46 protein-coding genes (1 of these 46 running past the window's edge) are annotated in these 57,671 nt (G+C 72.0%); 27 read left to right on the top strand and 19 right to left on the bottom strand.

Annotated elements, in window-relative coordinates; genetic code table 11:
* Window positions 1–131: 131 nt before the first annotated feature.
* Window positions 132–1,253 carry a GTP-binding protein gene (locus AB0C28_RS50235; protein ID WP_358083681.1) on the bottom strand — a complete coding sequence of 374 codons (1,122 nt, stop codon included), beginning with the start codon at window positions 1,251–1,253 and terminating at the stop codon, window positions 132–134.
* 73 nt (window positions 1,254–1,326) lie between these two features.
* Between AB0C28_RS50235 and rpmG the strand changes: the two genes are divergently transcribed.
* Genes rpmG through rpsN form a run of 3 tightly spaced genes read left to right on the top strand, consistent with a single transcriptional unit; the run spans window position 1,327 to window position 2,020 of the window.
* Window positions 1,327–1,491, top strand: coding sequence for a 50S ribosomal protein L33 (gene rpmG, locus AB0C28_RS50240; RefSeq protein WP_357857160.1), 165 nt, complete (start codon window positions 1,327–1,329; stop codon window positions 1,489–1,491).
* Window positions 1,488–1,721, top strand: coding sequence for a 50S ribosomal protein L28 (gene rpmB / locus AB0C28_RS50245; protein ID WP_357857163.1), 234 nt, complete (start codon window positions 1,488–1,490; stop codon window positions 1,719–1,721). Before rpmG ends, rpmB begins: the two co-directional genes overlap by 4 nt.
* Window positions 1,721–2,020 carry a 30S ribosomal protein S14 gene (rpsN, locus tag AB0C28_RS50250; protein ID WP_358083684.1) on the top strand — a complete coding sequence of 100 codons (300 nt, stop codon included), beginning with the start codon at window positions 1,721–1,723 and terminating at the stop codon, window positions 2,018–2,020. The genes rpmB and rpsN overlap by 1 nt, the downstream gene beginning before the upstream one ends.
* A 55-nt stretch (window positions 2,021–2,075) precedes the next feature.
* Here the strand turns inward: rpsN and AB0C28_RS50255 are convergent, their stop codons facing one another.
* The gene (locus tag AB0C28_RS50255; protein WP_358083687.1) at window positions 2,076–2,891 is read right to left on the bottom strand and encodes a TIGR03943 family protein; all 816 of its coding nucleotides are present in this window, start codon (window positions 2,889–2,891) and stop codon (window positions 2,076–2,078) included.
* A gap of 98 nt (window positions 2,892–2,989) precedes the next feature.
* Between AB0C28_RS50255 and AB0C28_RS50260 the strand changes: the two genes are divergently transcribed.
* From AB0C28_RS50260 to AB0C28_RS50285, 6 genes are all read left to right on the top strand, one after another.
* Window positions 2,990–3,133, top strand: coding sequence for a hypothetical protein (locus tag AB0C28_RS50260; protein ID WP_357857171.1), 144 nt, complete (start codon window positions 2,990–2,992; stop codon window positions 3,131–3,133).
* Window positions 3,130–4,272: an MFS transporter gene (locus AB0C28_RS50265; protein ID WP_358083691.1), complete on the top strand. Its 1,143-nt coding sequence runs from the start codon at window positions 3,130–3,132 to the stop codon at window positions 4,270–4,272. The genes AB0C28_RS50260 and AB0C28_RS50265 overlap by 4 nt, the downstream gene beginning before the upstream one ends.
* A gap of 104 nt (window positions 4,273–4,376) precedes the next feature.
* On the top strand, window positions 4,377–5,891 hold the full coding sequence (locus tag AB0C28_RS50270; protein ID WP_358083694.1) for an ABC transporter substrate-binding protein: 1,515 nt from the start codon (window positions 4,377–4,379) through the stop codon (window positions 5,889–5,891).
* A complete protein-coding gene (locus tag AB0C28_RS50275; RefSeq protein ID WP_358083697.1) occupies window positions 5,888–6,799 on the top strand; it encodes an ABC transporter permease in 912 nt (303 codons plus the stop codon). Before AB0C28_RS50270 ends, AB0C28_RS50275 begins: the two co-directional genes overlap by 4 nt.
* Window positions 6,796–7,554, top strand: a complete 759-nt coding sequence (locus tag AB0C28_RS50280; RefSeq protein ID WP_358083700.1) for an ABC transporter permease subunit — start codon at window positions 6,796–6,798, stop codon at window positions 7,552–7,554. The genes AB0C28_RS50275 and AB0C28_RS50280 overlap by 4 nt, the downstream gene beginning before the upstream one ends.
* The gene (locus AB0C28_RS50285) at window positions 7,541–8,998 is read left to right on the top strand and encodes an ATP-binding cassette domain-containing protein (protein ID WP_358083703.1); all 1,458 of its coding nucleotides are present in this window, start codon (window positions 7,541–7,543) and stop codon (window positions 8,996–8,998) included. The genes AB0C28_RS50280 and AB0C28_RS50285 overlap by 14 nt, the downstream gene beginning before the upstream one ends.
* Window positions 8,999–9,027: 29 nt before the next feature.
* Here AB0C28_RS50285 and AB0C28_RS50290 read toward each other — a convergent pair whose 3' ends face one another.
* The 7 genes from AB0C28_RS50290 to AB0C28_RS50320 form a co-directional block, all read right to left on the bottom strand.
* On the bottom strand, window positions 9,028–9,714 hold the full coding sequence (locus AB0C28_RS50290; protein ID WP_357857189.1) for a TIGR03943 family protein: 687 nt from the start codon (window positions 9,712–9,714) through the stop codon (window positions 9,028–9,030).
* Window positions 9,711–10,733, bottom strand: a complete 1,023-nt coding sequence (locus AB0C28_RS50295; protein ID WP_358083706.1) for a permease — start codon at window positions 10,731–10,733, stop codon at window positions 9,711–9,713. Before AB0C28_RS50295 ends, AB0C28_RS50290 begins: the two co-directional genes overlap by 4 nt.
* A gap of 69 nt (window positions 10,734–10,802) precedes the next feature.
* The gene (locus AB0C28_RS50300) at window positions 10,803–11,513 is read right to left on the bottom strand and encodes a methyltransferase domain-containing protein (RefSeq protein ID WP_357857198.1); all 711 of its coding nucleotides are present in this window, start codon (window positions 11,511–11,513) and stop codon (window positions 10,803–10,805) included.
* A gap of 6 nt (window positions 11,514–11,519) precedes the next feature.
* Entirely contained in the window at window positions 11,520–12,263 is a 744-nt protein-coding gene (locus AB0C28_RS50305) for a class I SAM-dependent methyltransferase (RefSeq protein WP_358083708.1), read from the bottom strand.
* A gap of 13 nt (window positions 12,264–12,276) precedes the next feature.
* The gene (locus tag AB0C28_RS50310) at window positions 12,277–14,523 is read right to left on the bottom strand and encodes a YcaO-like family protein (protein ID WP_358083711.1); all 2,247 of its coding nucleotides are present in this window, start codon (window positions 14,521–14,523) and stop codon (window positions 12,277–12,279) included.
* A gap of 149 nt (window positions 14,524–14,672) precedes the next feature.
* Window positions 14,673–16,442: a thiol reductant ABC exporter subunit CydC gene (gene cydC, locus AB0C28_RS50315; RefSeq protein ID WP_358083714.1), complete on the bottom strand. Its 1,770-nt coding sequence runs from the start codon at window positions 16,440–16,442 to the stop codon at window positions 14,673–14,675.
* Window positions 16,439–18,154, bottom strand: a complete 1,716-nt coding sequence (locus tag AB0C28_RS50320) for an ABC transporter ATP-binding protein (RefSeq protein ID WP_358083716.1) — start codon at window positions 18,152–18,154, stop codon at window positions 16,439–16,441. The genes cydC and AB0C28_RS50320 overlap by 4 nt, the downstream gene beginning before the upstream one ends.
* A 115-nt stretch (window positions 18,155–18,269) precedes the next feature.
* On the opposite strand from AB0C28_RS50320, the gene AB0C28_RS50325 reads away from it, so the two are divergent.
* Genes AB0C28_RS50325 through AB0C28_RS50335 form a run of 3 tightly spaced genes read left to right on the top strand, consistent with a single transcriptional unit; the run spans window position 18,270 to window position 21,544 of the window.
* Window positions 18,270–19,472, top strand: coding sequence for an ABC transporter substrate-binding protein (locus AB0C28_RS50325; RefSeq protein WP_358083719.1), 1,203 nt, complete (start codon window positions 18,270–18,272; stop codon window positions 19,470–19,472).
* On the top strand, window positions 19,456–20,520 hold the full coding sequence (locus AB0C28_RS50330) for an iron ABC transporter permease (RefSeq protein WP_357857216.1): 1,065 nt from the start codon (window positions 19,456–19,458) through the stop codon (window positions 20,518–20,520). Before AB0C28_RS50325 ends, AB0C28_RS50330 begins: the two co-directional genes overlap by 17 nt.
* Window positions 20,513–21,544 (top strand): ABC transporter ATP-binding protein, encoded by a 1,032-nt coding sequence (locus AB0C28_RS50335; protein ID WP_358083722.1) that lies wholly within the window; start codon window positions 20,513–20,515, stop codon window positions 21,542–21,544. The genes AB0C28_RS50330 and AB0C28_RS50335 overlap by 8 nt, the downstream gene beginning before the upstream one ends.
* 19 nt (window positions 21,545–21,563) lie before the next feature.
* On the opposite strand, the gene AB0C28_RS50340 is transcribed toward AB0C28_RS50335, so the two are convergent.
* Together AB0C28_RS50340 and AB0C28_RS50345 are read right to left on the bottom strand one after the other, a co-directional pair.
* Window positions 21,564–22,583: a hypothetical protein gene (locus tag AB0C28_RS50340; RefSeq protein ID WP_358083725.1), complete on the bottom strand. Its 1,020-nt coding sequence runs from the start codon at window positions 22,581–22,583 to the stop codon at window positions 21,564–21,566.
* Window positions 22,580–23,098, bottom strand: a complete 519-nt coding sequence (locus AB0C28_RS50345; RefSeq protein WP_358083728.1) for a SigE family RNA polymerase sigma factor — start codon at window positions 23,096–23,098, stop codon at window positions 22,580–22,582. The genes AB0C28_RS50340 and AB0C28_RS50345 overlap by 4 nt, the downstream gene beginning before the upstream one ends.
* A gap of 681 nt (window positions 23,099–23,779) precedes the next feature.
* Here AB0C28_RS50345 and AB0C28_RS50350 point away from each other — a divergent pair.
* Window positions 23,780–24,769, top strand: coding sequence for an AraC family transcriptional regulator (locus tag AB0C28_RS50350; RefSeq protein WP_358083731.1), 990 nt, complete (start codon window positions 23,780–23,782; stop codon window positions 24,767–24,769).
* 33 nt (window positions 24,770–24,802) lie between these two features.
* On the opposite strand, the gene AB0C28_RS50355 is transcribed toward AB0C28_RS50350, so the two are convergent.
* The 7 genes from AB0C28_RS50355 to AB0C28_RS50385 all read right to left on the bottom strand — a co-directional run bounded on the left by AB0C28_RS50355 (window position 24,803) and on the right by AB0C28_RS50385 (window position 38,062).
* Window positions 24,803–26,959 (bottom strand): AfsR/SARP family transcriptional regulator, encoded by a 2,157-nt coding sequence (locus AB0C28_RS50355; RefSeq protein WP_358083734.1) that lies wholly within the window; start codon window positions 26,957–26,959, stop codon window positions 24,803–24,805.
* Window positions 26,960–27,124: 165 nt separating this feature from the next.
* A complete protein-coding gene (locus AB0C28_RS50360; protein WP_358083737.1) occupies window positions 27,125–28,279 on the bottom strand; it encodes an acyl-CoA dehydrogenase family protein in 1,155 nt (384 codons plus the stop codon).
* Between the two features lie 51 nt (window positions 28,280–28,330).
* Window positions 28,331–29,431 carry a lantibiotic dehydratase C-terminal domain-containing protein gene (locus tag AB0C28_RS50365; RefSeq protein WP_358083740.1) on the bottom strand — a complete coding sequence of 367 codons (1,101 nt, stop codon included), beginning with the start codon at window positions 29,429–29,431 and terminating at the stop codon, window positions 28,331–28,333.
* A 20-nt stretch (window positions 29,432–29,451) separates the two neighbouring features.
* A complete protein-coding gene (locus AB0C28_RS50370; protein WP_358083743.1) occupies window positions 29,452–32,208 on the bottom strand; it encodes a lantibiotic dehydratase in 2,757 nt (918 codons plus the stop codon).
* A 27-nt stretch (window positions 32,209–32,235) separates the two neighbouring features.
* Complete coding sequence (locus AB0C28_RS50375; protein WP_357857241.1) at window positions 32,236–33,855, bottom strand: SagB family peptide dehydrogenase; 1,620 nt, start codon at window positions 33,853–33,855, stop codon at window positions 32,236–32,238.
* A gap of 38 nt (window positions 33,856–33,893) precedes the next feature.
* Window positions 33,894–35,858 (bottom strand): TOMM precursor leader peptide-binding protein, encoded by a 1,965-nt coding sequence (locus AB0C28_RS50380; RefSeq protein WP_358083746.1) that lies wholly within the window; start codon window positions 35,856–35,858, stop codon window positions 33,894–33,896.
* Window positions 35,849–38,062 carry a TOMM precursor leader peptide-binding protein gene (locus AB0C28_RS50385; RefSeq protein ID WP_358083749.1) on the bottom strand — a complete coding sequence of 738 codons (2,214 nt, stop codon included), beginning with the start codon at window positions 38,060–38,062 and terminating at the stop codon, window positions 35,849–35,851. Before AB0C28_RS50385 ends, AB0C28_RS50380 begins: the two co-directional genes overlap by 10 nt.
* Window positions 38,063–38,406: 344 nt before the next feature.
* Between AB0C28_RS50385 and AB0C28_RS50390 the strand changes: the two genes are divergently transcribed.
* From AB0C28_RS50390 to AB0C28_RS50415, 6 genes are all read left to right on the top strand, one after another.
* Window positions 38,407–38,604: a thiazolylpeptide-type bacteriocin gene (locus AB0C28_RS50390; protein WP_245956185.1), complete on the top strand. Its 198-nt coding sequence runs from the start codon at window positions 38,407–38,409 to the stop codon at window positions 38,602–38,604.
* Between the two features lie 188 nt (window positions 38,605–38,792).
* On the top strand, window positions 38,793–40,709 hold the full coding sequence (locus AB0C28_RS50395; RefSeq protein ID WP_358083752.1) for a TOMM precursor leader peptide-binding protein: 1,917 nt from the start codon (window positions 38,793–38,795) through the stop codon (window positions 40,707–40,709).
* Window positions 40,710–40,881: 172 nt separating this feature from the next.
* Entirely contained in the window at window positions 40,882–41,217 is a 336-nt protein-coding gene (locus AB0C28_RS50400; protein WP_358083754.1) for a YciI family protein, read from the top strand.
* A complete protein-coding gene (locus AB0C28_RS50405; protein ID WP_358083757.1) occupies window positions 41,214–42,647 on the top strand; it encodes a sigma-70 family RNA polymerase sigma factor in 1,434 nt (477 codons plus the stop codon). Before AB0C28_RS50400 ends, AB0C28_RS50405 begins: the two co-directional genes overlap by 4 nt.
* Window positions 42,644–43,138 (top strand): DinB family protein, encoded by a 495-nt coding sequence (locus AB0C28_RS50410; RefSeq protein ID WP_358083760.1) that lies wholly within the window; start codon window positions 42,644–42,646, stop codon window positions 43,136–43,138. Before AB0C28_RS50405 ends, AB0C28_RS50410 begins: the two co-directional genes overlap by 4 nt.
* A gap of 193 nt (window positions 43,139–43,331) precedes the next feature.
* Window positions 43,332–44,213 carry an alpha/beta fold hydrolase gene (locus AB0C28_RS50415; protein WP_357857262.1) on the top strand — a complete coding sequence of 294 codons (882 nt, stop codon included), beginning with the start codon at window positions 43,332–43,334 and terminating at the stop codon, window positions 44,211–44,213.
* Between the two features lie 153 nt (window positions 44,214–44,366).
* On the opposite strand, the gene AB0C28_RS50420 is transcribed toward AB0C28_RS50415, so the two are convergent.
* The gene (locus AB0C28_RS50420) at window positions 44,367–45,107 is read right to left on the bottom strand and encodes an alpha/beta hydrolase (RefSeq protein ID WP_358083762.1); all 741 of its coding nucleotides are present in this window, start codon (window positions 45,105–45,107) and stop codon (window positions 44,367–44,369) included.
* Window positions 45,108–45,471: 364 nt separating this feature from the next.
* Between AB0C28_RS50420 and AB0C28_RS50425 the strand changes: the two genes are divergently transcribed.
* The 8 genes from AB0C28_RS50425 to AB0C28_RS50460 all read left to right on the top strand — a co-directional run.
* On the top strand, window positions 45,472–46,353 hold the full coding sequence (locus AB0C28_RS50425; RefSeq protein ID WP_358083765.1) for a lantibiotic dehydratase C-terminal domain-containing protein: 882 nt from the start codon (window positions 45,472–45,474) through the stop codon (window positions 46,351–46,353).
* Window positions 46,350–47,441 carry a thiopeptide maturation pyridine synthase gene (locus AB0C28_RS50430; protein ID WP_358083768.1) on the top strand — a complete coding sequence of 364 codons (1,092 nt, stop codon included), beginning with the start codon at window positions 46,350–46,352 and terminating at the stop codon, window positions 47,439–47,441. The genes AB0C28_RS50425 and AB0C28_RS50430 overlap by 4 nt, the downstream gene beginning before the upstream one ends.
* Complete coding sequence (locus AB0C28_RS50435; RefSeq protein ID WP_358083771.1) at window positions 47,438–49,009, top strand: SagB family peptide dehydrogenase; 1,572 nt, start codon at window positions 47,438–47,440, stop codon at window positions 49,007–49,009. Before AB0C28_RS50430 ends, AB0C28_RS50435 begins: the two co-directional genes overlap by 4 nt.
* Window positions 49,006–51,234 (top strand): hypothetical protein, encoded by a 2,229-nt coding sequence (locus AB0C28_RS50440; RefSeq protein ID WP_358083773.1) that lies wholly within the window; start codon window positions 49,006–49,008, stop codon window positions 51,232–51,234. The genes AB0C28_RS50435 and AB0C28_RS50440 overlap by 4 nt, the downstream gene beginning before the upstream one ends.
* Window positions 51,235–51,295: 61 nt before the next feature.
* On the top strand, window positions 51,296–53,233 hold the full coding sequence (locus tag AB0C28_RS50445; protein ID WP_358083776.1) for a TOMM precursor leader peptide-binding protein: 1,938 nt from the start codon (window positions 51,296–51,298) through the stop codon (window positions 53,231–53,233).
* Between the two features lie 67 nt (window positions 53,234–53,300).
* A complete protein-coding gene (locus AB0C28_RS50450; RefSeq protein WP_357857283.1) occupies window positions 53,301–55,076 on the top strand; it encodes an ABC transporter ATP-binding protein in 1,776 nt (591 codons plus the stop codon).
* A 77-nt stretch (window positions 55,077–55,153) separates the two neighbouring features.
* Window positions 55,154–55,351: a thiomuracin/GE37468 family thiazolyl RiPP peptide gene (locus tag AB0C28_RS50455; protein ID WP_326641297.1), complete on the top strand. Its 198-nt coding sequence runs from the start codon at window positions 55,154–55,156 to the stop codon at window positions 55,349–55,351.
* Between the two features lie 123 nt (window positions 55,352–55,474).
* Window positions 55,475–57,671, top strand: partial view of a lantibiotic dehydratase gene (locus AB0C28_RS50460; RefSeq protein ID WP_358083779.1) — the 5' portion only. It continues 521 nt past the right edge of the window; the window shows 2,197 of its 2,718 coding nt (coding positions 1–2,197); its start codon is at window positions 55,475–55,477; the stop codon falls past the right edge of the window.

The following is a 57,671-nucleotide window of genomic DNA, read 5'->3' on the forward strand; positions in this document are numbered from 1 at the left end:
CGCCGGCACCACCCTCGGCCTCGGCAACCTCCCCATCGTCCAGCGCACCCCCTGGCTCAAGTAGTACGAACGCCCCCACGCCCACCCCCGGCAGAAGACCGGAGGTGGGCGCTCGGTCATGCGCCGGGGCTTCACGCGATCTGCTTGAGGTCAAGGATGGGAGCGAACGGGTCGTCGTGGCCAGGGCTTTCGCCGTCGGCCAGCAGGCAGGAGTCGAGCAGGTCGTGCAGACGCTCGACGTCGAGGTCGGGGCCGGTGAAGACCAGGTGCTGGACCCGGTCACCGTGCTCGGGATCCCAGTCGAGGGCGGCCGCCGCGCGGCGGGCGGGGGAGACGAGGTCCCAGGCGGCCTCGGGCAGGGCGGCCAGCCAGGGGCCGGCGTCCTCGACCGAGACGATGCCGGCGACGGCGTCCCACGCGAGGAGCTGCCCGGGGCGGGTGGCCAGCCAGAACCGGCCACGGGAGCGTACGGACGCGGTGACCAGCTCGTCCACGGCCTCGAAGAGGCGGCCGGGATGCAGCGGGCGGCGGCTGCGCCAGACCGTCGTGACGATCTCCTCGGTCGTGGCGTCGGCGGGCAGGCGGGCCGTGGCGGGGTCCACGCGTTCGGCCAGCTCGGCAGGGCGCAGGGCCGGGCCGGTGACCGTCGGCAGGCCGGCCACGCCGTGCACCGGGGTGAGCGGGGCGAGGTGGGTGAGCACCCGCAGCGACAGCTCGTGGTCGTCCTCGTCCCCGCCGTGCAGGACCAGGCCGGTGGCGTACTCGACTTGCCTGGAAAGCACCTCGGCCAGGTAGCGCCGGTCACTAGCGGCCGCGGGCCGGCCGAGCTCGCGCAGGCGTTCACCGCGGGTGAGGTCGCCGGGCAGGTCGCCGGCGTCCAGCGCGGTGAGCACGGCGGTGAGCCGCAGGACCTCCCGCACTTCGGCGCCGCCGATCGCCTCGGCGACCGAGCGCGGCTCGACCGCGTCCCACAGGTCCACGATCAGCAGGGACGCGCCGGGCGCCAGCAGAACGAGCCGGGGGAGCAGGTCCTCGCGGACGGTGCAGCTCACGCAGCCGTGGGCGAGACGTACGTCGGCCGTCTCCAGCACGCGCCCGCCGTCGCGGACGATGCGCCGTACGCGGCCACGGGTGACCTCGGCGAGATCGTGGTGGACGGCGACGGAGCCGGGACGGCGGGCGAGCAATGCGTCGACGGCGGCGGTGCGGGCCGCGCGATGCAGACCGGCGACGAGGACGACAGGGGTGGACATCTAGCCTCCCAGTGGTGGAATGAAAATCATTGTCGTTATGCTGGCACAGTATCGCACGCCGAAAGGAACCGCTTTGGCAAGGAATGAGGTGCGACCCGTGATCAAACTCAAGTCCACGGCCGGCACCGGCTACACGTACGTGACGACCAAGAACCGGCGCAACGACCCCGACCGGCTCACCCTCCGCAAGTACGACCCGACCCTCCGCCGGCACGTCCTGTTCAGGGAGGAGCGATGAAGGTCTGTCAGCTCACCGGCGTCAAGCCGGTGTTCGGCAACAACGTCTCCCACTCTCACCGCCGCACCCGCCGCCGCTGGAACCCCAACATCCAGCAGCGCCGCTACTGGCTGCCCAGTGAGGATCGCTTCGTCCGGCTCACGCTCAGCGCCCGCGCGATCAGAACGGTCGACAAGATCGGCGTCGAGGCGGCCGTCGCGCGGATCCGCGCCAGGGGAGAGCGGATCTGATGGCGAAGAAGAGCAAGATCGCCGCCAACGAGCGGCGCAAGGCCGTCGTCGCCCGTCACGCCGGACGGCGCGCCGAGCTTAAGGAGATCATCCGCACCGGCGCACCCCAGGAGCGTGCGGACGCCGTGCGCGAGCTGGCCCGCCAGCCGCGTGACGCCAGCGCCACCCGCGTGCGCAACCGCGACTCCGTCGACGGCCGTCCCCGCGGGCATCTGACCAAGTTCGGGCTGTCGCGGGTGCGCTTCAGGGAGATGGCGCATCGCGGTGAGCTGCCCGGCATCACGAAGGCGAGCTGGTAGCCGTGGCCGTGCCCAAGCGCAAAACCTCCCGCGGCACCTGATCGCTCAGCCAGGCTCATTCGTACGGTTCGTCCGGTACGTCCGTTCGCTCCACCCGGGAAGCGGTCATCTCGGGTGGGGCGTAGACGTCCGTGTCCCGGGATCTCCGTGGGATCCAGGTGCCGGTGACCCGTACCCACGCGTCAGTCGCGGGCGCGGGGACGCCTTTCACCAGGATCTGCATCGTGAGGGCGTCGGCGGCGCAGCAGCCGATCCGCATGCGCGTCAAATACCACCCGTGGTCCCGCTCGGACGGCACGACGAAACCGGTCAGCCGGACGGTCCTGCCGCGCAGGGATCCGCTGGAGTCCAGGGCCAGGTTGGCGAACTCGATCATGCTCAGCGTGTTCACCCGGCCGTCCTTCAGCACGATGGAGCGGGCCTCGACGAGCGTGGGCGGAGGCGGATGGGGAGCCGGCTCGGCCCGCCGGACGGCGTACGAGCCGAGGGCGGGGGGAGCGACCAGGAAGATCACCGCGAGCGGCGCCGCCAGCAGCCACGCCACCCGGTGCCCCGCCACGTGCTCATGCTCATGCTCGTACACGGGCACGGGCATGGGTACGACCGGGTCGCGGCCGACCAGCGCCGCCAGATGAGCCTCCTCCGCCGCGCGAACGCGATGAGCCTCCCTCTCGCGCGCCGCACTCCTGCTCCGCCGGCGGTCCAGAGCCAGGCCGGCCGCGGCCAGGACGACCAGCACCACGCCCGCAGCCACCACGAGCGGCCGGAATCCCGGCTTGACGTAGTTGGCGAAGTCCGCGGAGAAGGCGGAGATCCGCAACAGTGCCCCGCCGAGCAGGAGGAGCAGCAGGTTCTGCGCGACCCGATTCACCGGCACAACCCTATTCGCCTGGCCTCTCCAAGGAAGTCGCGTTTGCATGGCTTATGTGGCAAATGATAACCATTGTCATCACCGATGAAGGAAGTGACATGTCATCCGTTGGTGATCAGAAGGCACGGGTGGTGAGCACGCTGCCGCCGTGCCCCGGCCGCGACCCGGAGCGCCACGTCTCGGAGCGCCGCGACGGCGCGTTCCGGATCAGTGGGCCCGCGTTCAGGGCGGGGACGGCGTGAGGGAGCTCTCCTGGGCCGTGCGGCTGCTGCTGGTCAACCAGTTCGGCGTCAACACCGGCTTCTACCTGCTGGTTCCTTACCTCGCCGGCCACCTCACCCAAGACCTGGGCTTGTCCGTCGCGGCGACGGGTGTCGTCCTGGGGGTGCGTAACCTCAGCCAGCAAGGGCTGTTCCTCGTCGGAGGTTCGGCCGCCGACCGCCTCGGGGCCCGCCGGGTGATCATCGCCGGATGCGCGCTGCGCGCCGTCGGATTCGCTCTGTTCGCGTTCGGGGTCACGGTGCCGCTGCTGCTGGCGGCCGCCGTACTCAGCGGGCTGGCCGGCGCCCTGTTCAACCCGGCCGTTCGCGCGTACATCGCGGCCGATGCTCCCGGCGGGGCCAAGACCTTCGCGCTGTTCAACGTGTTCGCCCAGGCGGGCGCGTTGTGCGGGCCGCTGCTGGGCGGCGTGCTGCTGCTGGTGGACTTCCGGGCCGCAGCCCTCACCGCCGCGGCGATATTCGCGGTGCTGACCCTCGCGCAGACACTCGTCCTGCCCGCGCGCGAAGTGCCTCCCAGCGGCGCCTCGGTGCTGGGCGACTGGCGGCGCTGCCTGACCGACCGGCGTTTCCTCGCCTTCACCTTGGCCCTCAGCGGCATGTTCGCGCTGCAGAACCAGCTCTACCTGGTGCTGCCACTGGCCGCCGAGCAGGCGACCGGCATGCCGAGCTCGGTGGCCCTGCTGTTCCTGGTGTCCACCGTGGCGACCCTCCTCTTCCAAGTCCGGATCACCAAGCGCCTTGAGGCGGCGACGAGCCCCGGCCGCGCGATGGCGCTGGGACTGGCCGTGATGGGCGCCGGGTTTCTCGCGCCCGCCGCGCTGCCGGGACTCCTCCCGGTGCTGGTGGCGGTCCTGGCCCTGGCCTTCGGCGTGATGATGGCGCAGCCGTTCGTGTACGAGCGGATCAGCCGGTTCGGCGGCGAGTCGCTGACCGGCACCTACTTCGGCATGTTCTACCTGGTCTCCGGGGTGGTGGCCGCCGCGAGCACCGCGCTGATCGGCTGGGTGGGCACGGCCGGGGCCGCGGTGTGCGCCGTCATCGGGCTGGCCTGCGCGACGCTCGTGCTGGTCCAGGAGCGGCGTACGGCGGCACCGGCGTGAACACCCGCACCCACGACCCGCCACGACCCCGAACGAAACCGCGCGACGGCTCGCCCTGCCCGCCGGCCGACCCCTGTCACCCGTGCTCGCAAAGGACTCTCACCATGCATGACCACCCCACCCGCCGCGGCTTTCTCGGCCTGACCGCCGGTGCCGCCCTGCTCGCCGGATGCGGCACCGCCACCACCTCCTCCGGCGGCTCCGGGGGGAGGCTGCGCGCCGCGTTCGCCGGCGGTGGCGCCACGGAGGTGCTGGACCCGCACCTGGCCAATCTGTTCATCGAGGCCGCCCGCGCCAAGGCCCTCTACGACAAGCTCGCCGACCTCGGCCCGGACGTCTCGCCGCAGCCCCGCCTGGCCGAGAAGTGGGAGCCGAACGCCGACTTCACCGTCTGGCGCATCACCCTGCGGCAGGCGCTGTTTCACGACGGGCGGCCGGTGCGGGCCCAGGACGTCCTGGCCAGCTACGCCAGGATCGCGGATCCGGGCAGGACGTTCCGCGCCGAGTCCAGTCTCGCGCTCATCGACCTGCCCAACAGCCGGGCCGTCGACGACCTCACGGTCGAGTTCCGCCTCAGGCGGCCGTTCGCCGAGCTGCCCAACGTGCTGGCGGCGTTCGGCACCTCCATCGTCCCGGAGGGGGCCACGGACTTCAGCAAGCCGGTCGGCTCGGGCCCGTTCTCCTTCGTGTCCTGGCAACCGGGCCGTTCCGTGCTGCTCAAGCGCAACCCGGACTACTGGGAGGGCGCGCCGTACATCGAGGAACTGGAGTTCCTCATCGCCAACGAGGAGTCCGCCCGGGTCAACGCGCTCCTGGGCGGGCAGGTCGAGTACGCGCACGACCTCACCCCCGCCACCGCCCGGCAGCACGAGGGCCGCGTCACGATCGTCCGCGCCCCCAACAGCGCGATGCAGGCCTTCGCCATGAAGGTGGACCGCGCCCCGTTCGACGACAAGGATCTGCGCGAGGCCCTGTTCCTGCTCACCGACCGGCGGCAACTCGTCGACACCGTCATGCCCGGAGCCGGGCAGATCGGCAACGACCTGTTCGGCAAGGGCTACCTGCATTACGCCTCCGACATCCCGCAGCGCACGCTCGACCTCGACAAGGCCAAGGCGTTGATCAGGAAGGCGGGAGCCGAAGGACTCACCGTCGAGCTGACCACGTCGACAGCCGCGGCCGGCTTCGTCGAGGCCGCCACCGTCTTCGCCGAGCAGTTGCGCGCCGCCGGGCTGAAGGCCGAGATCCGCAACGGCAGCAAGGACACCTACTGGGCGGACATCCTCACCCAGGGATCCATCGCCAGCTTCCGCTCCGGTGCCATGCCGATCGAGACGCACATCGCGCAGAGGCTCCTGTCCACCTCGACGACCAACACCACGAAGTGGGCGCGGCCCGAGTTCGACGAACTCTACGAGACGGCCGTCTCGGCGCGCGACGCCGCGGACCGGGAGAGCGCCTACCTGAAGCTCCAGCAGATGCTGCACGCCGAGGGCGGGCTGCTGGTGTGGGGATTCGCCGACTGGATCGTCGCGACGTCGCCGAAGCTGAGCGGCGTGCGGGCGGCGCCCGCGAACACCCTGGACTGGGCCCGGTTCGACAAGGTGAAGCTGGCTTGAACCTGACCCGCTACGCCGCCCGCCGGCTCGCCGTGGGCGTCCCGCAGATCGCCGGCGTCGCCTGCCTGATGTTCGTGATGGCAGAGGCACTGCCGGGCGACGCCGCGGTGACGCTGGCCGGTGACCAGCCGGACCCGGCGCGGATCGAGCGGATCCGCGCCGAGCTCGGCCTGAACCGCCCCTTCGCCGAGCGCTTCGCCGCCTGGGCCGCCGGCCTGACGCGCGGCGACTTCGGCGCGTCACTCGTCTCCGGCCGCCCGGTCGCCGAGATCGTGCTGGACGCGCTGGCTCCCACCGCCGTGCTGGCCGGGCTCACCGTGCTCCTGCTGGTGCCGCTGTCGATCCTGCTCGGAGTGGCCGCCGCGCTGCGGGAAGGGAGCCGGCTCGACCGGGCGCTGACCGCGGCGAGCACCGCGCTCTACGCGGTTCCGGAGTTCGCGCTGGCCATCGTCCTGGTGACGATCTTCGGCGTGACGCTGGCGTGGCTGCCGCCGACCGGGCTCGGCGGCCTCACCGCCGCGGCTCTGGTGCTGCCCGTGACGGTGCTGCTGGTCCGTCCCGTCTGCTCCACCGGGCGGTTGGTCCGCTCCACGATGATCGACGTGCTGGCGTCCCCGTACGTGAGACACGCCCGGCGTCTGGACCTCAACTGGTTCGCGCACGCGCTGCCCAACGCGCTCGCGCCGGCCGTGCAGCACCTGACCAGGACCGTCGACTGGCTGCTCGGCGGCGTCATCGTGGTGGAGGCCGTTTTCGTCATCCCCGGGCTGGGCGGCACCCTGGCCGACGCGGTCGGCCATCGGGACCTCCCGGTCCTGCAAGGACTCGCGCTGCTGTTCGCCGCCACGACCGTCCTGGTCAACCTGCTCGCCGACGTCGCCGCCTTCCGATTGGCCCCACGCGCATGAGGTTTCTGCTGCTCGGCGTGCCCCTGTCCATCGCCCTCGTGGGGCCGTGGCTCGTTCCCGGCGACCTCGGCCGCGGTGCGCCGTTCGCCGATTCGGGCCCGCTCGGCACCGACTTCGTCGGCCGCGACGTGTGGCACCAGGTGCTCATGGGCGGACAGGGTCTGGTGCTGACGGCCGTGCTCGCCACTGGCGGCGCCTACCTGCTGGGCACCGCTTGGGGCCTGGCCGCGGCGACGACGCCCCGGATGGTCGACGAGGCCCTGATGCGCCCGCTCGACGTCCTCATGGCGGTGCCGTCGCTGTTGCTGCTCCTGGTGGTGGCGACGCTTGCTCCCGGCGGAGCGCTCGTCTGGATCGTCATGCTGATCCATCTGCCCGACATCGCCCGCCTGGTCCGCTCCTGCGCGCTGGAGATCGGCTCCCGGCCGGCCGTGGAGGCCATGCGGATGCAGGGCGAGAACCGGTGGCGGATCGCCACCGGGTTCGTCGCGCCCGCCATGGCCCGCGTGCTCGCCACCGACGCCGGTACCCGGCTGACCGGATCGTTGTACCTCATCGCCGCCGTGAGCTTCCTCGGTGTCGGGGTGCCGCCGGACGCCGCCGACTGGGCGGTCATGGTCGACCGCAACCGCGGCGGCCTCTTCCTCAACGCGTGGGCGGTCCTCGCCCCCGCACTGCTGATCGTCATGCTGGCGGTCGGGCTGAACCTCACCCTGGACCGCCTGTCGAAGAAGGCAGATCATGATCGAAGTTGACCGGCTGACGGTCTCCGTCCCCAGCCGGATCCTGGTGGACGAAGTCAGCTTCACCCTGCCCGCCGCCCGGACGCTGGCCTTGGTCGGCGCTTCGGGGAGCGGCAAGACGACCACCGCGCTCGCGCTGCTCGGCGAGCACCCGGCCGGTGCCCGGGTCACCGGCCGGATCGCCGTGGCCGGCCATCAGGTCACACCCGGGCGACCCCCGGCGCCCGGGACCGTCGGCTTCATCCCGCAGCACCCTTCCGCCGTGCTCAACCCGGTGCTGCGGATCGGCGCGGTGCTCCGCCAGATCGCGGCGCGGCACGGCACGAGCGTCCCCGACGCCCTGCGCAAGGCCCGCCTCCCCGAGGAGCGAAGCTTTCTGCGCCGCTTTCCGCACCAGCTGTCAGGCGGGCAGCAGCAGCGGCTCGTCCTGGCGCACACGCTGCTGGCCGGCCCGTCCGTCATCGTCGCCGACGAACCCACCACCGGTCAGGACGCCATCACCCGGGCCGAGGTGGCCGCCGAGCTCGTCTCACTCAATGTCGCCGTCGTCCTGCTCAGCCATGACCTCGACCTGGTGCGGGAGCTGGCCGACCAGGTCGTCGTGCTCAAGGACGGGCGGGTCGTGGAGTCCGGGCCCGCGGTGCTGGACACGCCACGCAGTGAGTACGCCAAGGCGCTGGTCAGCGCGCGACCCCACGTGGCCGGGACCCGCATGCAACCGCACCCGATCCTGACCATCGCCGATCTCGGAACGGAGGTCCTGCGTGGGGTGAACCTCGACGTCGCCCGCGGCGAACGGCTGGCCGTCGTCGGCCGCTCCGGCAGCGGGAAGACGACGCTCGCCCGCTGTGTCGCCGGGCTGCGTGCCTGGACCTCCGGGAGCGTACGTCTGGACGGCCGCCCGCTGCCGCCCTCCGGCCGCCGTAGCCGCGCCGACCTGGCGCGGCTGCAGTACGTCCCCCAAGACGCCCGCGCCTCGTTCGACCCTCGGCGGGCCGTGGTGGAACAGGTCGCCAGGACCGCGGTACGGCTGCGCGGATCGACCGCGCCCGCCGCGCGCGAGGACGCCTTCGCGACCATGGCCTCGCTCGGGCTGAGCCACGAGATCGCACGGCGCCTCCCGGAGCGGCTGTCAGGGGGCGAGTCGCAGCGCGCCGCCCTGGCCCGCGCCCTGCTCGCCCATCCGGACGTGCTGATCTGTGACGAGATCACCTCCGGGCTCGATCCCGTCACCGAGGCGGAGGTCCTCGGCCTGCTCACCGATCTCGACGTGACCCTGATCGTCATCAGCCACGACCTGCCCATGGCCGCGCGGCTCGCCGACCGGATCGCGGTCGTTCACGAGGGCCGCCTGATCGAGCACGGCCCAGCGGATCAAGTGCTCCGCACCCCGTCCCATCCCGTCACCCGCGAGCTCATCAACCCGACGGAGGAGTTCCTCCACTCCTCGACGTGAACGGACCGGACACGCGCAGTGGCACACCCCTACTCGTACGGCTCCGCCGGCCGTCCGACGGCGGTCACGGCGGTCGCGGCCAGGGCCGGAACCACGTAGTCGTCCGGCACCCCGTCCGGCCACGGAACCCACGTGCCCGTGACCGCCACCCACGCGTCCTCCGGCGGGGCGGCCGCCCTCTGGACGGCGACCTCCAGGGCGAGCGCGTCGGCGGCGCAGCAGCCGATCCGCATCCGGGTCAGATACCAGCCCCCGCCGTCCCCGGCCCGTACGGCGAAACCGACCAACCGGACCTTCCGGCCGGCGAGCGAGGGCCCCGGCCGGGCGTACGCGCGCCCGATGAACTCGCCCAGCGTCAGCTCCGTCACCTCGCCTCCCGCCAGCGCGCGATAGCCCTCCGCCCGGACGGGCGCCGGCGGACCGTCGTCGCGCCGGGCCGCGAAGGCGCCGAGCGCGGGCGGAGCGATCAGCACGATGACGAACGCCGGCACGGCCAGCAGCCACGCCACGCGCGTTCCGTGGGCGCCACCGGGCCGGTCCAGCACGTCGGCGACGACGGACAGCAGGCCGAGCAGCACCAGCACCGTTCCGGCCGCCACGAGCGGCGGCCGGAACCCCGGCCTGACGTAGTTGAGGTACGTCGTGGAGAACGCCGAGACGCTCAGCACCGTCGCGCCCAGGATCAGCAGCACGGCGCCCTGCGCCTGACGGCTCACGGCAGCGCCCAGCCGGCGACGAAGCTGATCCCTATCGCGAGGACCAGCGTGAGCGGCGCGAACCGCGCGGTGAAGGCCCGGCCGAAGGTGCCCGCCTGCAGGGCGATGAGCTTCAGGTCCACCATCGGCCCGACCACCAGGAACGCCAGCTTGGCGGTGGGGGAGAACGCGGTGAACGACGCCGCCACGAACGCGTCGGCCTCGGAACAGATCGACAGCAGCACGGCCAGGAACGCCAGTACCAGCACGGACACGACGGGCACCCCGGCCACCGCGGTCAGCCAGTCACGCGGGATCACCACGTTCAGCGTCGCCGCGGCCAGCGCGCCGACCACCAGGAACCCGCCGGAGTGCAGCAGGTCATGACGCATCGCGTCCACGAAGACGCTCCCCCTGCCCGCGCGGGTTCCCGCGCTGCGGCGGGGCGCCGGCAGCCACGCGGCGCGCCCGAACCGGGCCCAGATCCAGCCGGCCAGCACGGCCACCGCCAGCGAGGCGGCGAACCTGGCCACCACCATCGACGGGTCGCCGGGAAAGGCCACCGCGGTGGACACCAGCACCACCGGGTTGATCGCCGGGGAGGCCAGCAGGAACGCCAGCGCCGCCGGCGGCGCCACGCCGCGCGCCATCAGCCCGGAGGCCACCGGCACCGACGCGCACTCGCAGCCGGGCAGCACCGCCCCCGCCAGACCCGCCACCGGGACCGCCGCGGAGGTCCGCCGGGGCAGCGCCCTCGTCCAGAACGAGGCGGGCACGAACGCGGTGATGGCCGCCGACAGCGCCACGCCCAGCACCAGGAACGGCAGCGCCTGCACGCACACCGCCACGAACACGGTCGCCCAGGTTTGCAGCGCGGGATGCGTCAGGTGCGGCGCGAGCAGGAACCGTCCCGCCACCAGCAGGGCCACGAGGACGATGAACGCCCACGGCAGCCGGAACCCGGGCTCCCGCGGCCGGCCACTCCCCAGGGCCGGCCGATCCGCCGTACTCGGCCGCGGCCTGTCGGGAATGATTCTCATTTCCGGGAGTGTCCTGGGAAGCGTCACCGGAGTCAAGTCCAACGCCTGGCACCCGAGAGAGTCGCGCGGCTACTTGATCGCGATGAAGCCCTCGAAGGCGAGATATTTCAGGATCGTTCCGTAGCTGGTGAAGCCGGCTTCCTCGAAGACGGCGAGGTTGTCGTCGGTGGAGACCGGCTGCAGCACGCCGAGCAGGCTCTCCTTCTTGTCGAGGATCTCCTCCGGGCTCAGGCCGGCGTTGCGCTTGAACCGGTAGTGCAGCGTCGTGATCAGATCCTCGAGCCGGGCGCCGGGCGCCAGGACCTTGTCGAACATGAAGAAGGCCCCGCCGGGACGCAGCGCCTGGCAGATCCGGCGCAGCACCTGCCGCCGCAGCCCCGGCGGCAGGAAGTGCATGGTCAGGTACGCGACCACGAAGTCACACTGCTGGAAGGCGATCTCGGTGAGGTCGCCCGCCACGACCTCGACGTTGCCGAGACCGGCGCAGTGCTCGCGGGCGGCCTCGACCATCGCGGCCTCGCGGTCGACCCCGATCCAGTGGGTGGCGCCGTTGGCCGGCCCGTGGGTGGCCAGCCGGCGCAGGAGCTGGCCGGTGGCCGAGCCGAGCTCGTAGCCGACCCGGGGCTGATCGCCGCCGAGGAAACACGTGGACAGATCGCAGACGAGATCGTGCCCGGCGTCGTAGAGCGGTACGGAGTGACGGGCGTGATCGACGAACACCGCGGGCACGTCGCCCGAGAAGACCCACGATCCTGGCGAGGTGATGGGAAGGGAGGTCACGGCCGGTCACGCTTTCCGGTACGCCGAGATGTTACGGGTCGAGGCGGCCGTGAAGGGCGCCTTGTCCCAGCTCGACCAGCGCTCGTGCCGTCGCAGGCCGGCGATGCGGGCCATCAGGTCGAGCTCGGACGGCCAGACGTAGCGGACCGCGCCGGGGCGCAGCTGGACCCCTTCCGTCTCGCTGAGCCTGATGTGGCAGGTCCGCATCTCCTGCGTCACGTGGTCGGCGGCCGAGACGAACAGCGAGACCGCGTCCGGCTTGACGCCGGAGGTCCAGGCCCTGCCGTTCTCCAGGACGCCGCTCGCCGGCGCCATCAGCTCGACGACGAAGAAGCCGCCGGGCGCCAGGTGCGCCGCCACGTTCTCGAAGCAGCGCACCTGAAGGTCCTGCGTGGTCAGGGCCGACAGCGCGAAACGGGAGATGAAGGCCAGGCCGAACTCGCCCTCGACCTTCACGTCGGCGAAGTCTCCCTCCACGAGATCGATCTCGTCGCCGCGCGGTTTGGCGCGCAGCTGTTCGAGCATCCAGGGGGAGTTGTCCACGCCGGTCACGGCCAGCCCGCGGTCGAGCAGCGGGAGGGCGAGCCGGCCGGTGCCGACGCCGAGCTCCAGCACGGCCCGCCCGCCGGCCAGCCCGGCGAGGTAGTCGGCCGCGTCCTGGGTGTCGGGCTGGTCGCCGAACTCCGCCTCCCAGCGGGCCGACCATTCCGGTCCGTAGGCGACGGCGTTGAGGGCGTCGGCGTCTTTCATCGGCGGTTTCCTTTCACGCGTGGGGGAGGGGGAAGACGTTCAGCTCGGTCCTGGCGGGCCAGCCGAGCTTGGCCGCGGCGTCGCGCAGCCGGTCCGCGCCGAGGTAGGGGAAGGCGGCGGCGAAGTTGCCGGCCAGGCCGGGCACGAGTGTCCTGGTGACGTGCAGCCCGGCGGCGGCGACGTCCGGCGTGGTGAGGTCCACGGCGATCACCTCGTGGCCGGCCCGCTCGACCCGCCGCCGGTACGTGCTCAGGGAGCGGTCGGGCAGCGCGGGCACCGCCGAGGCCGGGATGGTGGTCCCGTCGCCGAGCCGGCCGCGGACCCGTTCGACGGCACGGGGGTCGAGGTTGACCTGCAGCTGGCACTCCAGGTCGCCGACGTCCCTGAAGTCGGGGCGGAAACTGTCGAGGTAGGCGCGGTCGGCCCGCCACTCGTGCATGAAGTGCCGCGTCTTGCGTCCCGCGCGCACGGCCTCCCAGTACAGGCCGCCGGGATCCTGGAGGTCGCGGGCGATCTCCTGGAGGGTCAGCGCCTCGGCCCAGGACTTCTCCGCCGCCGTATCGACGGTGTCGCGGCAGCCGAAGCCGATCGTCAGGATCCGCTCCTCGACGTGCTCGACGACGCCGGCGACCACCGGGACGCCGAACTCGTTAGGCAGCGGGACGAGCCACGCGCGCTGTCCGGGCGTGCCGTCGAAGAGCGCGGCCAGGCGCGGCGTCGGCTCCAGGGACGGCAGCGCGGGCAGATTGGCCCACCAGACCATGGTGGCGTCCCGCTCGATCACCTCTTCCAGCCCCGACCGTACGGCGTCGTCGAAGGACTCCCCGGCCGCCACACCGGCGTAGTACAGGGGGTTCGTGACGGGCTCGTGGTAGTAGGGGCCGACGTAGTAGTTGCAGTACGCCAGGCTGGCGGGCACCCAGATCGGCCGGTCATGGGTGAGGGAGCGGCCCTGGATCCAGTGCACAGGCAGGCCGGCGTCGAAGCGGACGAAGGGGAACCCGTCCGCCGCGTACTGCTCTTCGGAGAACAGGACGATCGACTCGGGCGCGAGGGCGTTCTCGCCGTCCTGGCACAGCTCGGCGTAGGACGCCTGGCGTAACCGTTCGGGCTGGATCCAGTTGGCGCAGTAGCGTTCCACGCTCTCGCCGATCGCCGCCGCCCGCGCGCCGGCCACGTCGCCGAAGGTGCTTGCCCCGCACAGGACGTTGGTGGCCCAGGGGAAGCGCCGGCTCATGTCGGCGACGTCGGCCTGCACGGTGGTCAGGGCCCGCGGGGTCGACGGGTCGTGCTCGACGACCCTGGTGGCCGCCACGATGCCGAGGCGGTCGCCGAGGAGCAGGTCCGTGCCCGTGACGCGGTGGTTGACCACCTCGGGGAACGGGCTCGACGGCAGGGGCAGGAACGGATGGAGCCGGATCCGCGGGCCCGCCGGGTCCACCTCGATCTCGTTGCCGGCCAGGGCGCAGGGCTCGCCGGCCAGCCAGCGGCGCAGTTCGACCAGGAACATCGACACGAGCCAGGTCAGCACGTCCGGGGGAGGCGGCCGCAGGCCGCCGGTCAGCGACGGCCGCAGGAGCGCCTCGGCGAGGTCCGGCCGCTGCGTCACGCAGGCCCGGCGGGTCAGCAGATCCCGGTACGGCGCGGTGCGGCCGGGCTCGACGGCCGGGCCGAAGTAGCACCTGCCCCGGTCCAGGAAGAAACAGCTCCACGCTCCGGTCCGCCGGTCGTCCGCCCGCGCCAGCAGTTCGGGGTCGAACCGCGTGCTCAGCAGCGCCAGCGGCCGGTCGGGCGGAAGGTCGTCGCCGAGGAGCAGGACCTGCTCATCGGGCGCGGCGAGCCCCGCGACGATCGGACGCAGGACGGCATCGGCGAGCAGCACCGGGGCCTGCGAGGTATCGGCGGGGGATACGGGCGTCTGCGGGTGTTCGTCGGGTGATACCGGGGTCTGCGGGGGTTCGGTGGGGGGTACGGAGTTTCGCGGGGGTTCGGTGGGGAGTACAGAGTTTCGCGGGGGTTCGGCGGGGAGTGCGGGGGTCTGCGGGGTCTCGATGAGGGAGCCGGTCGAGGTGAGCAGGGCGGCCAGTTCCGGCCACGGCGGAGACCCGCTCGGTGGCGTCGCGGCGAAATCCTCCAGGCCGCGGACGACGTCCGCCGCGCTCCGTCCGATCTCGAACATTCGGCCGTCCGGCGTGATGAGCACGGCCGCGTCGGCGCCCAGCGGGCGTACGTCCACGTTGACTCTCGGAAGGTGTGTCAAGATCGCATCCTTGTCGCGTCGCGGGGCCCGTGAGGCCGGATGCGGGCCGGCCCCACGGGTTTCACCTCCGTCAGCTCCAGCGGAAGGCGCGGAAGCCCGTGCTGTGGTTGTGCGGCGCGACGGTGTCGCGACGCCGTTCGGCGCTGATTTCACGGATCATGTGCTGACCTCCTTCCCATGGGTGGTTGTCGCAGCTGGTGGCGGACCAGCCGGGCGTAGGTGCCGCCGGCTGCCACCAGCTCCGCGTGCGTGCCGATCTCGGCGACCTCGCCGCGATCGAGCACGATCAAGCGGTCGGCGGTGCGGATCGTGGAGAGCCGGTGGGCCACCAGCAGGGTGGTCCGGCCGGCGCGGACCCGGGCCATGGCCAGGCCCAGCAGCCGCTCGCTCTCCGCGTCCACGTTGGAGACGGGCTCGTCGAGGATGAGGACGGGCGCGTCGCGCAGCAGCGCGCGGGCGATGGCGATGCGCTGCCGCTGGCCGCCCGAGACCCGTGCGCCCCATTCGCCGACGACGGTGTCGTAGCCGTCGGGGAGCTCCTCGGTGATGAAGTCATGCGCCAGCGCGGCCCTGGCGGCGGTCTCGATCTCCTCCCGGCTCGCGCCGGGCCGGCCCAGCGCGATGTTCTCGGCGACCGTCCGGTTGAGCAGGTAGATCTCCTGCGGCACCACGCAGATCAGCTCGCGCAGGTCCTGGTCGGCCAGGTCACGCAGGTCGTGCCCGGCGACCCGCACCGAGCCCGCCTCCGGGTCCCAGAAGCGGAGCAGCAGGCTGGTGAGCGTGGACTTGCCCGCGCCGGAGTGTCCCACCAGCGCGACCGTCTCCCCGGCGGCGATGTCGAACGTGACGCCGGACACGGCTGAGGGCAGCCCTGCCCCGTACCGGAAGGAGACGTCGCGGAAGGAGACGCCGAGCGCCGCCGGCAGGGCGGGCAGCGGCGCCGGCGCGGCCGGTTCCGGGGCCATGGCCGGCGTGTCGACGACCGCGAAGACGCGTTCGCCCGCGGCGGCGACCACGCCGAGCTCGCGCGCGGCGTCGCTCAGCTTGGTGACGGGCGCCAGCGCGGCGGCGGCCAGGACCACCGCGGCCGGATAGAGCGCCACCGGCATCGCGGCGGTGGCGACCAGGGCGGCCGATGCGCCGAGCACGCCGACGACTCCCAGCCCGATCAGCAGGTCGGTCGCGGCACGTTCGGCGCCGACCCGGCCGGCGTGGGCGAGCTGCGCCTCGTGCAGGTCGCGGCCGTGCGCGCCGAGCCGGGCCAGGAAGCGCTCCTCCTGGCCGAAGGCGGCGATCTCGCGCAGCCCCTGCACGCCGTCCACGGCGGTGGCGTTGAGCCGGCCGAGGCGCAGCCGCCACGCGCGGCCCTGGACGGCCGCCCGCCCGCGGAGCCAGGCGGGGACGAAGGCCACCAGGCCGGCGACCGGCAGGACGACGAGGGCGAGCGCCGGGTGGATGAACGACAGGGCCGCCACCGACCCGGCCGGCACCACGACCGCGACGCACAGCGGGCTCAGGGTGTGGGCGAAGAACACCTCCAGCCGCTCGACGTCGTCCATGACCGTCGCGGCCAGGTCACCGGAGCGGTGCCCCTTGGGGTGCGCGGGCGCGATCCGCTCGAAGCCCGCGTACAGCCGCTCCCGGATGTCGACCAGGATCCGGAAGGCCATGTCGTGGGCGAGGTGCGACTCCACGAAGGCCAGCACCGCGCGGGGGAGCACCAGGCAGGCCAGCACGATCAGCCCGGGACGCAGCTCGGCCGCGCCCGCGCCGGTGATCGCGGCGCCGGCCACCCAGGCGCCGGCCGCGGCGATCGCCACGGTGAGGGCCTGGTCGAGAACGCCGCTGCCGATCGCGCCTGCCAGGTGCAGCCGGTAGGGCCGCACCAGGGACAGCAGGGGGCGCAGTCCGGAGATCATCGGCTCACCGCCTGCGCCGCCACCAGCCGCTGGTATCCGGCCGAGCGTTCGAGCAGTTCGGCGTGGGTGCCGGTGGCGGCGACCCTGCCGTGGTCGAGCAGCAGGATGCGGTCGGCGTCCCGTACGGTCGACAGCCGGTGGGCGATGACCAGCGTGGTACGGCCGGCGGCCAGCCGGTCGAGGGCCCGCTGGATCTCCGCCTCGCCGGCCGAGTCGATGCTGGAGGTGGCCTCGTCCAGGACGAGGATCGGCGCGTCCTTGAGTAGCGCGCGGGCGATGGCGACGCGCTGCCGCTCCCCGCCCGACAGGGTGACGCCGCGCTCGCCGACCACGGTGTCGTACCCGTCCGGCAGCCTGGAGATGAAGTCGTGGGCGCCGGCGGCGACGGCGGCCGCCTCCACCTGGCCGGTGTCGCCGCCGGGCCGGCCGAGCAGGAGGTTGTCGCGAACCGTGCCGTGGAAGAGGTAGGTGTCCTGGGCCACCACGGCGATCAGGCCGCGTAACCGGGCCAGGGACAGCTCCCTGACGTCCTGCCCGCCGAGCAGGACGCGCCCCGACCTCGGGTCGAAGAAGCGCAGCAGCAGCGAGACGATCGTGCTCTTGCCCGCGCCCGACCGGCCGACGATCGCGACCGTGCGGCCCTCCTCCACCGTGAACGACAGGTCCGAGACGACGTCCCGCCCGTCGCGGTAGCCGAAGGACACGCGGTCGAACGAGATCGACGCGGACGCCGGCGGCGGCTGCGGCCGCCGCGGCCCGGTGACCGCCGGTGCGGCGTCGAGCAGCTCGAAGATCCCGCCGGCGGCGGAGATCGCCGGGTAGGCGGAGTGGTAGGCCTTCTGCAGCTCTTCCAGCGGACGGAAGGCCTCGCGGGCCAGCAGCAGGACCAGCAGCAGGCCCAGGACGTCGAGCTGCCCGGCGGCCAGCCGCAGGGAGCCGAGCCCGATCGCGAGGCAGACGCCCGCGACCGACAGCAGCCCCATCGCGCCGGTGCGCAGGTTGGCCACCGCCACGAAGCCGATCGAGGCCCGGTAGAAGTCGTGGGACTCGCGCGCCAGCTCCCGGCCGCGCTCGCGGCTGACGCCGAACGCCTTCAACGTCGTCATGCCCTGCAGCACGTCGAGATATTCGGCGCCGAGCCGCCGCCACAGCCCCCAGAACCAGCCCGCCCGCTCGGCCTGCAGCCGCCGGGCCAGCAGCGGGGTCGCGGTGATCGCGAGCGCCCCGGCGAACAGGACGCCGCCGATGAGCGGATCGACGAGGACGAGCCCGGTCAGGATGGCCAGCGCGCCGAGGACGGCGCCCAGCAGCTGGGACAGGAAGCGGCTGACGTACACGTCGATCTTCTCCACGCCGTCGACCACCGTCGCCTGGGTGGCGCCCGTCCGGTTGGCCGCGGTGTAGCCGGGCCCCAGCTCGAAGAGCTTGGCGTACAGGCGCTTGCGCAGGGAGTCCTTCACCGCCCGCCCGGTCGTCACGACGACCAGCTCGCCCGCCCAGAGCAGGGCCGCCCTCGTCACCAGCATGACCGCGACGACGGCCAGCGGGACGAGCACGCCCTGCCACGGCGCGCCGGCGAACACGGCGGCCAGGGCCTGCGCGATGGCGACGCCCTGGCCGACGTGGGTCGCGGTGACGGCGAGCGTCACCGCCGTGCCGAGCGCCAGCCGGCCGCGCGCGGCGGCGGCCAGACGTAACAAACGCGGAGTCATCGGGGCAACCCGTTGCCGAGACGACGCGGGTTTGATAACCGTTGTCATATTCAAGGACGCTAACCCGGCATCGACAGGCGCGCAACAGTTGTGGAGGAAAAGGATGAAACGCTTAATGTGTCTGCTTCTGGTCGCCGGGCTCGCCGCCTGCGGCAGCCCGGCGCCCCGGGCGGCTCCGGTACGGCCCGGCTGCGTGACGGAGTTCTCCGCCGAGCAGGACTACTTCCCCCACCAGGTCAAGGCCGAGTACGCCAACGGCTGGCAGGTCCGCTACGAGCGCTCGTACAAGGTGCTGAAGACGACGGTGCAGGCGGCCGGCGGGCACGCCGAGGCCGGCAGCCGCGAGATCGACAGCACCTACGTGCTCCTGCGGTGCGGCGCGCCCCGGCCGGAGCTGACCGGCGAGCTGGCGGGCGCCACCGTCATCGAGGTGCCCGTCAGGACGATGGTCGACGGCGGCAGCGTCCTGTACGCGTCGCTGGAGAAGCTGGGCCTGGCCGACGCGCTGACCGGCTCCGCCGAACCGTTCATCGGCGACGTCGAGGCGCCCTACCTGCCCAGGGTCGCCGAACGGATCAAGGCGGGCGAGGTCGCCGAGATCGGCTACGAGGTCAACTACGAGGCCCTGGCCGACGCCGACCCCGACTTCTACACCAACTACGCCGGAGACGACCAGACCTTCAGCAAGATCGAAGAGCTCGGCATCCCGGTGGTCTACTACTTCCCCTACACCGAGACGCCGCTCGGCGCGGCCGAGCAGATCAAGTTCCTGTCCCTCTTCTTCGACGCCGAGCAGCGGGCCCAGCAGGTGTTCGACCCGATCGAAGAGCGCTACCTGAAGCTGCGCGCTCAGATCGACGTGTACGTCGCCGGCAAGAAGCGACCCAAGGTGCTGATCGGCGCCGTCGGCGAGTCGGGATCGGTCACCACCAGGCAGCGCGAGCGGTTCGAGCCCCAGCTCGTCCGCGCGGCCGGCGCGGAGCCGGTGCCCGACCTGCCCGGCGGCGGCATCGCGGCCCTGTCGCTGGAGAAGTTCCTCGACACGGGAGCGGACGCCGACTACTGGATGGACCTGGTCTTCTTCCCCAAGCACCGGACGGGAGCCGACTACCTCGCCGCCGACGACCGGCTCGCCCGCCTGCCCGCGCTGAAGAACGGCAGAACCTTCCACCGCGTCGGGACCCGCGGCTCCGACTACTTCCTCAACGGCGCGCTGGAGGCCGACCTGATCCTGCGCGACCTGGTGAACCTCCTGCACCCCGAACTCCTGAAGAGCGGCGATGACCTTCAGTTCGTCAAACGTGTCCCGGCCGAGTAGCGCCCGCCGCGCCGTCGTCCTCGCCGTGCTCGCCGCCGCCGTGCCGGCCGCCTTCCTGGCCACGCTGGCCTGGGGGTCGGTCAACGTGCCGCTGGACGAGGTCGTCGCGATCCTGCGCGGGCAGGAGCCGGCTCGCGGCACCTGGCGGGCCATCGTGCTCGACCTGCGCCTGCCCCGCGCGGCCACGGCGGTCCTCGCCGGGACGGCCATGGCGCTGGCCGGGCTCGCCATGCAGACGTTGTTCCGCAACGCCCTCGCCGAGCCGTACGTCCTCGGGGTCACCTCGGGAGCGGGGCTCGGCGTGGGCCTGCTCCTGCTGCCGCAGGGCGCGACCACCGGCGTGGGCGCCTCACTGCTGGCGGGACTCGCCCCGCTGCACGGGCTCGGCGTCGTCGGTGCCGCCGCCCTGGGGGCCTTCGCCGTCCTGCTGGTCATGCTGGCCGTCGCCGGGCGGGTGCGGAACATGGTCATCGTCCTGGTGGCTGGCATCATGGTCGGCTCCTTCCTCGGCGCGATCACCAACGTGCTGGTGTTCTTCGCCCGGCCCGAGGCCGTGGTGGCCTTCACGCAGTGGCAGTTCGGCAGCTTCGAGGGCGTGCGGGCGGCCCAGCTCCCCGTGCTCGCCGCCGTCGTGGCCGCGGGCGCCCTGCTGCTGACCCTCTTCGTCAAACAGCTGAACGTGTCGCTGCTGGGGGAGCGGTACGCCCAGAGCATGGGCGTGTCCCCGCGGCGGGTGCGGATCGTCGCCATCGCCGCCACGGCCCTGCTGTCCGGCGCCGTCACCGCCTACACCGGGCCGATCGCCTTCCTCGGCATCGCCGCACCGCACCTGGCGCGGGGCCTGCTCGGCACGGCCGACCACCGGCTGCTGATCCCCGGCTCGGCGCTGCTCGGCGCGCTGACCGCCCTGGCCGCCGGGATCTTCGCCCAGCTTCCGGGGACCGGGCTCACGCTGCCGCTCAACGCCGCGCTCGCGCTGCTCGGCGCGCCCGTCGTGCTCCACGTACTGCTGCGGATCAACCGCGGAGGAGGAGGCTTCCATGTCTGACGAACGGCTGGCCACCACGGACCTCAGCGTGGGCTACCGGCGCCGCGCCGTGCTCTCCGGCATCGACGTCACCCTGCGCGCAGGGGAGCTGACCTGCCTCGTCGGCGCGAACGGCATCGGCAAGTCCACCCTCATGCGCACCCTCGCCCGCGCCCAGCCGCGGCTCACCGGACGCATCGAGCTGCGCGGGCGGCCCATCGCCGACCTCTCCCCGCGCGAGCTCGCCGCGGAGCTGGCCATCGTCCTCACCGACCGGGTCGCCGCCGGGCAACTGCTCGGCTACGACCTCGTCGCCCTCGGACGCGCCCCGTACACCGGATGGTTCGGCCGGCTCGACGACGCCGACAGGCGCACGATCGAGCGGGCCCTGGACACCACCGGTGCCGGGCACCTGGCCGGCCGTCCGGTGACGGAGCTCAGCGACGGCGAGCGCCAGCGCCTCATGATCGCGCGGGCGCTCGCCCAGCAGCCCTCCGTCCTGCTGCTCGACGAGCCCACCGCGTTCCTCGACCTGGCCGCCCGGCTGGAGCTGGTCGAGCTGCTGCGCTCCCTCACCCACGAGCACGGCCTGGCCGTCCTGATGTCCACCCACGACGTCGAGCACATGCTGCGGCACGCCGACTCGCTCTGGCTGATCACCCCGGAACGCGAGCTGATCAGCGGCGCGCCGGAGGAGATCGGGCTGGCCGGGCACCTGCGGCGCCTGCTCCACGACGCCGCCACGTTCGACCCCCGAACCGGCACGTTCACCTGGGACACCGGCCAGGCGGCCACCGCCCGCGTCACGGCGCCGCCCGGCTGCCCGGCCGACCTGCTCTCCTGGACCGTCCACGCGGTGGAGCGCGCCGGATACCGCGTCAGCGAGCGCGGCGCCGAGGTCGACGCCGAGCGCGACGCCGAGCGCGACGCCGAGGTCGACGTCGATGTCACGGTCGAGGTGCGGGCGTCCGGCGGCTGGCGGGTCGGCCCGCACCGGCTCGACTCGGTGACGGCGCTGGTCGCCCGCCTGCGCGACGGCGGCTGACGGATCGTGGCGCCGGAGCCTACTTCCGGTAGACGCCGATGGCCCACTTCACCGGCCGGTTGGTGGACTCGCCCCAGAACCCCACCCGCCCCGTGACGGTGACCCGCTTGCCCTTGGGCACCGTGAACTCCTCCATCGCCGTCGGGAACGGGCCCTCCTTCCAGACGCCGCAGCCCGAGCGCGTGGGCGACTCCTTGCCGCCGACCTGATATTTGAACCACATGCGTCCGGCCAGGTCGCCGGAGCAGATCTGGTCGATGCCGATGGGGTCGCCGGTGCCCACCACCTGCATCTCGATCGTCGACTCGCCCGGCCAGGCGCCCCTGAACTGGGCGATCATCCTCTTACCGGCCAGCCGCTCGGGCATCGCCCTGACCGGCTCGGGGGTGACCATCCTGGCGGGCGGGATCCACTGATAGACCGCGAGGTCCCAGTCGGACCGCTGGGGCTTGACCGGCTCGCACGGCCCGTTTCTGGTCCGCATGACGCAGCCTCCGCCGGAGGTGGTCCGGTCGAACGTGACCGTGACCTCCTCGGCGTCCTTCGGCACGATCAGCGGCCGCAGCTCCATGTCCTCGGGGCACGGTGAGAAACCGTGCGGGCCCGTGTTCCTGCCGTTCACCAGGACCCGTGGCGACGCGCCGGCCTCGCCGTCGCACCGCGCCGCGACGTCCAGCGGCTCTCCGGAGACCGGGATCGTGACCGAGGTCTTCACGCCCGACGCGACGAGCCTGGTCGTGGCCAGCCGGCGGTAGACGGTGCCGTCGGGGGCGGTGTAGCGCTCGGGCAGGCCGGACGCGGGTTCGGCGGTGACCGTCGTCGCGGGTGGGGGCTCCTCGGCCGTACCGGGAAGCAGGGCGACGATCACCACGACGGCGGCCACCACCGACGCCACCGACACCGCCCCGCCCACCATCGCCCGCCTGCGCATGCGGCGCCGGCGGATGCGGGCGCGGACCTCGTCGTGGCGGTGCGGGTTCGCGGGCGACGGCCCCTCGGCCCGCTCCCGCAGGACGTCACGCAGATCTTGTACGGTCACCGGCGCAGCTCCTTCACCATCGCCTCGTCCTGTCGCAGCTTCGTCAGCGCCTTAGCGGTCTGGCTCTTGACCGTGCCCTCCTGGCAGCCCAGCAGCCCGGCCACCTCGCTCACGGGCAGGTCCTCGTAGAAGCGCAGCACGATCACCGCGCGCTGACGGGCCGGCAGCCGGCCCACCGCCCGCCACAGCTCCTCGCGCCTCCCGCCGGCCAGATCACCGGCCAGATCACCGGCCGGGTCGCCGGCAGTGTCGTGCGGTGCCGCCTCGGGGAGGTCGTCGCTCGGCAGCTCTCTGCGCCACCGCCGCCGCCACCATGACGTGTACGTGTGCACCAGCACCTTGCGTACGTACGCCTCGGGCTCGTCGATGCCCGGCCAGGCGAACCACGCCTTGGACAGCGACTCCTGCAGCAGGTCCTCCGCGATGCCCCAATCCCGGGTCAGCAGATACGCGGTCCGTAACAGCCGGTCCGACCGCGACACCACGAAATCCTGAAATATCGCCCTATCCGCCAACTTGACGTGCCTCCTGTGCGAGCCGGTTGACGGTAGTGACGCATCGACCGCCCCGTCAGGTTGCCCGCCCACACGACCACACGGCACCTGGCGGTGTCTCGAACACCGCTCCGCCCGCTGCGCCCACGAGGCGTCCCGTTAACCTTCGGACCATGACATACGACCATGACCCTCTCGACAAGCTCGCCGCCCTTGTCCCCCCGCCATCGTCGCCCCTTTTCGGCTCACGCGCGCCTGGAATGACGTTTTCGCCGATCTCGGATTACGCCTTCTCGACAAACAGGGTTGTGCTCCAGCGGCTCAGGAAATGGTGACCGTCGGGAATCATGAGTGGGCGTCCGGCAGCCGATATCGCAGTAGCCTTCTTGTGCAGGGCGCAAATAGTCATCTGCTGGTGTGTGAAAGGTGGTAGTCGCGCCTTCCTCAGTGTGACCCAGAGTCCGGACGTTCGCCGCCGCCCTGACGACTGGGTCGCCATGGCATGACGCAGCCTGCGACAGCGGCCTCTGGCGCCAGGGACCTGGCGGGCCGAGACCCGAGTTTATCCGCGCATCCGGTGAGGCGTGAATTATTTACAAGTACTTGGAACTGTCCGGATCCGCGTTTACAGTATCGCCGCCTGTCGCTAGCCTGCTGACCGCAGGAGGAAGAGTTGCCAGAGTGTGCAGGGAGCGTGGTGCGATGAGAAATGTCAATGCGCAGGAACGAGAATACGCACCGGACTTATCGATAAAATATCCGGCCGTCGCCGCGGAGGTCGACCAGTTACGAGAATTGCTGGAGCAGCAGTACCCATCGTACTTCCTCCAGATCATCAAGCCCCATCCGAGCGGCGCTCGCTACCAGCTGCTCCACACCGGAAAGGCCACGCTCTACACCGCGTCCTACGGCGGAGAGATCCGCACCGGGACGTCGGAGTCGATGAACTTCTACGCGATCATGCCGCTGCACGGAGCCGGCGAGGTGGCGATCAACGGGGAGGACGTCTCCGCGCCGATCTCCCTCATCGGCCCCCAGCAGAAGATCGACATGCGCTGGAGCATCGACCACGAAGTCATGGTGATGCAGATCCCGTCGGCACTGCTCCAGGAGGCGCTGGAGCCTTACCTGGGTGATCCGGTCAAGGAGCGGTTGCGGTTCGAGCCGAGGGCCGGCACCGGCAGCGCGCTCGGCCGCACGTTCAGCATGCTGTCGTCGATCGGTGCGGCAGGTTCGCTGCCGTTCTCGGCCTCGAAGCTCGCCGAGCACCACTTCGAGCAGTTCCTGCTGCACACCCTGCTCTCGTCCCAGCCGCACAACTACTCCCACGAACTCGGCCGGCCCCCCGCCTCGTGGACCTCCGCCGCGCTCCGGCGGGCGATCCGCTACTGCGAGGACCACGCCGGCGAGCCGATCACCCTCGCCGACATCGCCGCCGCCGCCAGGGTCAGCGTCCGCACCCTCCAGCTCGGCTTCCGCGAGCATCTGCAGACCACCCCGATGGCCTATCTCCGCTCCGTACGGCTGGCGCACGCCCACGCCGACCTGGTCCACATCGCCGGGACGGACAGCCCGGCGACCGTCACGGACGTGGCACTCCGGTGGGGATTCACCCACCTCGGCCGCTTCGCGGCCCTTTACCGGCAGACCTACGGCCGGCCGCCGTCCAGCACCCGGCAAGGACGCCGGTGAGCCTGGCGGCCGCCTGACCCTGAGCAGGCCCGTTCAAGCGGGTGCCTGGTCCGCTCGTTCGAGGTCGATCGCCACCGCCGCGATGATCTGCCGCGCCCGGATCACGGCCGCGATGTCACCCAGTTGTTCGGCCGCCTTCAGCGCGGCCTCATGGATGCCGGCCTTCGCGCGCCAGTCGCTGCGATGGTCGCACCAGGGCGTCAACGCCGCCGCCAGCTGGATGACATGGGAGGGGAAGTCGTTCCTCAGCGCCTGGCGCAGCACGGTGAACAGGACCGTGTGCTCGGCCCGGAACCACTCCAGCGCCTGCCCGCGGCAGGTGAGGCGCTCCGGCCGCACCCCGGGAGCCGGCGGGCTGGGCACGATCACGAGCGCCTCCGGCGTGAGGAGCCGCGTGGCCCGGTACGCGGTGTGCAGGTAGTGCTCGATCACCCGCCGTGCCGCCTGCCGGTGCAGCCGGACGTCGGCGATGCGGGCGAGATCGTGCGCGTATGTACGGAGCAGGTTGTGCAGCGTGACCCTGCCGGGAACGGCCTCGGCCACCAGATGCGCCTCCAGGAGCACGTCCAGCAGCCGATCGGCCTGCACCCTGTTGACGGCAGCCAGACTGGCCACGGCCGCCCGGGCGATGTCGGGCCCCGGATGGATCGCCAGCAGCGAGAACAGGCGGGCCGCCTTGGCGGGCAGGAGGTCGTAGGAGTGGGAGAACACGGTGCGCATGTCGGTGCGGGCGTCCCGGGTGGCCAGCACGCTGACGTCGGTGCGGGCGCGGCGCAGTTCGGCCGAGAGCGCCGCGAGCGGAGCGGACGGTGCCGCGGTCGCGCGGCCGGCCGCGATGGCCAGGGAAAGGGGCAGCCGCCCGCACAGATCGATGATCTCATCGGTGGCGCGCGCGTCGGCCTCGACGCACTCGCGGCCCAACCGGCCGGCCAGCAGTTGCCGGGACTCGCGATGGGTGAGGACGTCCAGCGTGAGCAACGCGGCCGCGTGCCGGCTGACCAGGCTGTTCAGCCCCTGCCGGCTGGTGATCACCACCATGCACGCGGTGCCTCCCGGCAGCAGCCCCCGAACCTGGTCGGCGTCGCGGGCGTTGTCGAGCAGCACCAGCGCGCGCCGGCCTGCCAGCAGCGTCCGGTACAGCGCGATCCTGGCCTGCGGATCGACCGGGATCCGGGGTTTCGCCACGCCCAAGGTCTGCAGAAAGCTGGACAGAACGTCATGCGGGTCCAGTGCGCTCTCGCCCGGCCCGAAGCCCTGCAGATCGGCGTACAGCTGACCGTCAGGGAAGCGTTCGGCGGCCAGGTGCGCCCAGTGCACGGCCAGGCAGGTCTTGCCGACGCCGGCGGTGCCGGTGATGACGCAGACGCTGCTGTTGCCGCCGAGCAGCCCGTCCAGCCGCTTCAGCTCCTCGTCCCTGCCGGTGAACTCGGCCACGTCCGCCGGGAGCTGGCGGGGCGTGATCGGCGCCGCCCGCACCGCGCGGTCCTCCAGCAGGCCGGCGTGAATGCGCCGCAGCTCGGCGGAAGGGGCGGTGCCCAGCTCCTCGCTCAGCCCGCGCCTGAGCCGCTCGTACGCCGACAGAGCCTCGGCCCGCCTGCCGCAGCCGTCCAGCGCCAGGAGCAGGCGCGCCCACAACGGCTCGTGCCACGGATGACGGGCCACCAGCCTGCGTGCCTCGGGCACCAGCTCACTGTGGCGTCCCGCGGCCAGCCCCAGGTCGAGCCAGCGCTCGGCGGCGGACACGTGCATATCCAGCAGGTGCGCGGCGTCGGCCCCGTGCAGCGCCGGAGAGTCGATCCCCTCGAACGGCTGCCCCCGCCACAGGGCCAGCGCCCGCTCCAGGGCCGCCGGCTCGGCTTCGGTGTCGCGCGCCTGCGCCGCCTCGGCGAGCAGCCGGCGAAACAGCAGCGCGTCGACCCGATCGGGTTCCACCCGCAGGTGGTAGCCCAGTGACGTCGTCTCGATCGCCTCCGCGCCGAGCGTGTTGCGCAGCCGGGCGATGTAGGTGTGGACGCTGCGCCTGACGTTGTCCGGCAGATCACCCGCCCATACCACCGAGGCCAGCCGATCCACCGACACCGTCTCGCCCGCCGACAGCGCGAGGACGGCCAGCAGCGTCCGCAGCCGGTTCGAGCCCAGCTCGACGCGCGCCGTTCCCAGCCGCACGTCGAAGGGGCCCAGGACGGCCACGCGCAGATCCCTCCCCGCATCGGCGGTCACGCGGACCGGCCTTCCGGCGTCCGGCTGCCCTTGATCGTCTGCCACACGCGGACGAGCCTAGCCACCGGCCCATGTCGGAAATATCCACCTCACGTCCTGTCCGCTGCGTGTTCGGGATAGCGGAAGCGCAGGCCCTCAGAAGACCGGCTGGGTGGGGGCCATGCCGAGGCGGACACGTCCGACGGATTCGAAGAAGGCGGCGGAGTGGTTGTGGTGCTGAAGCGCGACCATCCCGTCGCGGAAGAGCCGCTCGACGCTGTTGCCCTGGTAGATCGAGGCGGAGCTGCCCAGCTCGTACATGGCCGTCAGCACGTCGCGGCTGGTCTGCGCGGCGTGACTCATGGCGGCGCGCAACGCGGCGCGCAGTTCGAGGGTGACGGGCGTGGCGTTCTCTCCGGCGAGGTCGAGGTCGCGCGCCGCGGCCAGCAGGAGCAGCCGGGCGGCCTGGAGCGCGGCCTCGGACCGGGCGATGACCGTCTGGGTGTGCGCCGACGCGGCGAGCGTGCCGCCGGTCATCGTCCGCTTCGAGACCACGAGTGCGGCCGTCTCCTCGATGGCGCTCTGGGCCACCCCGAGAACGACGGCGGAGCAGCCGGGGACGACGAGCGAAGGAATGTAGCCCTGGTAGCGGGGGCGCTGGACGCGGGCCGGCACGTCCACGCGCGCGACCAGGTCGCCGGGCACGACGGCGTCCTCGACCATGACACTGTGACTTCCCGAGCCGCGCAGGCCACTGGAGTGCCAGGTGTCCTTCACCGACAGTTGCTCCCGGCGCAGCATGAAGAAGCGCACGTCGAGCATGCCGTCGTCGGTCAGGAGCACGTTGTCGCCGTCCTTGATGTAGGCGGCCGCGGCGAACCAGTCGGCGTGGTTGATCCCGCTGACGAGCTTCCAGTGCCCGGACAGCCGGTAACCTCCGTCGCACGGCACGGCGGTCCCCACCATGCTCGACGCCGCGAAGACCGGCTCGGGACCCGATCCCCAGATCCGGGCGTTGCCCGGCTCGTCGAGCAGTGCGCCGATGAATCCCCAGTTGGCGTTCCACACGATCCATCCCGCGGAGGCGTCGAGCCGGCCGAACCCCTCGTACACCTTCAGCACGGTCTCCAGCGGGGCTTCGAAGCCGCCGAGCTCACGTGGCGTGAGCAGGCGGAAGGCGCCGCTGTCGCGCAACTCGCGCACCAGCTTCTCAGGGAGGTCCCGCCCGGCCTCCATGTCGCCGGCGGCCGCGCCGATGGCGGCCTCCAGCTGCGCGGGAAGATCCAGCAGGTGGGCTGTCCGCATGGTCATGTGCTCACTTCGTTCAAGATCGAGATTCATGGTCGAGATTCGTGGCCGGGGTCAGGACGTGGATTCCGCATGGTCCTTAAGGGTGCGCGCCAGGAGGTACGCGAGGTACGCCTCGTCGGCTATCGGCAGGCCGAGCCGGTTGTTCGTCATGTGCAGGTACGACGCGAGCAGATGCGGCAGCAGGATCTCGGGATCGGAGATCACCTTGGGCGCCCTGGAGGTGCCCGCCTTGACGAAGGTGAGCCGGCCGGCGCTCCCGTGCTCCAGCACCTGCTCGCGCAGGCTCTCCCAGTGCCTGGCCCACATCGCCCGGAAGCCGGTCAGCCGGTCCGGCTCGCCGCGCCTGATGCTGTCGTGCGTGTCCATGAACCGGGCCGCGAGCACGTCCTTCATCGAGTCATAACACATGCGGTAACGGGCGCTGTTGTCCTCGACGATTCGGGTCGTCGAGCTCCAGTAGTCGAGCCCGAACGACGAGTTCCAGTAGTCGTGATAACGCTCCAGGAAAGTCGCCATCCGGCCGGTGTCCCGCATGAAAGTGGAGACGCTGATCATCATGAGCTGGGCGGCCAGGCCCAGCAGCACCGGCCTGACGTGCACGTTGGCCGTCCGCAGCAGTCCGATCACCAGATCGCTGGAGAATTCGAAGTGCCGCTCCGCGAGAGGTATCCCGGCCTGCCCGCCGTAGCGATCGTATTCCGGGTGATAGGCGCGGTAATGGAAGGTGTTGTTGTCCTGGACGGGGATCCGCCCCTCCGGGTACATCCGGCGCCGCTCGTTCTCGTCCGGATATTCCATGATGAACAGATCTTCCTGCGCCTTCAGCATGTCCTGGTCGAACGCGTACAGCGCCGGGCGGCTCGCCAGGAACTCCCGCACGGCGGCCTCGGCGGCCGTGCGCACCGCGGAGGTGGCCGCCTCCGTGACCGGCTTCAGCCGCAGCCGGACGTGCGGGCCCTCCATCCAGTAGTTGATGAAGAAGTACCGCTCCAGCAGCCCGCGGTCACGAAGGTCGCGGACCAGCGGTGCGACGCAGTCGGTGAGCATCGCCTGGGAATTGGCGCTGTAGAAGATGTGCAGCGCCTGCCACTCGCCCGGCGCCGAGGCAGGTCGCGACCGAGGATCCCCGACGGTGTGCGGCTCTGTTGTCATCCCTGAACTCCCCTGTCTGATCAGTGACCGCGCAGCGGCCGGGTCGTGCCGGTGATCTCGATGGTCTGCTCGGCCACGTACCGTCCCTCAGCCGACCTCAGCCAGATCTGCTCAAGGTCGGGAAGCATCTCTTCGAGCACGATCAGGCGATTGCCCTCACGCGCCATCCGGTCCAGCAACTGGAGCGAGAGAACGCTGCCGAAGTCGATGTACTGGGGCTTGAACGTCGGCATGGAGGTGCCCGCGCCGGGCTTGAGCGGCACCGCGCCGAGCGAGGCGAAAACCCGCTGCGGCAGGCCGTGCTCCCGCTGCCAGCGCCGCCAGGCGAGGAACGACTCCGCGTCGCCGTCCCCGGCGCCGCGCGCGGGGAGGAATTCGGGATGCACGGTCCACCTGCGTCTCGACACGACCACGTCGCCGACGCGGACTCTCGGCCGGCTGCTGATCGTCGTGATCCGCTCGTGGGCGCGCGTGCCGCCCCACAGGTCGATCGTGGCGAAGATGGTCCGGGAGAACAGCAGCATCGCCCGCTGCACCTGCGGCAGCGCCGGCGGAATGATGAAGCCCAGGTAGACCGGGATGACCTCGCGGCCCAGGCGCCACGAGTACAGCCGCAACCTGCCGGTCCGCTCGTCGTGGAGCACGCTGAGCTCGTCCACCGCGATCTGTTCTGACTCGTCCCGGAAGCTCACGTCGCCAGGACAGACCAGTTCGTACGGGGTGATCGCCGGATGCAGGTTCAGGTTCGTGGTGTCGTACCCGCCCGTGACCTCGGCGAACACCGCGTCGGCCGGTTGCAGCTTGGCGAGTTCGTCCCGCAGTTCGGCGGCCAGCCCACCGCGTTCGGCGTCGTCGAAGCAGTGCATGAAGCGGGAGAACAACAGGGTCAGGCCGCTGTAGGTCTGGTTCACCACGGCGAACGGCGTGCCGCCGTCGTCGCCGAGCTGCACGAAGAAGCTTCTCGGCTCCAAGTCGAGCAGATGATCGGGCACCAGAGCGGAGACCTCGTCGACGAACTCGTCGTCGAGCAGCACCTCGGTGCCGGACGCCGTGGCCAGTTTCATGCGGCGGATCAGTTCCTGCCGCGCCCGCGTCATCGCCTCCACCTCGGGCAGCCGCAACCAGTTCGGGTCGGGGACGAACACGCCGTCCTCGTCGAAGTTCGGCCGCGAGGTGACCTTCAGGTAGTAGGTGTAGTAGTCCTGGTGGAATTCGTGCACGAACCGCAGCACGTCGTCGCAGCGTCCACCGACTCCGTAGCGGGCGGTGAAGAATCCGTGCAGGCTCAGCCGCTGCGGCACGGTGGAGTCGAACAGCGGCAGCAACCGTGCCACCTGGCACAGGGAGGGGGTCAGCGATTGCCGCCATTTGTCCGGGTCGGCCACCGCGCCGGTGCCGGGGACGCTGACGTCCTCGTACACCAGGTTGCTCGGCGTGCTGGGCCGCGCCGCGCCGAGCTCGCGTTGCGTTTCCTCCAGGCCGGCCCTGATCATGCCGAGCAGCCTTCTGCGGGCCTCGTGATCGGCTGACGGGTACAGCTTCACCAGGTCGGAGATGGCGCCGAGCCGGTCGGCGACCGCCTGTGCCCATGGGGCGTCCAGCCGTTCCAGGCCGTGCCGGAACGACTCCACCGGGTCGGCGCTGTGCACGTCCAGGTGCAGGGCCGGCGCCACGAGCAGGCCGAGCTGGAGCAGGCGGCGCAGATACTCGCGCACATCCTCGGGGGAACGGTTCGGCCGATCGGCCGCGCTGAGCAGCTCGGCCAACTGCCCGAAGGACACCTCCGCCCGCTCGCCCAGGATCCGCATGACCTCCTGCAGCAGGGTGCCCTGACGGAGGAAGAAGAGGTTCTCCCGCATGCTGTCGGCACCCGTCGGGGTGTCGTCGTCACCGACCACCCGGATCCGCCGCACGTAGCGCACCCGTTCCGTGTCGGCGCGCGAGCCCGACGTCAGGCGCATCGTGAGCTCCGGGCGCAGGTCGAGCCGGTCGACGATGACGTCGATCAGGCGGGCGAGCGCCGCGACGTTGAGCCGGGCGTGGCTGCGCCAGACGACGTCGAGGTCGAGGTGCGGGAAGAGGGACCCGCTGCCGGGTACGAACCGCCCGAGCGCGACCGCGGTGAACGTGCTGAACGGGCTCGTCTTGCAGGCGGTGCGGTACACGTACTCCAGCAGCGACCGCTCGATGCGGCGGGCGCGCTTGTTCAGCGGGCCGTCCCCGGCGTCGAGATAGGCCGGCAGGTAGCGGTCCAGCGACGGAGACGCCAGCAACACGCCCTTGCGCAGCCTCGGATCGCGGGCGAGTTCACGCAGGTGGGCGCGGGCCAGGCCGGTCTCATCGGCCACGATGGCGGCGCCGCGCCGGAGTTCCTCGTCATAGGCGGCGCGCTGGTCGAGCCAGCCGAGCAGGGCGGCTCGACCCTGGTCGTCGAGGTGCGCGGCGAGCGCCCTGGCTGAGGCCAGGTCCTTGGGGAGGCGGCGATTGAAGACATCGCGCCGCAACGTGAGCAGCCGGCGACGCTGCTGCTCGTCGTCATTGTCCGCGACGGACTCCTGCAGCGCGTCGGCGATCACCTGCTTCGCCGCGTCCATGGCGGTCTCGGCCGCCAGCAGGGTGTCCGCCCATCGCGTCCCCTGAGGGTTGGTCAAGGGGGCCACGGCGTCGATGGGCATCCCGGCCACCCGCAGCATGAACTGCGGGGTGACGATCCACTGCCTGCCGTCGTCCCGGCCCGCAGGGGCGTCCGTGCCCAGCGGGAAATCATGGTCTATCACCCGTGTCACCTCTTCGGGTCGGTGAGATCAGCGGAGCCGGAAGCGGAAGTCGGGAGCCTGCTGGCGCTCGTGTCCCAGCATCATGATCAGCAGGGGCCATTCCTGGTCGGTGTCATCGCCGCTCAGGTCGCGCCGCCTGTCCAGGTGCTCGGCGTACGAGACATTGTCGAAGCCGAGCGCGGCCCCGCAGCCGATGTTCGCCGCGGCCGCGGCCAGATACATGGCCTGGGCGGCGGCGCCGACCTCCGCGTTGAGGAACCGGTAACCGCGCTGGCCGGTGGCCGCGATCACCGCGTGCGGCCGTGCCAGCACGGTGACGACGGCGGCGACCTGCTCCATGTTGTAGTTGTTCAGGAAGTAGTTGCGCTGCAGGAACGACGCGCTCACACCGGTGCCGAGGGGCAGCAGCGTGTTGGCGGCGACGTCGTAGTCGTAGGCGTCCGGGGGGACGCCGTCGACGTGGCTCGCGAGCACGGCCAGCCTGGTGAGCTCCGGCGTGCCGTCCGGCTGTTTGACATCCGACACGAGCCGGGCTCCCAGGGTTCCCGCGCGCAGCACCGCGGCCAGTTCGGCCTGTCCGAGACGGTGGTGTGCGCTGAATCTGCCGAAGCTGCTGCGGCGAGCGCGCAGGGCTTCCCGTACGGTGGCGTCGAGCGGGAGCGGATCGGCCAGCTCGATCGCGTCGCCGCTGCCGCCGCTGTGGTTCGGCTTTGCCGCTTTCAGCCGGTCAGCCGGTGCATCGCCGGTCGGCGGAGTGGTGACGGTCGAGGCGTGGACGCGCTCGATCGCGGGATGCCGGACGACCGTACGTGACCGTTCCGTGGGGACGGCGGTGACGCGAAGTCCGGGCCGGCCTTCCGGGGACGGGCCCCCGCCGCCGGGCAGCGGCACCACGGCGAACACGCTCTCCTCGTGCGTCCGTACGCCCAGCAGCCGGTTGAGTGCTTCCTCGTCGAAATTGAGCAGCGGGCGCAGCGGAAAGCCGGCCGCTCTCGACCACAACTGCCACGTCCCCAGCGCCGTGCCCACGTCCATGGTGACCACGTGGTAGCCGAAGTTCTGGTACTTGAAGGCGTTCTTCCAGAACTTGACCGTCACGAGCAGGAACTGGTCGCCCGCGGCCTCCGCCGGCGCGATCGCCTGCCGCACCTGGCTCGTCACGTCACCGATCAGCAGTCTTTGCACACCGTGCTGGGCCGGCGAATAGTTGTAGACGCCCGGCAACATCGGCCCGCCGGGCCCGCAGACCCAGTAGATCTCGAGCGGGTACAGGCCGCCCCCGGACGCCGTGCCGCGAGACCACACCGCGCGCGGGTAATGCGGCAGGGCCACCGTGTCGTCGTTGACCGTGACCGCCAGCCTGCGCCCGCCGTAGGCGTAGGAGTCGCGCAGCATCTCGTAGAGCATCGGCAGGGTGAACGCGCCGCCGTCCCCGGGCGGCTGCCCGGTCAGGCTCGCTTCGAGTGAGGCGAGCGCGACCTGCGTGGCCGGCAGCGGGACGGGCGTGATGCCGGGGTAGACGTTGTGCATGCGCGGCTGGTCGGCCCAATCGGGTTTCAGGCTCCAGTTCTCCGCCGGCGATCGGTTGCGGCGCATGATCGCGGTGATGTAGTCGCTCGCCGTTTCGAACGCTTGCTCCGTGTCCATGGACGACTCCTCAGGCGCGCCGGTAGCGGCGAGCCGATTCATTGGAAGGGGTGTGGAGCCCGGTTGAGCTCCGAGGCTTCGAGATCGCGGTCGCGGAGTCCGGCCCGGCGCAGGACGGTGCGGGTCCGCGTCATGTGCAGGGCGCGCTGGCGGCCCCACCCGAAGTCGATCGGTAGCAGGCCGGGGATCACCACGCTCGCCGTGCGCAGGCCGATCTCCGCCTGCTCCGGCGAGGTCTGATCCACCACGATCACGTCGAAACCGGCCTTGACCACGGACTGGACGCAGAACCTGAGGTCGTCCAGCAGATCCAGGGTGCGCGGCCGCTCGTCCGGCCTGCCCGGGAACACCTCCTCCACCGGGGGAAGATCGGCCGGCCGGCCGCCGTCGCCGAGCAGATGGGCGGCGTGCCTGGCCATCTCGGGCAACCCGTAGAGCGGGGCGTGATCGGACAGCGAAAGCACCTTGCCGAAGTCGGCCGCCTTCGCGGTGAGCTCTTCGGCGCGCATCTTCGTGTAGCCGGGGAAATCCGGAATCGCGGACGCGACCTCGTACAGGCCGGAGGCGATCGCCTCCTCGGGATCGAGACTGGCGCCGGCCCCGAAGAGCAGCGTGCCCATGCCGCCGTCTCTGCGCTGGGCGACGGCGATCACGACCGGGATCGGAAATTCGATGCTGGCGTCGAACAGCCGCAGGTCGTAGCCGTACATCGAGAGACGATCCATCATCAGCCGGTTGCGGATCCTCGTGCTGCTGTACGGGTCGATCTCGCGCAGGCGCGGCTTGGCGTACCAGGCGATCAGGAACGCGTCACGCTCGACCAGTTCGAGGAGGGCGTGGAGGATGGCCTCTTCCAGGCAGCCGCCGGACGCGCACCCGTTCGAGCATTCCTGGACGAATCTGCCGGTCTGGTCGATCAGGTGGTAATAGGTGATCGCCGCGGGGACCAGAAGGGGGCGCTCGTCGCGCAGCGAGTAGCCCCATACCCACGGAATCGGCAGATCAGGATGGTAGGGCGTGTAATGCCGGGACCTGGCGTAGAACTCTTCGGTGTAGAGGCCGCATTCGGCGGGATCCAGCGCCGAGCTCCGCAGATTCCGGTAGGTGCCGACCACCGGATCGGAGAAGCGCCGGGGCTGGGTGCCGGCGATCCGCTCGTGGGCCTCCAGTATGCCCAGGAGCGTGCTGCGGGCGTAACTGTCGGAGTGGCCGGCCCAGAACGTCTCATGGACGTATCCGCCACCTGGGATGTCGATCCGGCCTTTCACGTTCGCCGTCGTCGTGCTCGTCATGCTCGGCTCCGCGCCGGTGCCGGCCATCCCGCAGACGGGGTTCGCGTACGCGCCGGGTTCCAGGTCGTGGGCCGAGCTGATCCGGAAGTCATCAACTGACCGTTTCGGGCGGCTGCGCAGGGTCATGCGAGCGGCGTCGGCGCTGTCCTCAGCCGGAACAGCGCATCGCGGGCACTGCGCGTCCGCGACGATCGGATGACGCCGCACCGTCAGGTCTTTCAGCCGGAGCTCGTGCACGAACGGATGGCCGTGCCGGTCGGTGTGTTTCCGCTCCGGCGGCATCCGGACGATCTGCTGAACGGTCCGCCAGATCGCCTCCAGGCCGAACCGGGAGAGGAACGGGGACGTGTGGTGCGCGGCGAGCGATGGCCCGCCTTCCAGGGCCTCACGTTCCACGCCGGTCCGCAGCTGTTGCCACCGTCTGGCCAGGCAGTGGAAACAGGGGCGTGTGCTGTCGAACGGGCCGAGCAGCACGGTGTCGCCGTGCACATGGACAGGCAGCAAGCTCGTCGTGTCGGTGCATGTGCCTGTTTCTGTGTCCGGTGCGTCGAGCCGCCGCATCGCGTCCTGCGCGTCGAGGAGCGCCACGCGAACCGTCACGGGACGGTCGAGTCGCCCGGACGTCCGGGCCAATCGATCGTGCAGGTAGCCGGCGACCAGCAGTCGATCGTTCGCGAGCGCCTGTGGGACCCGCTCCTGCATCACTTGCATCGCGTCAGGAGGACCCGGCAGGTCACCATGGCCGCCTGAGACCTGAGTTCCGGAGTCGTGGTGTCGACGACGAGAACGTCGCGGCCCTCGCCGGCGAGCTCGGCGACCAGGGTCGCGAGATCGCTGGGGTCAGCCGGGTCGGTGGTGTCGCTGGGGGAGTCGTCAGTTGCGACCGGTACCGGTTCCCCGGACGTGGGCACGGCCCGGGCGTCGAAACCGGGCAGCAGCGGCTCGCCGAGGTCGACGTCCTCGATCTTCGCCAAGTGCCGGAGCTGGACCAGCCCGGCGAGATCTCGCAGAGCTTCGACGAGCGCGTCCTGCCGGGACGACGCGGCCCGCACGGTCCACAGCGGCCGGTCGGCGGAGTCCGGGATCCGAGCGAGCACGATGCCGGCGTTGCGCCAGGGGGAGAGCTCAAGCACCTCCGGCCGGACGCTCAGGTTGCCGCAGGTCCGCAGTAGGAACTCCAGCTCGGAACCCGTTTCAGGGTCCCCGCACAGGACCGGACGCGGTTCACCCCGTCCGGAAACCGTCGCACGCAGCGCCTCGAACGCGATCGCGGACAACAGGCCCGCCCGGACGGCCTCCCCGATGCTCGCCCCGGCTCCGGCACCCGCCCCGCTCCGTTCGAACCACGAGTCGGCGTTGAGCCCCGACCACGGGTGAACCGCTGCGGCGGGAACCAGCCGCTGTTCCCCGCTCACCAAAGACGTCGCGGGAAGCCACGGGATCGTCTCGCGTTCCTCGAACGCGAGCCCCGTGGAGGTGGACAGGTCGGCGGGGGCGAGCGTGTGCGGCAGCTCCGTCGAACCGGTCACCGCGTTCCGGACGCTCGCCACCTGGCCGACGTAGGCGAGCAGCGCGGCGCGCATCGCGCTCCGGCGCGCGACGGGCACGTAGTGCAGGTCGAACGCCGTGATCAGCCGAGTCCGTACATCGGATCCGGCCTGGGCGCCGAGACGGACCCTGCCGACCTTGAGCGGTGACTGGTCCAATGCCGCGTCGTCGAACGACGACAGCACACCCGTGCGGGAGCCGACCAGTTCGTCGGCCTCCTTCAGCAGCGCCCTGAGCCGCTCCCTGTCATCATGATCGGCGTTGTTCGCGGGGCGGAATGGCCGCGGCGCCGTCTCGTGGACGACGGCCGGCGTGACGGGCCTGGCGCCGAAATCCTGGTGTTCCGCGCAGGAGGGGCAGAGCGGGTGCGGCCACAGCCGCTCGCGCCTGGCCTCCAGCGTGGAGACGTCCTGGATCAGGACGCCATGGTCGGTCTCCGCGTCGAAGCAGCCGGTGACCAGCCGGAACAGGTCGAAGGCGAGCAGGTTGCCGACCATCGCCGCGAGCTGCGGATTGAGCCTCGGCGCGGCCAGGCCCGCGGCTCCGCACGCGATGCCGCGCCACAGGGCGGCCGCCTCGCGTGGCTCGGCGTTGGCTCCGTAGCGGAGCATGGAGCACGTCCAGCAGCCCGCGGTCGCCGGGCGGGTGACCGGACCGATGACGACGCTCGAACCGATCGAGGTGGCGGGCAGCACCACGGGGCCGCCGTTCACGCCGATGTCGATCAGCCGCCGCAGCGTACCCATGCCGAGGTCGTCGCCGGACGCGAGCACGAAGTCGTATCCGCTCAGGGCGTGTGGCGTGAGGGCCTCGTCCAGGGTGAGGTCCGGCAGGTGGACCTGCGGAGGGCATCCGGCTTCGGCCAGGTCCGCGACGCATTCCGCCAGTCCCGCCATGGCCGCGGGGGCGCCCTCGGCCGCGCTCTGCGGCGAAGACTCGACCAGGTGCAGTGAGGCGAGCCCGTTGCGCAGCAGACTCTCGGCCGCCGCCCGGTTCACCCGGCCGATGCCCAGCATCAGCACCCTGGCCGTACGGAAGCGCAGAAACCGGGCCTTGGCCTCGTCGACGAAGTGCTCCACATAGTTCAGCTGGGAGGCGAACACCTGCTCGACGGCGGGGTCCAGATCGATGTCGCCCGCCGGAGGCACGTCGCGCGCGAAACCGTTGCCGATCAACGACCGAACCAGGGAGACGACCATCGCCTGCCGTTCAGGCGCGAGGCCCGCGCACAGCTCGGCGAGCGTGTGTTCGCCGGTCAAGTACGGTGCGAGCGAGCACAGGAAACGGTAGGCCCATTGTCCTTTGACGACGTACACCTTTTCGGTGTTGCGCACCACGACTTTGTCGCCGACATCGTAGAACAGCACGTCATGACCCAACCTGGGCCGGGCCGCGAGATCATCGGCCGTCGCCGGCTTTTCCCGTCCCGCTTCTGGCTCAAGCTCGGTAGCAGTCATCGTCGAGATCACTTCCTTGGCGTCCGACGCCATGTGCGTTGTGGTGATGAACAGGCAAGAGACCGTGGGTGGCCGTGGGTGGCCGACCGCCACGCGCCCTCTCCGACCGGCGCTGCGCGTTACGTCTCAGGAGTATGGCCGTAGGTTCTTTCGCTTCTCTTTCGGCTGTTGTCGCAGGTGGCAGCGGTGTGAAAGGGGGTCGTTGCGATACTGCGCCTGTTCGGCCCGATCGTGCGAATGAAAGGAAACGCGCTGTGCGGACCATCGTCGAAAAGCCACTGTCGGATCTGTTCCAGGAGCTGGAGCAGCTGGGGTCGGAGACGTTCGAGGTCTCCGACTACACCGAAGTCGACATCCATCTGTCCCCCGTCGCGGCCGCCACGAGCTGCTGCGGTTCCACCAGCACCACGAGTACGAGCTGCAGCAGCGGGACCCAGAGCGGAGAGTGCTAGGGATCCGCGGCAGAGCTGCCTGCGCCGCGGGATCAGCGTGACGTCACCGATCTCGGCTCGGCCGTTGATCTCCCGCTGACGCCGTCGGCTGCTCGCGGGCTCCGCGGGCAGCCGACTCCGCTCGATCGGGGCGCCGGTGGCGGCGTACGCGAAAGTGTTCGTTCATCTCGCGCGAAAGGCTGGAGCAGGTGGCAGCAGCGGCGGAGCAGGACACGGAGACCAGCGCATCGGCGCCGGAGCAGCTCCTGCGCTACCTGGATGCGCGGCTGGAGCAGGAAGACCTGCCCGACGTGGCGGTGCTCGGGCTGCGCGACGCGCTGCACCTGCCCGAAGCGGAGAAGAGCAGTGGGCTCGTGCCGATCTTTTTCGCCGCGGGCTCGGCCGTCCTCGGACCGGTGGTCGCCGGACAGAGCGGCCCGGCCCCGTGCGGGCGATGTCTGGCCCTGCGGTGGCAACGCCTGCGTGCCGCACCGGAACGTGATGCGATCGAACGCGGGCGGCAGGTGCGGTCGCCGGCGTCGTCGCCGTACTTGACGCCCTTCGCCCTTGAAGCGATCTGGCGATTGTGGAACCTGCTGCGGACCAGCGCGACGGACGGCCGACGTCATCGTGCCGGAATCGCCCCGGTCTACGAACTGAATCTGCGGACCCTGCGGGTGTCCCGCTACGACCTGCTGATGGACGCCGCCTGCCCCGTATGCCTGCCGGGTGAACCGGACACCGCGGCCGGCGCCGTCCTCGACCTGCGTCCGATCGTGAAATCGGCGCCTGATCGCTACCGGCAGTTTCACCTGCGTGACCACGACCTGCCGGTCTCGGCACTGACGAATCCGATCTGCGGCGTGGTCGGCCGCTACGCGCACCGCGACGACCTTTCTCCCACCACGTCGCCGAGTTTCGGCATGTTCCACTTTCACGACGGCGTCGCTCCGCAGGAGATCCAATGGAGCGGCCAGACCAATACGTTCGCGACCAGTGAGACCAGCGGGCTGTTCGAAGCGCTCGAACGTTATGCCGGACTCGAACAACGGCGATGGACCGAAGTCACGGTGGGCAGCTTCCACGCATTGTCCGCGCAGGCCCTCGACCCCCGGGAATGCGGCGTCTACGCGGACGAGGTCTACGAATCGGGGGCGTATTCGAGATTCGACCCTGATCGGCCGATTCCCTGGGTGTGGGGTTATTCGCTGCGTGACCGGCGGGCGATTCTGGTGCCGCGGCGCACCGTCTTCTACGGCGGGGCGGATCGCACCGACAACTTCGTGATGGAGTGCTCCAGCGGCTGTGCGAGCGGCGCGAGTGTCGAAGAGGCGATTCTGCACGGAATGCTGGAACTGATCGAGCGTGATTCCTTCCTGCTCGCGTGGTACGGCAAGGCAGCGCTGCCCGAAATCGATCCGGCCACGTGCCGCGACGAATCCCGTTTCCTGATCGACCGGCTACGGCTCTGCGGCTACGACGTGCGCCTCTTCGACATGAGAATCGATCTGCCGGTGCCCGCCGTGCTCGCGGTGGCGGTCCGCCGGGACGGCGGTCCCGGCACACTGACCTTTACGTCCGGCGCGTCCTTGGATCCGGAGCAGGCCGTCGCGTCCGCGCTGTCAGAGGTCGCCTCCTTCGCGCCGACCATGCCCGAGCAGTTCACCAGACGCCCGGACGAGGTCCGGGCGATGACCGAGGACTTCGGCAGGGTCCGCACGCTGATCGACCATCCGGCGCTGTTCGCGGCGCCGGCCATGAGGCATCATGCCGACTTCCTGCTGTCGAACAGCCGGCTGACCCCCATGGGCGAGCTGTACCAGGAGTGGCAGCGGACTCGGCCCAGGAGCGCGGACCTGCTGACGGACCTGTCGTACTGCCGCGATCGGTTGATCGAGGCCGGTCTGGACGTCCTGGTCGTCAATCAGACGGCGCCGGAACAGGAGCTGCTGGGCCTGCGCACGGTCCGCGTGATCGCACCGGGGCTCCTGCCCATCGATTTCGGCTGGTCGCTGCAGCGCGCACTGCGCATGCCCCGGACCCGTAACGCGTTCCGGCGCGCCGGATGGCGGACCACCGACCTGGACGCCTCCGAACTGCATCAGGTGCCGCACCCCTTCGCCTAGTGAGCAGCCGGCCGCGAGGATCCGGGCCGCAGGTGTCGTCTCGGTGCCGGAGCCACCTGCGACGATCCGTGATCGGCGCGGATTTTTCTGGAAGTTTTGCTGCCGCGGGTGTCCGGTCGGGTGGTCGCCGTTCGTCACTAGGGTGAATCGCCACACACCTGAGGAGCGCGACATGCAGTACCTGATGTTCGTCTGCAGCGACCCCGAGCCCGACACCGACCAGCGGAACCTGACCGACATCGAGGCATGGGTGGCCGAGAACGACAGCCGCGGCCGGCGGTTGCGCGGGTCGCAGCTCGCGCCGGAGTCCTCCGCGACCACGGTTCGGGTCCGGGAGGGTGAGCTGATCCTCACCGACGGCCCGTTCGCCGAGACCAAGGAGGTGATCGTGGGCTTCGATCTGCTCGAATGCGCCGACCTGGACGAGGCGATCGAGGTCGCCCGTACGCATCCGATGGCCCGGCAGGGACGGCTGGAGCTGCGCCCGCTCGTCGGCGACGGGCAGTGAGCACGTCCCTGGAGACGCTGGCGGCCGACGCCTACCCGCGGATGGTCGCCACGCTGATCCGCGTCACCGGTGACTGGACGCTGGCCGAGGACTGCGCGCAGGAAGCGCTGGCGGCGGCCGTGCAGCGGTGGCCGCTGGAGGGCGAGCCAGGCAATCCGGGCGGCTGGCTGATGACAGTGGCCCGCAACCGGGCGATCGACGCGCTGCGCCGCGCCTCCGTCGAGCGCCGCAAGCTCGCGGAGGCGGGGGCGCTCGCGCTGACCCAAGTGGACGACACCGTGGGGGAGGGGGAGGTCGTGGACGATCGGCTGCGGCTCGTGTTCACGTGCTGTCATCCGGCGCTGGCGCTGGAGTCGCGCGTGGCGCTGACGTTGCGGACGATCTGCGGGGTGCCCGCCGCGGACATCGCGCGGGCGTTCCTGGTCACCGAGCCGACGATGACCCGCCGCCTGACCAGGGCCAAGCGCAAGATCGCGGACGCGGGGATCCCGTACCGGGTGCCGGCCGGGCCGGCGCTGGCCGAGCGGCTGCCGGGCGTGCTGGCGGTGCTGTATCTGCTGTTCACGCAGGGGTACAACGCCGACGGGCGGCCCGCGTTCGCCGAGGAGGCGATCCGGCTGGCCAGGCTGCTGCGCCGGCTGATGCCTGGGCAGGGCGAGGTGTCGGCGCTGCTGGCGCTGTTCCTGCTGCAACATTCGCGGCGTGCGGCCCGGCAGGACGCCGAGGGCAACCTGCTGCCTCTCGACCGGCAGGACCGGTCCCGCTGGGACACCGTGGCCATCGCCGAGGGGCTGGAGGCGCTGGCCGAGGCGGAGCGGGACAGCCCGTACGCGCTGCAGGCCCGCATCGCCGCCTGCCACGCCGTCGCCCCGTCGGTGCCCGACACGGACTGGGCCGAGATCGCCCGCTGCTACGACGCGCTGGCCGGGATCCGGTCCACGCCCGTGGTCGAACTGAACCGCGCGGTGGCCCACGGTTACGCGTACGGGCCGGGGGCGGGGCTGGCGCTGCTGGGCCGGGCACAGGAGGGCGGCGCGCTGGACGGCCACCCGCTCGCCCTCGCCGCCGAGGCCGGCCTGACCGCCCGCCAGGGTGACCGGGACCGTGCCGCCGCCCTGTTCCGCCAGGCGGCGACCGCCGCTCACACCGAATCCGAACGCCGCGCCCTGCTGGACCGCGCGGCCGAGACCGAACGTCCGGCACCGCTGGACTGCGACACCGGCATCGAACGCCAGGCGCCTCTGGACCGCGCCGCCGAGACGGAACGCCAGGCGTCGCCGGACCCTGCCGCTGAGACGGAACGTCAGGCGTCGCTGGACGCCGCCGCCGGGACGGAACGTCAGGCGCGGCTGGGTTGCGACGCCGACAACGAACGGCAGGCGCCGACGGACAGCGCCACTGAGACCACACGACAGGAGCCGGGATCATGATCAGTGCTGAGGCCGAGACGTTGCTCGCCTTCCAGGGCAACCAGCGGCGACACGTCCTGGGCATCCTGGAGGGTCTGAGTGAGGCGGATCTGCGGCGTCCCGTGATGCCGTCCGGCTGGAGCTGCCTGGGTCTGGTACGGCATCTCGCCCTGGACGTCGAGCGGAACTGGTTCCGCGCCGTGGTCGCCGGTGACCAGGAGGTGATCGACGACCTGGACCGGGCAGGTGACTCCTGGCAGGTCGGCCCGGAGGAGTCCGCCGCGTCGATCCTGGACGACTACCGGCGCCAGATCGAGGCCGCCGACGCCGTCATCGCCGCCACCCCGCTCGACGCGGCGCCCGCCTGGTGGCCCGACCGGTTCGGCGAGTGGCGGCTGCACACGGTGCGGGAGGTCATGCTGCACGTCATCACCGAGACCGCCTGTCATGCCGGTCACCTCGACGCGGCCCGCGAGCTGCTCGACGGCCGGAGGTGGCTGGTCCTGGCGTGAAGCGTCGAGGTCACTGCGGGGCCGGGCCGCCGGTGGCGGGGCACGAGATCGGCCGGCGGTCAGGCCGTCGATTGGCGGCGCATGGAGATCGGTAGGCGGCTGGACCGTCGATCGGCAGGCATGGAGATCGGCAGGTGGCCGGGCCGTCGATAAATATCAGCATTTAGCGGTGGATAGCGGCTACCGTGCCTCCATGTTGGAGACGCATGAGCGATTCGTGGACTCCGGGCCGCTGCGGATCTGGACGGAACGGGTCGGAGATCCCGGACGTCCCGCCGTGTTGATGATCATGGGGTCGGCCGCTCAGGGTGTTAGTTGCCCCGACGCGCTCGTCGGCCGGCTGGTTGAGCGCGGGGTCCAGGTGATCCGGTTCGATCATCGGGACACCGGCCGGTCCAGTGTCGTCGACTTCGACGCTCATCCGTACACGATCGGAGACATGGCCCGCGACTGCCTGGCCGTGCTGGACGGCTATGAGCTGAGCTCCGCTCATGTGGCCGGGGCCTCGTTGGGCGGCATGATCGCGCAGTGGCTGGGGGTGCACGCGCCGGACCGGGTCCGGTCGCTGACGGTGATGTCCAGCTCGCCGATGGGGCACGACCCGAGTGCGGCGTGGGCACGGGCGCAGGCCGGGGAGCCGGCCGACCCGGACGATCTGCCGCCGCCGGCGCCGGAGTTCCTCGCACACCTGGCCGCCGGGCTACCGCCGAGCGTGGAGTCCGACGTGGCGCTGTTCCGGATCTTCAACGGGCCGGTACGGCCGTTCGACGAGCCGGCCGCCCGGACGATGCTGGAGCTCGCGCTGTCGCGAGCTGTCGACCCGGCGGCCGCGGCCAACCACCATCGGGCCGCGTGGATGGACGACCCCGGCCTGCTCGCCCCGCTGCCGGCGATCACCGCGCCGACCTCGATCGTGCACGGCGACCAGGATCCGGTCCACCCGCTCGCCCACGGCGAGGCCTTGGCCGCCGCGATCCCGGGCGCGGTGCTGCACGTCGTGCCCGGAATGGGCCACGTCATGACCTCACCCGGCCTGCCCGAGGAGGTCGCCGACCTGATCAGGATCGACCCCTGATACCGGCCGGCTCCGTCGTTCGGTCACGCTCCGTTCTTCCAGCCCCGGCCGCTCACGACGGCCCGGCTATCCACGAAGGCCCGGCCGACGCGGCCCGCTAGCGAGGGCCCGGCTGACGTGGCCGCTCGTGAGGGGCCGCGTCGGTGCGATGCGTCACGCCCGTGCCCAGAAGGACACGAGCGCGTCGGCCGCCTCCCCGGGAGTCTCGAACATCCACCAATGGGCGGCGCCGGGAAGGGTGACGACGTCGGCGCCGACGCGTTCGGCCATCTCGAACGTGTCCTCGGGGTTCGTGTACGGATCCTCCGGGGTGTGGAACATCAGCGCGGGCCGGCGTGGCGCCCGGGCGAGCTGTTCGCCGAGTTCGCGCAGCGCCGGCTGCACGGCCGAGCGGTAGAGCTTCAACATCGCCTCGCCCATCACCTCGTCGAAGCCCTCGGCGGCACTCGGGCCGAACCGTTCCGGGATCCGGCGGGTGGCGATGAAGTCCGCGCCCGTCCAGGTGAGCATCTTGGCGACCAGCTTCTCGCCCTCCTCCGGGGTCTGCAGGGTCAGGGCCTGCGAATGCCACACATAGTTGGGGTGAAGGAGGCCGCCGCAGTCGGCCGCCCAGGTCCTGAGCAGGTCAGGGCGTTCGGCCGCCACCGCGTACGTGTGACAGGCGCCCCAGTCGTGCCCGACGAGATCGACCGGCGCGCCGATCGCCTCGATCCGGCCGATCAGCCAGTCGCGATATTCGATCCTGGTGCAGCCGAATCCGTCGGGAATCGGCGCGCCGTAACCAGGGGGCGACAGCAGGACGACGTCGTCGACGCCGCGCTTGTGCAACTCCGGGAGGAACTCGCTCCAGACCGACGTGGTCTCGGGATTTCCGTGCACGAGTATCTTTGGCACCGTTCCTCCTGATCGCAGATGACGGTGTGCGAGCGCCGCCCGCATGGGACCTTTTCGTCCCGGACGCGTACGCCCTCACCGATCAGCTTACGCCGCTCACCTGCGACGACGGCTTCGGCCGTCGGCGCGTCCGCCTGAAAGCCGGCAACGAGGGCCGGTCGGCGAGGGCCGGTCGGCAGGGGTGCCACCTTCGCCGGGCCGCGACCCCGCGATGAGGCGGCCCGGGGCTGACCAGGCGCGTATACGGAGCGTGTGCCGAAGATATTCCGGCGCTGGTTACGCTCCCGGCAGTCCAGTCATCCGTGACGACCGGCCCGTTCGCCGGTGGCGGTGGCCGGGGCGAGCCAGGAAGCGGGTGTTGCGGATGGCCGGCGCGCGGTCGTGGATCAGCGCCCACGTCTTCTACGACGGCGACCTCGACCTCGTCATCACCGACCTGCTGGCCACCGTACAGAGCCGGCTCGACCACGCCGCGGCCGGCCGGGGCCTGTTCTTCCTGCGGTACTGGGAGGGCGGGCCGCACCTGCGGGTCCGGGTCCTGGCCGGGCCGGGACGCGCGGACGACGTACGACGGATCCTGTCGGGCGCCATCGCGGACTCGCTCAACCGCCTGCCCGCACCCGTCCGGGTGACCCAGGAGGACTACGACCGCTACGCGCCCTCGATGGCGGCGCTGGAGCGGCTGCGATCGTACGAGCGTCACCGCCGGCCCCCGAACTCATTCGCCTTCATCCCGTACCGTCCGGAAACCGATAAATACGGCACGGGCGCGGCCCTGCACGCCGTTGAGGACCACTTCGTCCGGTGCAGCGCGGCGGTCCGCCGGCTGCTGGCGACGGGCCCCACCGGTGACCGGCGCACCACGGCCGCGTTCGCCGTGCTCGCCCTGAACCGGTGGATCGCCTCGCGCGGCACCGGCCGGCCGGAGCAGGAAGCGCCCCCGTGGCCGCCCGGCGGGCAGGCCGAGTACGAGCGCCGCCGTCCCGCCCTGCGCGCCATCGCCGAACGGACGCGGGCGCTGGCCGCGAACCCGCCGGGGGAGCCGTCCGGGTTCGCCGGCGCCCTCGCGGCCTCCGCCTCCACGCTGGCCGGCCGGATCGAGGAGGCCGAAGCCGGGCTCGTTCTGGACATGTGCGCCCACCTGACCTGCAACCGGCTCGGCGTGGGCCTGGACGAGGAGCTCCACCTTCGCGACTGGGCCGCCAGGACGTTCGCCGAACTCGCCAGGGAGGAGGCCCTCGCATGACAACCGGCTGGCACAGCGTGCACGTCCACCACTACGGCGACGCCACCGACCGGCTGCTGCTGGACGTCGTACGTCCCGTCATGACCGATCTGTCGGAGCAGGGTCATCGGTCATGGTTCGCCCGGCACTGGCGCCAGGGCCCGCACATCCGCCTGAACGTCGAGGCCGACGGGGCGGCCTTCCGCGCGGAGGTGCTGCCGATGGTCGCGGCGCGGATCGGCCCGTACCTGGCGCGGCTGCCGGTCACGGCTCACGACGCGGCCGCGATGTTGCCGCTGCACCGCCGGCTGGCGGAGGCCGAGGCCGAGCCCGGCCCGCTGACTCCCTGGTACGACGACAACTCCTGGCACGCCGAACCGTACGACGCCCGTACGGCTGTCCACGGCACGCCCGAGGCAGCGGCGCTGTACGCGGACTTCATGGGCGCCGCCAACGAGCACGCCTTCGCCGTCCTGGACGGGATGGCGCGGGGGCGGGACGCGCTCGCGGCGGCGTTCGACGCGATGGTCGTCGTGGCCGACGAGTTCCACGACGACGGCATCGAAGCCGGCTACCTCAGCTTCCGCTCGCACGCCGACGCCTTCCTCGCCCAGGGGACCGGCGGCGCCGCGCGGCGGACCGAGTGGGAGGCGCGCTTCCAGGACCGGGCCGGCGCGCTCGGCGCCCGCCTGGACGCCCTGCTCGACCCCGGCTCCGGGGCCGTGGACGGCGCCACGCGAAGTCTGGTCGGCGCCTTGCTGGAGAGCCGGGCACGCGGGCTCGACCTGCGCGAACGCGGGCTGCTTCCGCTGGGAGAAGAAGACGCCGACCCGGCCCTGGTGCGGGAGGCCTATCGGGAGCTGAGCCCGTTCCACCGGGCCCTCGCCGAGAACGAGCGGTGGCTCGCCGAGGTGCTCCCGTCCACCTGGTTCGCGCTCTTCCGGCTCGTGTTGAACCTGATGTACCTGCAGTTCACCCGCCTGGGAGTGACCCCGTTGCAACGCTACTTACTCTGCTACCTGATCGCCGCCACAGTGGAACGGCGCACCGGCAGACAGGCCACCGACGTGCTGCGCGACTTCGCCGCGGCGGCCGGAGACGCGGGGTGAGCGCGCTGAACGGCACGGGGGAGGTGTACGAGACCCTGCGGCTGCGCGCCGGGGTGTCGGCCGGTCGCGGGCAGGACGGCGTGCACCTGGTGGGCTACCCGGACGTACGGCCGATCGGCGGCGAGGACCTGGCCGTGGTCCGGGCGCTCGCCTCGGGGGAGCATCGGGCCGAGGAGTTTCCGCCGCGCGCCCGAATGTTGTTGTCGGGGCTGCGCCGGGACGGCTGGCTCGTCGCCACCGTCCACGACGGGGACACACCCGTCTACACCCTGGAGCCGCACTTATGTCCGGACGGCGACGTCTACCCGCACGATGATGCTCGCCTGGACGAGAACCACCCTGCGGACTCCGCGGCCCCAGCGAACGCCGCCGATCCGCCTGCCGGGGTCCGGTTGTCACGCTTCACCACCATTGCGGCGGCCCCGGGTGGCGGCCTGTACGCCACGTCGCCCCGGGCCTGGGCCTCCATCACCGTCCACGCTCCCGGCGCGCTGGCCGTCCTCGCCGATCCCGGCGCCCGCGTCCAACATCCCGGGATCGGCGCGCGGGCGGCGTCCCTGCTCCGGCGTGACCTGCTGTGGTCCGGCCTCGCCGTGACGGGGGAGGAGGACACGGAGTTCCGCGTCCGGCAGTGGTCCGCGATCGACCTGGCGTTCCACCGGAGCAGCCGGGGCATCGACGGTGCGGTGGGGGTGGCCGGTGGGTTCGGTGCCACGTACTGGGGGCTGGGACACGTCACCGACCCGGCCCACCGGCCGCCCACCACAGCGCCCGCCGCAAGGTCCGCCACAGGACTTGCCGCCGGGCCAGCTGCCGGGTTCGCCCCAGGGCTCGCGGCAGGACTCGCCACCGCGTCCGCTGCCGGGTCCGCCTCAGGGTCCGCCGCAGAGCCCGCCGCCGGGCCTGCCATCGACCTGCCCCGTCCCGATCTCGAACGGGTCCTCGCCACGGACCTGAAGCTGACCGAGGTGCTGCGGGCACGCCGATCTGTGCGCGACCACGACACCGACCGGCCGATCACGGTCGGCCAGCTCGCCGAGTTCCTCCACCGCTGCGCCGCGACCTCCGACCGCCCGACACCGTACGGCGACCGGCCGCGCCGTGCCTATCCCGGCGGTGGCGGCGTCCACGAGCTGGAGCTGTACGTCGTGGCGCACCAGGTGGACGGGCTGGAGCCGGGCACCTACCACTACGACGGCTACGGTCACCGGCTGGAGCCACTGGCCCGGCGGGCCGGCGCGGAGCGGACTCTGCTGGAGGCGGCGCGGTCCATGTCCGGCGCTCGGGCGCGACCACAGGTGCTGCTGCTGGTGACCGCCCGGTTCGAGCGGCTCATGTGGGTGTACGAGGGGCTGGCGTACGCGCTGGTCCTGAAGAACCTCGGCGTCCTGATGCAGACCATGTACCTCGTCGCCACCGCCATGGGGCTCGGCGGGTGCGCCCTGGGGACCAGCGCACCACGCGCCTTCCAGCGCATCTCAGGAGCCGACCCCCTCAGCGAGGACGTGGTCGGCGAGTTCATGCTCGGCACCTTCGCCGCAGAGCACCAAACGGGAAGGGACGTATGAGGCTGCGTCTGGTCGACCACGCGTACATGGCCCCGATCGAGAACGGGCTGCACATCCTCACCCCGGCCGGGCCGGTCACCCTCACCGGGACGTCCATCGCCCGCTGGGTCGAGGCTCTCGTGCCGCACCTGGACGGACGGTCCGGCCTGGACGAGATCACGGCAGGACTGCCGGCCGCCCACGCGGAGCTGGCCAGATCGATCCTGACCCGGCTGTGCGAGGCCGGCGTCGTGCGCGAGATCCCCGCAGGGCCCGCACCCGACGACGGCGACGAGGAATCGGCTGAAAGGCCCGCATCCGGCGGTCGCGACGAAGCACCGGTTGCAGGGCCCTGGCTCGATGGCGGCGACGCGGCGCCGGGTGGTGGATTCGCGCCGGAGGTCGCGTTCGTCGCGGCCCACGTCCACGGGGCGCGGGCGGCGTTCGCCCGCTTCCGCGAGCTCAAGGTCGCCGTCGCACACGACGGCCCGGCGGACGACCCGCTGCCGGAGGCGGTCGCCGCCTTCCTGCGCGCGTCCGGGGCGGCGCACGTCCGGGTGTGCGGCGCGGGCGAGCTGGGCGAGGAGGACCTGTGGAGCTTGGACGTGCTCCTGCTGACCTCCGCGCTCGACCCGGCCTCCGCGAAGGGGCGCTCACATTCAGGGGAGCAGCTCGCGGAGGGGGTTGAGGAGCAGCCCAGGGAGCAGGTCGGGGAGCAGCCCAGAAAGCAGACAGGGGATCGGGTCGGGGAGCAACCCAGGGACAGAGCCGTGGACCGTGCCGAGCGGGACGGGCTCGCCGTCGGCTACGTCATGCGCGACGGAACGGACATCTGGTACGTCCCCGTCCGGGCGGCCAAGGAGGATCCCCTCGCCACGGCACGGCCGGGATCGCTGCGTGCCCGCCTCCGCCGGGAGCCACGCGCCCCGGAACCGATCACCGGCCTGCACGTGGAGGCCGCCGCCGCGCAGGTGGGACGGGCGGTGCTGCGCTGGGCGACCGGCACGGCGGACCCACGGCACGCCGGCAAGCTGACCCGCATCGGCCCGGATCTGCTCACCTCCAGGCACCACTGCCCGCCGCACCCGTACGAGCTGCCGGCGGCGGCGTCCACCCCCGAGGCGGTGCTGAGCCGGGTGGAGCACCTCCGATCCCGGCCCGCCGAGGACGGGCAGGCGTTCTCGGACGCGGCGGTCAGGGCCGCCGACGAGCTCTTCGGCCCGTTCCGCTACCTCCCCGACGACTCCGCCGCGCAAAGCCCGCTGCACGTCTCCGAAGCCGAGGCCGGCGACGCGCTCGCATCCGGGTCCGGGCTCACGTCTGGGTCCGGTGGGTCCGGGCTCACATCCGGGCTCCTGCCAGGACACGCATCCGGCATCGAGACGAATGGCGACACCCAGGCCGCCGTCGTGCGCGCGGTGGGCTTCGACTACGCGGACACCAGGATCGAGGCGGCCCGCGCGGCGCTGGCCCGCTACGCCGCCGCCACGGTGGATCCACGGCGTCTGGTGGACTCCGGCGGCGCCCCGCTGGCCCCCGAGGACGCCGGACCCGCCGCCCTCCACGCCGTCCTGGCCGCCGGTGTCCGCAGCGGGTTCGCGCTCGCGTACGACCTGGCCGCCGCCGCGACCGTACGGCTGCCCGCAGATCAGGCCTTCCCCCGTCTGGCCACCGAAGCGGGCGCCCACGTGCCGGGCCGGGGCGAGGGTTACGGCGCGAGCTGGGACGAGGCCGTGGCGCGCGGACTGTGCACCCACTGGACGTGCGACGCCGAGCTGATCGAGAACCGCGCGGGGCGTCCCGTCACGATCGACCCGGCCGAGCTGGACGCGACGGGACGGCGGTGCTTCGCCCTGCTGGCCGAGCTCGGCGAGCTGCCCGAGGTCCGTGACCACGGCGGCCGCTTCGGCGTCACCGTGCTGTCGTTCCACCACGGCGGGGCGGAGGTGGCCAGGACCGCCGGAACCGCCTCCTCGGCCTGGACCAGAGGGCTCCTCGACACGCTCTTCGACGTCCAGACGCGGATCCACGCGGGACGCCCGCGCCCGCACGCCGCCCCTCGGCCTGCCACGCTCGCGGGGTCGATGATGCGGCTCGATCCCGGGCAGTCCATCGACCCGGACAAGGTGGCGGCGGCCCTGGCCGTCGTCGGCCGCCGCGCCGTCGTCCTCCCTCTCGACCACGACTCCGCCGTGGCGGCGATCGCCCCGCTGAGCCTGCGAGTGGTGATCACCGACCCCCGCTGACCACCCGGCCCGAACGACGGTCACCGCAACGGTCCGAACGACTCAGGAAAGAAGGCACCGAATGGCTGAGCACCCCGTGACCGTGCTGGCGGGCGGGCGGATCGCCGGCGCCGTGGCAGAGCGGCTCGGGGTACGACCCGTTCCCCTCCTGGACGGCCACCTCCCCCCGGCGCCGACCGTTGCCGCCACCGACGGCTGGGCCGAGGCCGTCACGGCGGGCCTGCGCGCCCGGCTCACCGGCCCCGTGCTCCCGGCCCGCACCGAGCTGGACACGATCGTCATCGGCCCCTGGGAGACCCCGGGCGAGCAGGGGTGCGCCTCCTGCGCCGCCTACCGCCAGTCCTGGGCCGGCCCGATGCACGAACGCAACGAGGCCGTCCGCGAACGCCACGCCGCCCGGCTGGCCGGCCCCTCACCCCTGCTGACCGCGGGCGCGGTCCGCCTGGCGGCCGCCCTGATGGCCGACGACCTGCGCTCCCACGCCGCCGGCGAGCGGCCGCGAACCCGCGGCACGGTGCTCACCGTGGACCTGCACGACCTCTCGATCACCCCCCACCGGGTGCTGCCCGACCCGCTCTGCGAGGTCTGCGGCCCGCGCGTCACCGACGAGCCCCCGACAGCGCTGGGGACGCCCAGACCGGTCCCGAGCCACGCCGAGGGCGTTGTACGGGGGCGCGACCTCGTCGCCGAGCTCGACGCGCTGACCGGGACCTACGTCGACGAACGCACCGGCGTGGTGTGGCTGCTGCACGACCGCACCTCCGGCGGGGCGATCCTCAGCTCGGCGGAGGTGTCGCACCGATGGGCCAGGGGATCGGGCGGCTACGGCCGCGCCCCCGAGCGCCGGGTCAGCCGGACGATCGCGCTGCTGGAGGCCCTGGAACGGTTCTCCGCCGCCCCGGGGCGGCTGCACCCGCCGAACGTGGGCACCTACCACGACCTGGCGGAGCGCGCCCTGGACCCGCGCACCCTCGGCCTGCACCCGCCGCACGCCTACGAGGCCCCCGGCTTCGGGTACGAGCCGTTCGACCCGGACCGCGACTACCGCTGGGTGCAGGGCTGGTCGTTCCTGCGCGGCGAGCCGATCCTGGTGCCCGAGACGCTCGCCTACTACGGGACACACTCCCACGGACCGGACAACCGCCCCTTCGTCTACGAGATCTCCAACGGGTGCGCGCTCGGCTCCAGCCTGGAGGAGGCGGTCCTGTACGGGATGCTGGAGATCGCCGAACGCGACGGGTTCCTGCTCACCTGGTACGCGCGCATGCCCGTACCGGAGATCGATCCGGCCATCCTCGACGAGAGCGACAAGCTGCACCTCGCCGCCCTGCGCGCCGAGACCGGCTACGACCTGCGCCTGTTCGACATCACCACCGAGCACGGCATCCCCGCCGTGTGGGCCCTGGCCACCGCCCCTCCGGGCACCGGCCTGCCGGCCGCGTTCTGCACCGCGGGCGCCCACCTGTCCGGCCGCCGCGCGGTCATGGGCGCGGTGGCCGAGCTGGGCGACATGCTCACCAGCGGCATCCGGTACGGCGCCACCCCCGAGGCGCGGGCCCGGGCGGCGGCCATGGCCGAGGACTCCTCGGCCGTCGAGGAGATGGAGGACCACCCGCTCCTCTTCCACGATCCGCGCGCCGCGGCCCGGCTGGACTTCCTCACCGCGGGCACGCCCTCCCGCACGGCCGGCCAGGTCGGCGCGGGCACGGAGGAGTTCGCGTCCGGCGACCTGGGGGAGCTGATGCGCGCCGTCGTCCGCCGCTACACCGGGTCCGGGCTGGACGTCGTGGTCGTCGACCAGACGCCGGACGAACTGCGCGCCATGGACCTGCACGCGGTCAAGGTGCTGATCCCCGGCACGCTGCCGATGACGTTCGGGCACCGCCACCGGCGCACCAGCGGGCTGCCCCGGCTGCTGGAGGTGCCCTACCTGCTCGGCCACACCCGGCGCCCCCTGACCGAGGACGAGCTCAACACCGAACCGCACCCGTTCCCATGACGCGCCCGAGACCACCGGAGCGCACCCGTTCCCCTGAGGCCGTCCGAGATCGCGGAGAGAAGGATCGATGACTCAACAGGCGGTGGCCGCCCGGCCGGTGGCCGTGTGGCGGATCTTCCTGGGCTGGACGCGGCCGTACCGCGCCCGGCTGGCCCTGGGCCTCGTGCTGGCGTCGCTGTCGGCGGCGAGCGTCCTCGCGCTGCCCCTCGCCATCCAGCAGCTCGTCGGGCGGATCGCCGCCGGGGACCGGGCGTCCGGGCCCATGCTGCTGATCGGCGGGCTCGTCGTGGCCAACGTCGCGCTCAACGCGGGCAGCTGGTTCCTGCTCGACCGCACGGGCGTCATCCTGACCAGGGACGTCCGGCGGCGGCTCGCGTCGCGCCTGGTGCGGCTGGGCATCCCGGAGTTCGACCGGCTCCGGCCTGGCGACCTGCTCGCCCGCGCCACCGCCGACGCCGCGAGCGCGGACGACCTGGCCACCTACGTGCTCGTCGGCCTGGGCGTCCACATCCCGGTGATCGTCACGGTGATCGTCTTCATGGCCCTGCTGGACCTGGTCCTGCTGGGGCTGACGCTGGCGGTGGTCGTCGTCGCGTTCGTGGCCTTCCGCCTGGTCGCCCCCAGGATCAGAAGCGCGAGCACGGCCACGGCCGAGGCCGTCGGCACGCTCACCGCCGACCTGGAACGGGCTCTGGGCGCCCTGCGCACCATCCGGGCGTTCGGCGCGGAGCGGACGGAGGAGGCACGCCTGCACGCGGCGGCGGAGGCCGTACGCCGGGCCAGGACCAGGGCCTCGCTGTGGGAGGTGGTGTCCGCGAACGTCACCGGCCTGACCTACCAGCTCGCGCTCCTGACGGTGCTGACGGCCGGCGCGGCCCGGGTCGCGACCGGGACCATCGGGGTCGGCGTGCTGGTGGCGTTCCTGCTGTACGTGTTCTACCTGATCGGGCCGATGCAGAACGTGATCCAGGCGCTCGCCGCGTACCAGTCGGCGAGCGCCGGGGCCACCCGGATCGCCGAGGCCCTGGAATACCCCGCCGAGGACGAGTACGAGCCCTCGCCGCCGCAGGCGGACCGCTCACCCCTGAGCGTGCGCTTCGACTTCGTGCACTTCGGCTACGCCGCCCGCCCGGTGCTCAGGGGCCTCACCTTCACCGCCGCGCCGGGAACCGTGACCGCGCTGGCCGGAGCCTCGGGAGCGGGGAAGTCCACGGTGTTCGGCCTGATCGAGCGCTTCTACGAGTACGAGGACGGCCGCATCCTAGTCGGAGACCGCGACATCAGGGACTGGCCGCTCGCGCGGCTGCGCCAGGCGATCGGATACGTCGAGCAGGACGCCCCCGTGCTCGCCGGCACCATCCGCGACAACCTGACCTTCGCCGTCCCCGGCGCCACCGACACGGAGCTGGCCGAGGTGCTGCGGCTGGCCCGGCTCGACCGGTTCGTGGCGGGCCTGCCCGACGGGCTCGACACGCCCGTGGGGCACCGCGGCGGCACCCTGTCGGGAGGGGAACGGCAGCGCCTGGCCATCGCCCGCGCCCTGCTCCGCCGGCCGCGCCTGCTGCTGCTGGACGAGGCCACCTCGCACCTCGACGCCGTCAACGAGGCGGCCCTGCGCGACACCGTACGCACCATCGCGCGCTCGGTCACCGTCATCGTGGTGGCGCACCGCCTCTCGACGGTCATGGACGCCGACCGCATCGTCGTCATCGACCGGGGCGTCGCCCGCGCCGCCGGCACCCACGACGAGCTCAGGAGGAGCGACGACCTGTACGCCGAGCTCCTGTCCAGCCAGCTCGGCGGCGTTCCCGCGCCCGTCGCCCCCGGTGTGCCGGCGAGCTGACGGCGGCCGGGCCCGGGCGGGTTTTCCGAAAGCGTCCGGCTCCCGCTGGGGGAACCGGGTGAGAAGAAAGGAACGCGATGAGCTCCGCGAAATCGAAGTTCTCGGTCGCCGACCTTCCGGTCGACGTCTTCGAACTGGAGACCGGCGACCTCGAGATCGAGTCGCTGACCGGCGGTCACGGGATGCTGGAGCACGGCGCCTCCAGGAACTGCGGCTGCTCCTGCCAGATCATCGGCTGCAGCTGCTGCAGCGGATCGCCCAAGTCACCGAGGTAATTCGGCCGGACGGCTGACGCCGCGGGACCCGATGCGGGCCCGGCCCGGCACGTACGTGCGCCGGGCTGGGCTCAGGGCTGGGCTCACCCGTCCGGACCGCATCCCGGATCGCGAAGGAGATCGATGAGCTCAGCGCAGTCGCCCGCCCGGATCGCGGGCGTGACGGGAGACGCGGTGGTTCGCGTCGCGGGACTGGCCGTGGCGGCACTCGACGGGCTCCGTTCGCCGCGCCTGGCCGCGGCGCTCGACGACGTGCCGGCCCGCCGTGACGCGCACCGCGCGGAGGGACGCGCGCTCGCCGGCGCGCTGCACACCGTGATCGGCGGCCTGCCCCGCGACGGCGTACGCCCGCGCGTCATCGGCCTGCGCCGGGCCCTGCACACCGGGCGGCGACCGGGCGCGGGGGAATGGACGCCGGAGGTCGCCGGGCTGCTGCCGCCGGAGGTGTCGCGCGGGATCGAGGGCTGGCTGGCCGGGGCCGCCACGCTCGCCGCCGCCGAGGACCGCCTGCCCCAGGTGCTCGCCGCCGAGCGGGAGTCCGGCCTGAACGCGCTGCTGAAGGCCGCCACGGACCCGGGGTTCCGGATCGCGCTCGGCGGCACGAGCCCCGTACTCGCGGCCGAGCTGGAGAAGTGGATCGCCGACCCGGGCCGGACCCCCAGGGCAGGGACCACCACCACGCTCGCGCGCTACCTGGCCCGCGCCGTGACGAAGACCAGCCCGCTCAGCACGTTCACCACCAGCGGCCCCGTACGGTGGCGAGCCGCCGGGCCCGCCGTCGAGACGCGCCCGGTGGATCGGCACGGCGCCTTCGAGCTGTCCTACTACCACATCCGCGAGAACATCGCCGCTTTCGTCCTCGGCCACCCGGCTCTGTCCGGCCGCACACCGATCGCGCTCAACGCCTCCGCCCAGCGCCTGGGGGAGCAGGTCGTCTTCCTGCGCGGGTTCGGGATGCTCGGGCTGCTCGGGGGCGAGAGTTACTGTGCCGTTCCCGCACGGCCCTCCGTTCTCGCGCTGGTCGACCTGCTGGGTACGGAGCCGGAGGGCCTGCTCCGCCACGTGCTCAGGGAACGCCTCACGGCGGGGGACACGTCCCTGGACGCCGAGGTGGACGCCTTCCTCGACCACCTGCTCGACGCCGGCCTCCTCGTGCCAGGGCTGCCGGTCACGTACCCGCACGAGGTGCTCCCCGGAGCCGCCGCATGGGCACGGGAACGGCCGGCAGAGCAGGCCGTCGGCCGGCCGGACGCCCCGGAACAGGCGGAAAGCAAGACCCGCGCGCTGTCAGCCGCTCTGGAGCGGGCGGCTGGCGCGCTGGCGGCGCGGCCGGCGGCCGGTGACGCCGTCTCCTACCGGGCCCGCCGTGAGACGGTGGTGAGCGGGCTGCGCGAGCTGGCCGGGTTCGCCGCGCCCGGCGGCCCCCACCACGCCATGTTCACCTCGCTGACGACCGTGAACGTCCGCGACACGGCGGTCGCCGCGGAGCCGCCGGCCGCCTGCTCGGTACGCGCCTGGCGGCCGGTGGCCGATGACCTTGACCTGGTCCGCCGGTGGATCGCGCCCTTCGCGCCGCACCTGCCGGCCAGGCTGGCCCTGACGGAGCTCTTCGGCGCGCGGCTGCGCGAACGCGGCCCCCTGCCCGTGATCGCGTTCTTCCGCGAGTACCAGCGGGCCGTGACGGCGGAGGACGAGATCGGCGCCGAGTTGCGCGGCAGCGTCGTCGCCCCGTCGTCGCGGCGTCCCGAGGACAGCGTGCTGGACGGGGTGCGCCGGCTGAGCGCCGTGATGGCGAGCGCACTCGCGGCCCTGTCTCCCTACCCCCTCGACGCCGACGCACCCGGCACGAACGATCCCGTCACCGTGCCCGCCGAGGCCCTGAAAGCGGCCATCGCCACATACCCACCCTGGGTACCCGAAGTGCGATCCATCAGCGCCTACGTCCAGCCCGCCAACGGCTTGGGCGTGGTCAACGCGCTGGGCACCGGCTTCGGTTCCGTACGCGCCCGCCTCGACCACCTGACCGGCCGCCGAGCGAGAAGCGCCGCGGACCGGGGCACCGGGCCGATCTACGCGGCCTTCGGCAGCCGGTTCGGCATCTCGCTCAACGACCACCGCCGATGCCTGCCCTTCCAGCTCGGCGGCACCCCCGCCCTGATCGGCCGCGACAGTGGCGCCGCCCGGCTGCGGATCGAGGACCTCGTCGTCCGCCTCGACGAGGGGAGCGGCCTGCTCGGGCTGGCGACGGCCGGCGGGCGCGAGGTGCGCGTCGTGCACACCGGCGCCGCCGCGCGGGAGTTCCTGCCGCCGTTCTCGCTCC

Origin of the sequence: Nonomuraea sp. NPDC048892 (assembly GCF_040649735.1) — a bacterium.
GTDB lineage: Bacteria > Actinomycetota > Actinomycetes > Streptosporangiales > Streptosporangiaceae > Nonomuraea > Nonomuraea maheshkhaliensis.

What these genes read in the sequence shown, in the direction of transcription:
- AB0C28_RS50235 (WP_358083681.1), bottom strand. Translation starts at nt 1,253, where the DNA reads ATGTCCACCCCTGTCGTCCTCGTCGCCGGTCTGCATCGCGCGGCCCGC.
- rpsN (WP_358083684.1), top strand. Translation starts at nt 1,721, where the DNA reads ATGGCGAAGAAGAGCAAGATCGCCGCCAACGAGCGGCGCAAGGCCGTC.
- AB0C28_RS50360 (WP_358083737.1), bottom strand. Translation starts at nt 28,279, where the DNA reads ATGACCATGCGGACAGCCCACCTGCTGGATCTTCCCGCGCAGCTGGAG.
- AB0C28_RS50270 (WP_358083694.1), top strand. Translation starts at nt 4,377, where the DNA reads ATGCATGACCACCCCACCCGCCGCGGCTTTCTCGGCCTGACCGCCGGT.
- AB0C28_RS50365 (WP_358083740.1), bottom strand. Translation starts at nt 29,431, where the DNA reads ATGACAACAGAGCCGCACACCGTCGGGGATCCTCGGTCGCGACCTGCC.
- rpmB (WP_357857163.1), top strand. Translation starts at nt 1,488, where the DNA reads ATGAAGGTCTGTCAGCTCACCGGCGTCAAGCCGGTGTTCGGCAACAAC.
- cydC (WP_358083714.1), bottom strand. Translation starts at nt 16,442, where the DNA reads ATGATCTCCGGACTGCGCCCCCTGCTGTCCCTGGTGCGGCCCTACCGG.
- AB0C28_RS50295 (WP_358083706.1), bottom strand. Translation starts at nt 10,733, where the DNA reads ATGAGAATCATTCCCGACAGGCCGCGGCCGAGTACGGCGGATCGGCCG.
- AB0C28_RS50305 (WP_358083708.1), bottom strand. Translation starts at nt 12,263, where the DNA reads ATGAAAGACGCCGACGCCCTCAACGCCGTCGCCTACGGACCGGAATGG.
- AB0C28_RS50260 (WP_357857171.1), top strand. Translation starts at nt 2,990, where the DNA reads ATGTCATCCGTTGGTGATCAGAAGGCACGGGTGGTGAGCACGCTGCCG.
- AB0C28_RS50455 (WP_326641297.1), top strand. Translation starts at nt 55,154, where the DNA reads ATGAGCTCCGCGAAATCGAAGTTCTCGGTCGCCGACCTTCCGGTCGAC.
- AB0C28_RS50280 (WP_358083700.1), top strand. Translation starts at nt 6,796, where the DNA reads ATGAGGTTTCTGCTGCTCGGCGTGCCCCTGTCCATCGCCCTCGTGGGG.
- AB0C28_RS50325 (WP_358083719.1), top strand. Translation starts at nt 18,270, where the DNA reads ATGTGTCTGCTTCTGGTCGCCGGGCTCGCCGCCTGCGGCAGCCCGGCG.
- AB0C28_RS50380 (WP_358083746.1), bottom strand. Translation starts at nt 35,858, where the DNA reads ATGCAAGTGATGCAGGAGCGGGTCCCACAGGCGCTCGCGAACGATCGA.
- AB0C28_RS50320 (WP_358083716.1), bottom strand. Translation starts at nt 18,154, where the DNA reads ATGACTCCGCGTTTGTTACGTCTGGCCGCCGCCGCGCGCGGCCGGCTG.
- AB0C28_RS50430 (WP_358083768.1), top strand. Translation starts at nt 46,350, where the DNA reads ATGACAACCGGCTGGCACAGCGTGCACGTCCACCACTACGGCGACGCC.
- AB0C28_RS50410 (WP_358083760.1), top strand. Translation starts at nt 42,644, where the DNA reads ATGATCAGTGCTGAGGCCGAGACGTTGCTCGCCTTCCAGGGCAACCAG.
- AB0C28_RS50445 (WP_358083776.1), top strand. Translation starts at nt 51,296, where the DNA reads ATGGCTGAGCACCCCGTGACCGTGCTGGCGGGCGGGCGGATCGCCGGC.
- AB0C28_RS50440 (WP_358083773.1), top strand. Translation starts at nt 49,006, where the DNA reads ATGAGGCTGCGTCTGGTCGACCACGCGTACATGGCCCCGATCGAGAAC.
- AB0C28_RS50400 (WP_358083754.1), top strand. Translation starts at nt 40,882, where the DNA reads ATGCAGTACCTGATGTTCGTCTGCAGCGACCCCGAGCCCGACACCGAC.
- AB0C28_RS50335 (WP_358083722.1), top strand. Translation starts at nt 20,513, where the DNA reads ATGTCTGACGAACGGCTGGCCACCACGGACCTCAGCGTGGGCTACCGG.
- AB0C28_RS50285 (WP_358083703.1), top strand. Translation starts at nt 7,541, where the DNA reads ATGATCGAAGTTGACCGGCTGACGGTCTCCGTCCCCAGCCGGATCCTG.
- AB0C28_RS50450 (WP_357857283.1), top strand. Translation starts at nt 53,301, where the DNA reads ATGACTCAACAGGCGGTGGCCGCCCGGCCGGTGGCCGTGTGGCGGATC.
- AB0C28_RS50350 (WP_358083731.1), top strand. Translation starts at nt 23,780, where the DNA reads ATGAGAAATGTCAATGCGCAGGAACGAGAATACGCACCGGACTTATCG.
- AB0C28_RS50425 (WP_358083765.1), top strand. Translation starts at nt 45,472, where the DNA reads ATGGCCGGCGCGCGGTCGTGGATCAGCGCCCACGTCTTCTACGACGGC.
- AB0C28_RS50375 (WP_357857241.1), bottom strand. Translation starts at nt 33,855, where the DNA reads ATGGACACGGAGCAAGCGTTCGAAACGGCGAGCGACTACATCACCGCG.
- AB0C28_RS50415 (WP_357857262.1), top strand. Translation starts at nt 43,332, where the DNA reads ATGTTGGAGACGCATGAGCGATTCGTGGACTCCGGGCCGCTGCGGATC.